Raw genomic sequence first — 46,868 nt, 5'->3', positions numbered from 1 at the left:
GACGAACGGCGCTGAAAGCGTCTTCGCTTCGGCTTCGAGGGTGAGCACACGCCAGCCGTCGAACGCCGGGCGAGGATGTGCGCGGACGGCCAAATCGTGTGGTCCTGGCGCCCGAAGCTGGCGTCAAGCGGCGCGGAGGCGATTCACCCCGACCGGGTGTGAGGCGCCGAAAATCCGCGCGGCGACGGTGGCAATAGAGCTCGTCTCACCGGGGAGATCACGACATAAGCCGTTAAAACCAACCGCGCAGGGAAGGCCGGGATGCTCTCGGCTGCCCTGTGGTCCAACCGTGTGCGTTTCGCGCACGGACCGCGGGTGTCAGCCGGCACCCGGCCTTCCCTGCGCCCTCGGTTCTGAAGAGGGTCAGCTTGAAGCATAACTCGGACGCCAAGCGCCGCGAGGATGCAAAGTCGCGTCTGCTGTCTGAAAATTGAACAGGATCTTGCCGCGCCAACACTCCATCACCTCATCCTGAGGAGCCGCGCGTGAGCGCGGCGTCTCGAAGGGCGAGGCCCGGCTGTTGCCGCGGGGCTGTTGCAATGCAGTGGGGCCTTCATCCTTCGAGACGCGCGCAAAGGCGCTCCTCAGGATGAGGAATTGAGACCAGCATCATTGCGAGCGAAGCGAAGCAATCCAGACTGCATTCGCGGAGATAGTCTGGATTGCTTCGGAGCTCACGCTCCTCGCAAAGACGGATGTGTTGAAGCGCGTCCCGAACATCGTTTGGCCCAAGCGGAGGAGCGAACTCTACAGCGGCCGATCAAATCGTTCGCGCGAACCGGCGAAATCCCGGCGCGCCGATCAGCGCCTCGAATCCGGCATCGCGCTTCTCTTCCGCAAAGCTGAATCCGGCCTTGGCGTAGCAACGCTCGGCGGCTTCGTTGCCGATCAGGAACGAGATGGAGGCGCGGTGAAAGCCGGCCGCTTTCCCAGCAACCAGTGCGCGGTCGATCAGCGCCTGAACCAGCCCGCGGCCACGATAGGATGGATGCGCTGCGACGTGCTCGATCAGCCAATCGCCCTCGCCGCCTTGAACCCAGCACGAGCGCGTATAGGCGCCGCGTCGACGAATGGATGCGGTGAGCCCGATCTCGGTCGCGACCTCGTCGATCGCATGCCATGCAGCGGCGCCGGTACCGGCCGCGGGCAGCGCGCAGAGAGCGGCGGCGGGCTTGGCGTCGATTTCGACAATCAGGAACCGGGACGTGTGCCACCACGAAGCCGAGCGCGCGACCGCGATCCGCGCGATGAAGTCCAGGCACTGTGCTTCAGGCCAATCGAGCGCAATATCGAACCATCCGCGCGGCCTGGGGCCGCGCTGCGCGGACAGGATCGTCCTGGCAATGAACTCGGCGTCTTCGGGGCGCGCAGACCGTATCGTCATACGCGCCCCATTGCGATGGACCTACGCGTTCTTGAGCGCCACTCGGAATTCGGCTTCGGTGTTCGCCTTGACCTCCTCCAGCGTGACGCCGTCGGCGAGTTCGATCAACGCCATGCCGTCCTTGCCGTGCTTGTCGATGGTGAAGACGGCAAGATCGGTCACCACCATGTCGACCACGCGCTCGCCGGTCAGCGGCAGGTTGCACTTCTTGAGCAGCTTCGGTCCGTCCTTGGCGGAATGTTCCATCACCACGACGACGCGCTTGACACCGGCGACGAGGTCCATGGCGCCGCCCATGCCCTTCACCATCTTGCCCGGGATCATCCAGTTGGCGAGATCGCCGTTCTGGGCCACCTGCATCGCGCCGAGAATCGACAGGTCGATATGGCCGCCGCGCACCATGGCGAAGGAATCGGCGGAGGAGAAATAGCTCGTCGACGGCAATTCGCTCACCGTCTGCTTTCCGGCGTTGATGAGGTCGGGATCTTCCTCGCCCTCAAAAGGGAACGGCCCCATGCCGAGCATGCCGTTCTCGCTCTGCAGGTTCACTTCTATCCCCTCGGGGATGAAATTCGAGACCAGCGTCGGAATGCCGATGCCGAGATTGACGTAGTAGCCGTCGCGCAATTCCTTCGCGGCGCGCGCGGCCATCTGTTCGCGGGTCCAGGCCATCAGACTTCTACTCCCGTTGCGGCTTGCGCAGTGCGCGGGCGGGTGGTGCGGAATTCAATGTGCTTCTTGGCAGTACCGACCTGGACGATGCGCTTCACGAAGATGCCAGGGGTATGGATGTGATCGGGGTCGATCTGCCCCGCCGGCACCAGATGTTCGACCTCCGCGACGGTGATCTTGGCCGCAGTTGCCATCATCGGGTTAAAATTGCGCGCGGTCTTGCGATAGACGAGGTTGCCGGCGGTATCGCCCATCCAGGCATGGACGATGGCGATGTCGCCGAACAGGCTGCGTTCCATCAGGTATTTCTCGCCGTCGAATTCCCTCACCTCCTTACCCTCGGCGATCAGCGTGCCGACGCCGGTCTTGGTGAAGAAGGCCGGAATACCGGCGCCCCCGGCGCGGATGCGCTCGGCAAGGGTACCCTGCGGGTTGAATTCCAGTTCCAGTTCGCCGGCGAGGTATTGCTGGGCGAACAGCTTGTTCTCGCCGACGTAGGACGAGATCATTTTCTTGATCTGGCGCGTCTCGAGCAGGCGGCTGAGCCCGATGCCGTCGACACCGGCATTGTTGGAGATGAACGTCAGGTTCTTGACGCCGGAATCGCGGATGGCGTCGGACAGGGTCTCGGGAATGCCACACAGGCCGAAACCGCCGGACATGATCATCATGCCGTCTTTAAGGATGCCTTCGAGGGCCGACTTGGCGTCGGGATAGACCTTGTTCATGCAGGAAACCTTGCTGGGAGGCCTTTGGCCTTTGATCGGCGGGATTATTAGGCGAAATCGCCGGAAGGCGTCAATGATACGGGGTTTTCCCGACCTTCCCCCGTGCTAGAAGCCCTCGCGAGACCCAAGGGCAGAACTTGGCAGTGGCCTTGAAAGCGACAAGAAAACCCATCAAGGTGAGTAGGTTGGGCGTGGGGCGCAGGTCTCCTGGCCCGCCCCTTTGCAGCGATCCAACAACCAAGCCGATCAGGACATGCCGTTGACGATGGCCCAAGGAATGAAGCGCCTCGGGACGCCGTTCGCGGCGTTGCTCGGCTTGGCGCTCATCAGCCTGATCGCCACCTCCTGGCTGATCAATCGCGACGCGCTGCGCGCCGCGGTCGAAGCCCAGATCCGCGCCGTGACCGGTCTCGAGCTCTCTGTGGGCGGCTCGATCGACATATCGGTGTTGCCCGCCAGCTACGTCTCGTTCCACGACGTCCGACTGAAGGGCGGCGGCACCGCCGATCCCGCGCTGCATGTCGACGTGCTCACCGCCAATCTGCGGCTTCTGCCGCTCCTGTTGCAGCGGTTCGAGATCTCCGACCTGATGCTGCTGCGGCCGCAGATCCGGGTCATCCTCGAGGCCGACGGCGAGAGCAACTGGACACCCTTCATTCAGACCATCGCGCGCACCATGAAGCCGGGCGCGGAGAACCAGGTCTCGTTCTCGGAGATCAGGGTCCAGGACGGCGTGCTCACCTACGAGGACGCTGCCAACCACGCTTCCGAAAAGCTCGATGACATCGACCTTTCGCTGGCCTGGCCTTCGATCTCGCGCTCGTTCGCCGCAACGGGGCAATTTGACTGGCGCGGCGAGCGTGTCGACGGCTCGATCAGCTTCGGCGATTTCCTCGCCGCATTGTCGGGCGATCGTTCCGGACTGAAGGCGCGGATCGCCAGCGCCCCCCTCAAGCTCGCCTTTGACGGCAGCGTGGCCAACCGCACCAGCGCGATGATGGAAGGCACCCTCACGATCGACAGCCCGTCGCTGCGCAACGCGCTGCGCTGGACCGGCCAGCCCACACCCGGCAGCGGCGGCTTCGGCCGTTTCGCGCTCAAGGCGCGCGCCAACGTGGTCGGCGGCTCGCTCGCGCTCACCAATGTGAACGTCGAACTCGACGGCAATGTCGCCGAGGGCGTGATGACCTATTCCAACAACGGCCGGCAGACGCTTCAGGCGACGCTTGCGGCCGACGCGCTGGATTTCACGCCCTATATTTCCACGTTCCGACTCCTGGCCAGCGGCGCCCGCGACTGGAACCGGCAGTTATTCGACCTCAACGCGCTGTCCTCGACCGACCTCGACATGCGTCTGTCGGCAGCCAAGGTGACGATCGGGGCATCCAAGCTCGGCCGCACCGCGATTGGCGCCAATCTGCGCGGCGGCGCGCTCGCGCTCAGCGTCGCCGAGGCGCAGGTCTATGGCGGCATCGCCAAGGGCTCGTTCGGCGTCGCGCGCTCCGATGCGGTCGCCGATGTCAAGGCCCAGTTCCAGTTCACCGATGTCGACCTGCAGTCCTGTGCGAGCGAGCTGTTCGGCGTCAGCAAGTTGTCGGGCCGCGGCAACCTCAGCGTCTCGCTGGTGGCCTCGGGCTCGAGCCCATTCGGCCTCGCCCAGTCGCTCGACGGCACCGCCACGCTGACCGGCCATGACGGCGCGATCTCCGGCTTCAATGTCGAGCAGCTCCTGAAGCGGCTGGAACGTCGTCCGCTGTCCGGCGGAGGCAATTTCCGCAACGGCTCGACGCCCTACGACAACCTCAACGTCGCGGTGAAGTTTGCCGACGGCATCGCGACCGCCGAGAACGTCCGCGTCGAGGGACCGGCCGCGCGCATCACGCTCACCGGCACCGCCTCCGTGCCCTCGCGCGAATACGACCTGAAGGGCGTGGCAAGCCTGAATGGCGCCTCCGGCTTCGAACTGCCGTTCGTGGTGCAGGGTCCGTGGGATGATCCCCTGATCTTTCCCGATCCGGAAAGCCTGATCCGCCGCTCGCCTGCCTCCGCGCCGCTGCTTGACGCGGTCAAGGATCGCAAGACCCGAGATGCGGTGCGTTCGGTGCTGGAACGGTTTACCGGCACCAAACAGGCAGTGCCCGACGCCGAGCCGACGCCCTTGCCTTCGGCCGACAGCGCCAAGCAGAACTGATCTGCTGCTGTTCCGCTCCAGGAGTCTCTTCGTTGCGAGGCGCGAAGCGACGAAGCAAATCCAGACCAACCTCGGCGGCGAGATGCGTCTACAGCGGCGCGGCGTTCTCGCCTTGAGCGCTGGACAGCTTTGAGGCGAGCGAGGCCACGACGATAATGACTGCGATGAAACCGACGATCAGCGTGGAAATGGCGTTGATCTCCGGCTTCACCCCGAGCCGCACCTCGGAATAGATCCGGATCGGAAGCGTGGCTGAACCCGGGCCGGTCGTGAAGCTTGCGATCACGAGATCGTCGAGCGAAATCGTGAACGCCAGCATCCAGCCGGCGGCGATCGCCGGCGCGATCAGCGGCAACGTAACGGCCAGAAAGGCGCGAGCCGGATCGCAGCCGAGATCCATCGCGGCTTCCTCCAGGCTGCGGTCAAGCGAGGCAAGCCTGCTTTGCACCACGACCGCGACGAAGCACATGGTCAGCGTGGTGTGCGCGATCGTTACCGTCCAGAAGCCGCGCTCGGCGTTCAGAGCCACGAACAGCAGCAGAAGCGACAGCCCCGTGATAACTTCCGGCATCACCAGCGGCGCATAGAGCATGCCGGAAAACAGCGTACGGCCCCTGAAGCGCTCGCCGCGGGACAGCGCCACCGCCGCCAAGGTTCCGAGCACGGTCGCAATGGTCGCCGACGCCCCGGCAACGCGCAGGCTCATCCAGGCGGCTTCGATCATGGCATCGTCGTTGAACAGCTCGGCGTACCAGCGCAGCGACCAGCCGCCCCACACCGTCACCAGACGCGAGGCGTTGAAGGAATAGATCACCAGGATGACGATCGGCAGGTACAGGAACGCGAGCCCGAGCGCCAGCGAAGCGATGTTGAAGGAGGACACCCGGCGGCGGGCCATTATCGCGCCTCCTCGAGCTGGCGCCGCTGTAATCTCTCATAGAGCAGGAGCGGGACGAGCAGAACGATCAGCAACACGATCGCCGTGGCCGATGCCACCGGCCAGTCCTTGTTGGTGAAGAACTCCAGCCACAGCGTCTGGCCTATCATCAGCGCGTTGGAGCCGGCGAGCAGGTCGGGGATGACGAACTCGCCAATGATCGGAATGAAGCACAACAGCGCACCGGCGGCGACGCCCGGCAGCGACAAGGGGAAGGTGACGAGCCAGAACACCTGCCACGGCGCCGCGCCGAGATCGGCCGCGGCCTCCTCGATTGCCGGCTCCATCCTGGCGAGGGTGGCATAGAGCGGCAGGATCATGAACGGCAGGTAGGAATAGACGATGCCGAGATACATCGCGCTGTCGGTGGAAAGCCACACGACGGGCGAAGGGACCAGGCGCAGCGCAAGCAGGATCTGGTTGAGCAGGCCGTCATGCTGCAGGATGTTGATCCAGGCGTAGATGCGGATCAGGAAGGAGGTCCAGAACGGCACGATCACCAGCACCATCGCCACCGCCTGCCATCGCCTCGGCAACCGCGCCATGCCGTAGGCGATGGGGTAGCCGATCAGCAGCAGCATGAAGGTCGAGGCAACGGCAACGTAGAGGCTGCGGACGTAGGACAGCACGTAGAGATCATCCGAGACCAGCAGCTTGAAATTGTCGAGCGAAAGCGCCGCGAACGCCGACCTGATCTCCGTCCAGCCGCCGCCGAGGTCGAACAGTGGCGTATAGGGCGGCTGCGCAATGGCGGTCTGCGACAGACTGATCTTCAGCACGAAGCCGAACGGCACCAGGAAGAACAGCAGCAGCCAGAGATACGGCGCGATGGCGGCAAGGCGCGCCGGGCGGGCGAAGATGCGGCGGGCGCTCATTGCTCGAGCACCAGGCAGTCGTCGGGCGCGAACCAGGCCACCACGTGCTGGTTGACGCCATAGGCGTCGATATCGATCCGCGCGGTGTTAGCGATCGAGGAGCGCAGATGCGAGCCGGAGTCGAGCTTCAGCTTGTAGTTCGTGCTGCCGCCGAGATAGCAGACCTCCGCGACGACGCCATCCAGCCGGTTGATCGAAGACCCGTTGATGGCGTCGGTAGCCGGGCCGCGCAGGGAAAGCTTCACCTTTTCCGGACGGATCGCCACCGAAACATTGGGCTTCGTCACGGGATTGCGCGGCTCCGCCACGACGAGCGTCCCGGCATCGCGGGTCGCAATGGTCAGGCGATGATTGTCGCGCGAGGTGATCTCGCCATCGAACAGATTGACGTCACCGACGAACCCCGCGATCCAGCGCGAATTCGGCGCCTCATAGAGCTCGTGCGGGGTCGCGACCTGCTCGAGCCGGCCGGAATCCATCACGCCGATTCGGCTTGCCATGGTCATCGCCTCCTCCTGGTCGTGGGTGACCACGATGAAGGTCATGCCGAGCCGCCGCTGCAGCTCCATCAGTTCTCCCTGCGTGCTCTCGCGCAGCTTCTTGTCAAGCGCGGCCAGCGGCTCGTCGAGCAGCAGCACTTGCGGACGGCGGGCCAGGGAACGTGCCAGCGCCACGCGCTGCTTCTGGCCGCCGGACAGCTGATCGGGCTTGCGCTTCTCCAGCCCATCGAGCTTCACCAGCGCAACCATTTCGGCAACCCGCGCCGCGATCTCGCCCCGCGCCATTCCGGCCCGCTTCAAACCGAAGGCGATGTTGTCCCGCACCGACAGATGCGGAAACAGCGCGTAGTTCTGGAACATCATGTTGATCGGGCGCTCGTGCGGCAGGACCTGCGCAATGTCCCTGCCTCCCAGCAGGATGCGGCCTTCGTCCGGCGTCTCGAAACCGGCCAGCATGCGCAGCAACGTGGTCTTTCCGCAGCCGCTAGGGCCGAGCAGCGCAAAGAACTCGCCGGCGGCGATGTCGAGCGAGACCCCGTCCACGGCGCGGAAGGTACCGAACTTCTTGGCAACCTTGTCGATGCGCAGCAACGGCACGTCGCCGTCGGCGGGTGCCGCCTGTCGCGGCCCGGGTCCCGCCCCCGCATCGATCCTGGACGACTCTTCAGCCATTTTCCCTGCCAGCCCCATACCCGTGCACGCTAGCGGCGGATAAGGCTTCGCTCAACCGTTCGAAAGCGCCATTCACATGGCACTTGCCATGAACGCGACCAGTGCATCGCGATCGGCCGGCGGCATGGTCAGGCCGAGCCTGGAACGGCGCCACAAGACATCGTCGGCAAAGCGCGCCCACTCCCTCTGCATGAGGTAGCGCACCTCAGCACCCGTGAGTTCGGGGCCGAATGCGGGACCGAGATCAGCCCGGCTCCTGGCGTCGCCAAGCACTGCCGTCAATCGCGTACCGTAGGCGGCGACCAGACGCTGGGCCTGCGCTTCGCTAAGGAAGTCCCAGCGGTCCCGTGCGGCCTCGACCTCAGCGTCGAAGCGGTGCCAGTCGAAATCGCCGCCCGGCATCGGCGCCCCCGCCGTCCAGCGCCGCGACATCGGATAGAATGGCAATAGTCGCGACACCGCGCGTTCCGCACGCAGACGCGAGGTGGTGACATCGCCGCCATGTATCGTGATCAGCGGCGCCCTGCGCCGCTTTGCATCGAAGCTTATGCCGCCGTCCCGCCCAACGCGTCTGTTGGGATCCAGGGCCAGGTTGGCGCCGGAAAGCGTCCTGACTACGTCGCTGGGCTCGACACGTTCGCGGAAATACCGGTTTGCGGCTTCGCAGAGATAGGCGACGTCCCCTGCCGACGTCGCCACGATCGCGGGATCGCCCTTGAACGGGTGGACCGCTGTGCCGATCAGCGTGAAATCCCGCTCGTACGGACTTGCGAAAATCAGCCGGCCGTCGTTGTTCTGGAAGACATAGACAGTGTCCGTATCGAACAGCCGCCGGACGATGATCTGGCTCATCTGCATCACGCCGGTAGCCGGCGGCGGCATCCGCAACACGGTCTCGGCCACGATCGGGACCCAGGCACCGCAGGCATTCGCCAGTGCCCGCGCGGTAATGACCTTCCGATGACCGCGATCGATGATCGCAAGGCGCCAGCTGTCGTCCCGGTCGGCGCGGACGCACCGGGCGCCCGTGCGGATCACGGCGCCGCGTTCGGCCGCATCCATCGCCGTCAGCGCGACCAGCCTCGAATCATCGACCAGACAATCCGAATACTCGAACGCGGTCCCAAACGGGCGCTTCAGCGCGAAGCCAACCGGATGGTGGGTGATATCGATGGTCTCTGATTGCGGCAGGCCATCGTCCTGACCAAGGCGGTCGTAGAGCAGGAGCCCGGCGCGAACCAGCCATGGCGCGCGCTCATCGGCATGCGCAGGGATCACAAAGCGCATGGGGCGGACGAGGTGCGGCGCAATCCTGAGCCAGCTGCGGCGCTCGGCCAGCGCCCGGCGCACACGAAGGAAGCCTCGACGTTCGAGCATGGCAAGATCGCCGTGGATCAGCCGAGAGCTTGCCGAAGACGCGCCGCCGCCGAGATCGCCCTGCTCGAAGAGGATGACCCGCAAACCGCGGCCGGCGGCGTCGCGCGCGATGCTGACCCCGTTCAGCCCCCCGCCGATGACCGCCAAATCGTAATCCGCCATGCCGTGCTTGTAGCGGAGAGCGTGGCGACTGCGCCACCTCTAAGCGCAACGAGATCAGATCGAATCGCGATCGCGCTTCAGATTCCTGATGGAGTTTGATCTGCCAGCCTGCACTTTGCGCGGAAGACCGGCGCCCAGTCTGCAAAAACGCGGTCCTTCGGGGCGGATGCTTTAGCCCGTCTTGCGGACGAGCTCCATGTTCTCGGCGTCACGGCCGACCAGTTCGCAGTACTCCACGATCGGCTGCGGTCTACCGATCAGATAGCCCTGCACGCCGTCGCAGCCTTCATCGGCGAGGAAGCCGAGCTGCTCGGCGGTCTCGACGCCTTCGGCGATGATCGACATGTCGAGGCCATGGCCGAGATCGATGACGGCGCGAATGATCGCGGCAGACTGCGGGTTGCGTCCGAGATTCATGACGAAGCCGCGGTCGATTTTGATCTTGTCGAACGGGAAAGCCTGCAGATAGCTGAGCGAGGAGTAGCCGCTGCCGAAATCGTCCATCGAGATCCGGACCCCGAGTGCCTTCAGCCGCCGCAGCAGTGCAAGACCTCGGTCGAAATCCTCGATCAGCACGCCTTCGGTAATTTCAAGTTCCAGGCGGCCGGGCGAGAGGCCGCTCTCGAGCAGGATCGAATGCACCAGCCCGACCACGTCGCCGTGCATGAATTGCGCCGGCGAAAGGTTGACCGCCACCTGCAGCGGCTTCGGCCATGACGCCGCTTCGCGGCAGGCCTCGCGCAGGATCCACTCTCCCATCTGCACGATTAGGCCGCTTTCCTCGGCCAAAGGAATGAACTCGGCCGGCGATACCATGCCGCGCTGCGGATGGCGCCAGCGTGCCAATGCCTCGAAGCCGATGATCTCGCTGTCGTCGACGGAACGGCCGGAGTTTGCCTGCGGCTGGAAATGCAACGAGAGCTCGCCGTTTGCGACCGCACGGGACAGGTCCTGGTGCAGCACGCGCCGGTCGCGGACCTGCTGGTCCATCTCCGGCTGGTAAAGGCTGATCGTGCCGCGGGACTTCTTCTTGGCCCGAAACAGCGCCGCGCCGGCATTGGCAAGGAGCGACGCCGCGTTGGTGCCGTTGTGCGGGAACACAGAGATGCCGATGGTCACGCCGGCGCGAACCGACCTGCCATCGATCTGGAACTCCCGAGTCAGAGCTTCACAAAGCTGCTCAGCCAGGGCGATTGCGGCTGTCGGCTGCTTGCCGTCGATGATCATGCCGAACTCGTCGCCGGACAGCCGAGCCACGACACCGCCGCGTGCGGCGTTCTGGATCCGGTGCGCCACTTCGATCAAGAGCTTGTCGCCGATCGCGTGGCCGAACACATCGTTGACTTCCTTCAGACCATCGAGGTCCATCGACAGAACGGCGAATTCCTCCTCGGATCCCGCACAGGCCTCGATCATCTGGGTCAGCGCCTGCAGGAACGCGGCGCGGTTCGGCAGGTCGGTGAGGCCGTCATGATAAGCCATGTGGGCCATTCGCGACTCGGTCTGCCGGCGATCGGTGACGTCTTCGTGAGTCTTGATCAGATATTGCGGCTGGCCGCTTTCATCGAGCACCGTCATCCGGCGCGTCAGGAACAGGCGCAGACCGTCCTTGGTGCTGATTGGATGCTCCTCGGTCAGCAGGCTGCGCGCCTTGATCGCCGCTTCGTCGCGCGCAATGATGAGCTTGGCCTCCTTCGGATTGAAGATATCCGCTGCCGTCAGGCCCGTGACGTCCTCGCGCTTACGATTGAGGATGGTTTCGGCGCTCCGGTTGGCCAGAAGATAACGCCCGTCGCTGGCCCGCTCGACGATCACCGACACCGGGATGTTGTCGACGACCAGTTCGAGGAATTTCTTGGTGCTCTCGAGCTCCTCCGAGAGCGATCGCCGATCGGTGACATCCTCGAACAGCGCGATCAGAAACTGCGGCTCATCGCTTTCGCCGCGCGCGATGACGCGGGTCGACGACAGGACGCGTTGTTCTGTTCCACGCTCGACTGTCATCTCGCTGCGGAATATGCCCTTTGCCGACTTAAGCGCGGCGCGGTCGGCCGCCTCTATGGCGGCAGCCGTGGCGGGGCGGAAGATCTCGTCTGCGCGCCTGCCGACGATGCGATCGCGCGAGAGGTGCGAGAAACGTTCGAAGGCGCGGTTGGCGAAGATGTAGCGGCCATCCTCAATGCTCTTGGCCGCAACGCAGACCGGCACGTTGTCGAGCACGGATTCCAGGAACTGCTTGGTCGAGGCCAGTTGCTGCGAAAGATTGCGCAGTTCGCTGCAATCCTGATGCGTGGTGATCGAACCGCCCTTGGGGAGCACGAAATGCCTGACCAGGATGGATCGCCCGTTCGGCAGTTCGCAGATGAACCCGGTCGGACTCGCAGCCTTGTCAAAGAAGTCCTCGACGCGGACTCCAAGGACCCCGCGCTGGCGCCGCAGCTTGAGAAGCTCCACCCCGTCCATGTTGAGCGGGATATCCGAACGGGACAGACCGTAGATTTCCAGGTAGCGGTCGTTGCAGAAAATGACGCGCTTGCGCGTATCCGTTATCACAACACCCTGGTTCAGGTTGTTCAGCGCGGAACTGATGAAGGCGTTGCGCCGCAACTCGGCACGCCTCGCCCGCCGCAGGGCCGATTGGATCCACATCGCGACCGCCATTACGAAGGCGCAGATTACAACGCCGCCGATCAGGGCTTGCCAGACCATGGCAGGATCAAGGTTGCCGTAGCTCGGCGGGGCCAGCTCCTCCGTCAGCGCGAAGGCACGTCGGGGCGAAATGCTGAGAGCCAGGCACAGTACGGCCTGCGCAGCAATTAAACTCGTGCCGCCCGCCTGCCAGTTCTTGTCAGCCATCAGTCACCCGCGGATGTTCAAGGCGGATTTTCTGGCTTCACGCGTTTGGATCGGGTAAACGCGTGCTCAGGCCCCTGATAAAACAGGCTTAATTTAGGGCAATTACCCTGACATGATTAATGGAAGGCTAACAGGATTCCGCCCACAGGCGGTTCTCTTCACCACATCGGCAGCTGTTACGGGATTTGCTTCCGGTCATGGATAGGGTCGACTGCGTCGTCATCGGCGCGGGCGTGATCGGGCTCGCGGTGGCGCGGCGCCTCGCGCAGGCCGGGCGCGAGGTGATCGTGCTGGAGGAGGCTGAGGGCATCGGCACCATTACTTCCTCGCGCAACAGCGAGGTGATCCACGCGGGAATCTACTACCGCGCCGGCAGTTGGATGGCGCGCATGTGCGTCAGCGGCAGGCATGCGCTGTACCGCTACTGCCGCGAACACGGCATCCCCCACAAGAATTGCGGCAAGCTGATCGTGGCGACCAGTCCGAAGGAAACCGAACGGCTGCAATCAATCAAAGCCCATGCCGAGGCCAACGGCGTGCTCGACATGCAAATGCTGTCAGGCGAGGCCGCCCGCGCGCTTGAGCCGGCGCTCGCCTGTGATGCCGCCCTGCTCTCCCCTTCGACCGGCATCCTCGACAGCCACGCCTACATGCTGGCGCTGCGTGGCGACGCCGAGACAGCCGGCGCAGCCTTCGCCTTTCATGCTCCGCTGCTTCGCGCAAGGGCCGCCGATAAACGGATCGAAGTCGACGCGGGCGGCGAATCCCCGATGAGCTTGGAATGCGGGCTGCTCGTCAATGCGGCAGGACTCTCCGCCACCACGGTCGCGCGCAACATCGACGGCATGCCGCTGGACAGGATTCCATCCGCTTATCTCGCCAAGGGAAACTATTTCAGCTGCAGCGCCAAGGCGCCGTTCTCGCGCCTGATCTATCCGGTGCCCGAGCCCGGCGGGCTCGGAGTCCATCTCACCCTCGACATGGCGGGACAGGCGCGGTTCGGCCCCGACGTCGAGTGGGTCGAGACCATCGATTACGCCGTCAACCCGGCGAGGGCGGAGCGGTTTTATCCCGCGATACGCAGGTACTGGCCTGGCCTCCCGGATGGGGCATTGATGCCGAGCTATTCCGGTATTCGGCCCAAGATCGTTCCGCCGGCGGTGGCCGTGCAGGACTTCCTGATCCAGGGCCCGCGCGATCACGGCGTCGACGGCCTCATCAATCTGTTCGGGATCGAGTCGCCGGGACTGACCTCGTCGCTGGCGATCGCCGACCATGTCGGCGAGCTTGCAGGCGTGTGACCATTCCGCGCGTGAAGCCGGTCGCGTCGCGTGAGCCGTAACGTCAGTGCCGGCCCAGGGACGAACGCGCGCGCGTCATCCCTGCAACCGGGACAGTTCGGATTTTAAGATTTTCGCTAGTGCAGTGTTCCGTCGGAGTTCTGTCTCAATCGCTCGATCTGGTCCTTGACCATCAGTTTCCGGCGCTTCAACTCAACAATTTGCAGGTCGTCTGTTGAAAGGTGAACGAGCGCTTCGTGCAGTTCGTTTTCGAGAGTTTGATGCTTCCGTTCCAATTCAACCAGATGTGCCTGAATTGTCATTCGAAACCTCCTCGGTAAGGTTAGACCTTGGATTCGATCCGGACGTCGAAGTCTACATCAGCGATTCGTTCTGTCGATGGGAATCGTCGTCGCAGTGTCACATTCGAGAATCTTGCGTAACGCAGCGTAAGCTCGGAACCAGGTAGGGATTGCAAACGATGGTCTTGATCCTGAATGCGATCTTGGTTCAACCGCACCGGCTTGCAATATCCTGCACTCGTAGAACTACGGGTCGGATCACTTGCAGATCGGCCCGGCTCGGACGATAATTTCCACAGGCGTCCACAACGTTCGCAACCTCATCGTTTTTTTCGGCTAACGTACATCATGGGCCAGGAAGATGTGGGCGAACTCCAAGCCGAGCTCGCCAGGTTGCAGCAGGAACATCGCGACCTCGACGCGGCGATTGATGCGTTGCATCAATCGCCCGCACCAGATCTCCTGCGGCTGCAGCGGATGAAGAAACGCAAGCTGCTGTTGCGCGACCGCATCGCCTTCATCGAAGACCAGATCACGCCCGACATCATTGCCTGATTGTCAGCTTGGGAACGGCATGCGCCTGAATCTCAAAGCCTCTTGACTCAACGAGAACAAACAGAGAACATTTGCCCGGGTTCACCCATCCGGGAGTTTCGCATGCCTGCACCCGCCTCACCCTTTGACGACAGTCGTTACGAACAGGCCTGCGACCAGGCCATCGCCATGTGCGACGGCAATCTGCGCAGCACGATCAAGGCGCTGATCATGGCCAATGAATATCTGGAAGCCGAGCTCGAGGAACTTCAGTCGGCGATCGCAGGCAACGTGTCCGACCTGCCGTGCACGAGACGCGGCGCAGCCTAGCGCTGGGGATCCGGAGCCAAAGCCATGGCTGATGTCACCTATTACGTCGCGCTGGCGTTCCTGCGGGACGATGACGGTTCGCTCGTCCCGGGCGACGCGCAGGAATGCCAAACTCCCGCCGCCGCGTTGCGTCGAGCAGAGGTGTTGTCGCGCGCCGCAGGCCATAGCGGCGCCGTCGCCTTCAGTCGCAACGGCAATCCGATGACCGGCGAATTTAGTGATGCCAAGCTGCTGAAGAAATTCGGAGAGGTGCCGGACGATCTGAGCGCGCTGTAAATCCGCATCGCGGCGCGAAGGCGAGTGCGAGGATGCCATGGTGCGTCATTATCGCGTTACATGGCTCGCACCGTTCGCGCGCCTAGGGTTTGATCATCTGCCGTTCGTGACGCCGCTGCGCCTTGCGCACATACATGGCGGCGTCGGCCTCCGCCATCGCCCTGCCAGCTTCCACATGCGAGCCAAGCAGCGCCACCCCTGCGGAGGCACCGGCGGTCACGCTGCGGCCGTCAAATTCAAATGTCAGTCCATCGATGGCCTGCTCAAGCCCCGCCGCCTTCGCCCTGGCGTCGGTCTCGCTCAGGTTCCACAACAGCACCACGAACTCGTCGCCGCCGAGTCGCCCGACCACATCGGAAGAACGCACCTGCCCGGTCAACGTCGCTGCGATGGCCTTCAACACCTCATCGCCGGCCGCGTGGCCATAGGAGTCGTTGATTGGCTTGAGCAGATCGACATCCAGCACAATCAGTGCACCGCTCGCATTATAGCGCTGGATGTAGGCGATCGCGCGATGGAGCGCATGCTCAAAGCCGCGGCGGTTCGGAATACCGAGCAGAAAATCCGTGTCGGCGATCGCCTCGAGTTCCTCGATGCGCCTCAAGGCTGCGGCAAGCTCGCGTCTAAGACCGTGAACGGTGTCCCGGCCGCGGTCAGCCCTCTTGGACCGAACCCGCGCAGGCGGAGCTGCGACGCTCGCGACCGTCTTGCGCTTGACCGTGCTCCTACCACCTTTTCCGGCCTTCGCAGCGATCGCCCTCTTTTGTTTCTTCATGGGCATCCTGCTCAATGAAGGCTTGCGGGGATTCACCAAGTCAGGATAGTCCATTCCCGTCTCCTTGCCACGTCTTCCCGAAGTCGGGCCTGAACCTATAATTCGGCCTATGTTTTTGGATTCCCGAGAAAATTGAGATCATGACCGCGCCCGTCGCCATTATCATGGGAAGCCAGTCGGACTGGGAAACCATGCGCCACGCGGCCGAAACGCTCGCCGCGCTCGGTGTCGCTTGCGAAAAACGCATCGTCTCTGCGCATCGCACCCCGGAGCGACTCTTCGCCTTCGCCAAAGGCGCCAAGGCAGCCGGCTTCAAGGTCATCATCGCCGGCGCCGGGGGGGCGGCGCACCTTCCCGGGATGACGGCGGCGCTCACGGAACTTCCGGTCTTCGGTGTTCCCGTCGAATCGAAGGCGCTTGCCGGGCTCGACTCGCTCTATTCCATCGTTCAGATGCCAGCGGGCGTGCCGGTCGGCACTCTGGCCATCGGCAAAGCAGGCGCCATCAACGCGGCGCTGCTCGCGGCCAGCGTGCTCGCGCTGAGCGATCCGGCCCTGTCCGAACGGCTGGCCGCCTGGCGCGAACAGCAGACGGATGCCGTCGCCGAGCGCCCGGAGGAGAAGGCGTGATCGCTTCCAACCAGCGCAAGCTGAGGCCTGGCGACACCATCGGAATTCTCGGCGGCGGCCAGTTGGGCCGGATGCTGGCGATGGCGGCGGCGCGGCTCGGCCTGCGCTGCCAAGTGTTCTCGCCGGACCCGGACTCGCCGGCCTTCGACGTCGTGCTGAACGGGACCTGCGCCGAATATGCCGATGTCGAAGCCCTGGAACTGTTCGCCAACGACGTCGACGTCATCACCTACGAATTCGAGAACGTGCCCTCGGCAGCCGCCATGGTGCTCGCAGCACGGCGGCCGGTGCTCCCCAACCACAAGGTCCTGGAGACCACCCAGGACCGGCTCGCGGAGAAGGACTTCGTCACGGGGCTCGGCGTCGCCACGGCCGCGTACGCCGACGTATCCTCGGTCGCATCGCTGCGCGAAGCGATCGTGCGGATCGGACTTCCGGCCGTGCTCAAGACACGCCGCTTCGGCTACGACGGCAAGGGCCAGGCCATCATCCGCCAAGGCGAGGATCTGGTGCGGATCTGGGCCGACCTCGGCACCAAGCACGCGATCCTCGAAACTTTCGTGCCGTTCGAGCGCGAGATCTCGGTGATCGCCGCGCGTTCAGCCGACGGCGCGGTGGAGTGCTTTGACGTCACTGAAAACGAGCACCGGGATCACATCCTGAAGGTCTCGCGCGCGCCGGCGCCCATTCCTGACGCGCTAGCGGCACAGGCGCGCGGTATCGCCGAGAAGATCGCGCATGCGCTGGACTATGTCGGCGTGCTTGCGGTCGAGATGTTCGTGCTCGCCAATGGCAGCAACGGGCCGGCCGTGCTGGTCAACGAAATTGCCCCGCGTGTGCACAATTCCGGGCATTGGACGCTCGATGGCGCCTCGATCTCCCAGTTCGAGCAGCACATCCGGGCCATTGCCGGCTGGCCGTTGGGCAAGCCGGTACGGCACGGACCGGTCACCATGACCAACCTGATCGGAGACGAGATCAACGACTACGAGCAGTGGCTGACGGTTCCCGGTGCCACCGTCCACATCTACGGCAAGGGCGCGCCCCGGCCGGGCCGGAAGATGGGCCATGTGACCCAGGTCAGCGGCCCGAAGACCGGCTGATCCCGGCCCAAAAAGACCCTATTTCCGTCATCAAACCTCCCGCGGCGGGTGGACATATTGGCGTTTGTCTGATACATCCGCGCGCTCAAGGTTGAGGGTCGGCCTTTCCGCCACCCCTTCGCTTTACCAGAATTCCATTCCGATACTTGAAAGAGGATGCCGCGTGCAGGTTCTCGTTCGCGATAACAATGTCGATCAAGCCCTCAAGGCGCTGAAGAAGAAGATGCAGCGCGAGGGTATCTTCCGCGAGATGAAGCTCCGCGGGCACTACGAAAAGCCCTCCGAGAAGAAGGCCCGTGAAAAGGCCGAAGCCGTACGCCGTGCGCGCAAGCTCGCACGCAAGAAGCTGCAGCGCGAAGGCCTGCTGCCGATGAAGCCGAAGCCGGTGTTTGGCGCGGGTGCCGGTGCCGATCGTGGCGCAGGTGGCCGGGGCGGCGCTGGTGGCGGTCCGCGCGGGATGCGCTGATCCGGTCGTCCTGTTGAGATTGAATGTCGATCCGACGCGGGCCTCGTGCCCGCGTTGTTGTTTTCAAGCGGTGCTTTTCGCGATGTGACGCGCTATCAGTGTTGAAAGGCGCGCGAGCGAGCCGTGCATGGTGATCATGGTACCCGACCGCTATTCCGAAGTCTCGCGCCCGCGCCCGCCGTCGTGCGCCACCATCATGCTGCTCGCGATTGTGCTCGGCGGGTGCTCGTTCGACCTGGGATCGATCGGACCGGAAAAGGAAAAGCCGCAACAACTCTCCGAAGCTCCGCCCGCGCAAGCCGACACCGCTGTGAGCGCAAGCAATGTCAGGGAGGCTCAGGGGCATGCCGCACGCGGCCAGGCGCTGGCAAGATCGGGCAAGAGCGAAGAAGCGCTGGAAGAATTCAACCGCGCGGTCACGCTTGATCCCTACAACGCGCAAGCTCTGTATGGTCGCGCGCTGATCTACCAGGCCGCCAATCAGCACGAATTCGCGATCGCCGATTTTGCTGCAGCCAACGGACTGAACCCGCAAAAGCCGGAACCGCTGCTCGGCCGCGCCGTCAGCTATCTCGCCGTGGGCAAGGTCAAGGAAGCCGCAGCAGATCTCGACGAAGCGTCCGAATTCGAACCGAACAACGCGCAGATCTGGACGACGCGCGGACTCGCCTATGAGCGCATGGGCGACCGGACCAAGGCGGCAGCATCCTATGGCCGCGCGGTGACCTTGCGTCCGAGAGACGACGCCGCGCGCAGCGGCCTCGCTCGCGTCGGCGGCTGATCAGAAAAGAAAGCGCAGTTGGCGCCAGTCACTCGACGGCGCTCTTCGGCAGAACGGCGTTGAACATCGATTTTGCCGCCGACAGCATGTCGTCGGCGACCGTCGGACGTTCGCGCGCCGGGGTGGTCGCGTCCGCACGCAGGTCAAGCGGCGGCGCCGACTGCGGGGCTGGAATGTCGGCCGGAGGAATCGGCCGGTTCGGATCGTCGGTGCGGATTGCCGACGTATAAGGCGGGTTGGCGATCGCAGCACCGTAGGTCTCCGATCCCGGCGTCGAAGACACGGTAACCGGCGGAGGAAGAGGCCGGAGGGCTGGCTGCACTCCCCGCGCAGGATCGACCACCCGGGGCGGTTCGGGAGTTCGTGCCGTTTCCTGGGTCCGCGGCTCCTGCGCTCGCGACTCTTGGGCCCGCGGAGCACCTTCCGATGTGTTGCGCAACCGTTCGATCGCCGCGCGCGCAAGGTCAGTCGCGTCCTTACGGTCTTCGGAAGCGGCCGGCGCCGCGCCCTCGATCGAAGGAGCGGCGGCCGACGGGGCGGTAACGACGGGCGCCGGCACCGGAGCCGGAACTGGCGACATCTTGGCGATGACCTTCTCGCGCAGGGTCGGCACGTGGCGGCGCGGCTGCTCGGAAGGGGTGTTCACCGCCTCGGTCGGTTTAGTGTCGGCGGGCTTGGCCTCAATGGGCCTGGTTTCGGCTCTGTCCGCGGCCGGTCTATCCATCACCGCCCTCTCGGAGATTCCGCGGGCGGTCACGCCCGGCGCGGGAAGGCTGGCGACATCAGCCGACGTCTCGGCAGGCTTGCCGTTGCTCTTGCCGGCATCGGCCTTTTTCGGATTCGACGGCGCCACGGCGGCCGCGACGGGAGCCTCGGCGGGCTTGGCGTTGATGTAGTGATTGACGATGTAGGCCCCGATGATGGTCGCGAGCACCGAGGGGAACATATCCATCGCGATTTTAGTGAGGTATTTCAGCATGCCGAGCCACTCCCCATCATTTTGATGCGGGAACTTTGAGGCAGAGTGAGGGATCAACTGCGACGGATCGGTGGCAATTCGTAAAGACCGGTTTACGGTTTCAGCTCGATCTCCAGGAATATGATCTCGCAGGCGGTTTCGTTGAGCACGTCGTGCTCGACGCCGGCCTTGCGGAAGTAGGATTTGCCGGCCGCAAGCTGCGCCTTGGAGCGCTCCCCGCCCGGCGCCACGATCGTCATCTCACCTGAGGTGACCGGGACGATCACATAGTCCATCCCGTGAACGTGATGCCCGGTGGCGCTGCCCGGCGCCAGCCGCCACTCGGTGACCCGAACTTCGGCGGTGTCGACCTGAATCTCGGACTTGGCGCCAAGCATGACCGGTGTTCTCCTCGTTCCCCCGCGGGGCGCCCGCTTGATAGCGTACTCAGTTCAGTCTGAGAACCGGCGCGACCGGCAGGAGGGTCAGCAGCAGGAAAAGCGGCACTAGGACGGCGCCCGCCCGCAGAAGGTATCCGAAGAAGCTGGGCATCCGGATGCCGTGCTCCGCGGCGATGCTCGCCACCATGAAATTGGGCGCGTTCCCGATATAGGTCAACGCGCCCATATAGACCGCGCCCATGGAGATCGCCGCCAGCGTGCCGGAGAGCTCGCCCATCAAGACCTGCGGATTGCCGCCCGCGAGCTCGAAGAACAACAGATAGGTCGGAGCATTGTCCAGGAAGGCGGACATCAGCCCGGTAAGCCAGAAATAGGCAACCTCCCTTGGCGCGCCATCCGGTGCCGTCACGGCCGACAACAGCCAGGCAAAGGCGCCATGACGGCCGGCATCCAGCATCGCCAGCACCGGAATGATGGCGGTGAAGATCGCGGCAAAGAGCTTTGCCACCTCGCGGATCGGCTCCCAGGTGAAGCCGTTGGCCTCGCGGTGCTCGTCGGGCGTGAGCCAGATCGAAAGTCCCGCAATGCCCAGCAGCACCGCATTCCGGATAACGCTTTGCAGCTCCAGTCTTGTGCCGAGAATGTCGACAGCGATATCGGGTTTCCACACCGCCGACACCAACAGGCTCACAATAATAGCTGCGATCAGGGGCAGGTTGATGAGACCGCGGATTCGAATCGGCTCTGCGGTGCGGCCCGCCAAGCCAATCGGCGGCTCGGCACGGTAGCGGAAGACGTCAACGACCACGAAGGCGACGAGCAGGAATCCCGACACGATCACCGTCTGCAGCCAGATGTGGCGCGTCGTCCAGAAGAAGTCGACCCCGTGCAGAAAGCCGACGAAAAGGGGCGGATCGCCGAGGGGGCTGAGCGCGCCGCCGACATTGGCAACGAGGATGATGAAGAAGATCAAGACATGGGTGTTATGTTGGCGCGTCAGGTTGGCACGTATGAGCGGGCGCACCAGGATCATTGCAGCACCCGTCGTACCTACGATGCTGGCCATCAGCGTGCCGAGCGCAAGAATCCCGGTGTTGGTCCATGGCGTGCCCTTCATGTCGCCGCTGACCAGAATGCCGCCGGCCACCACGTAAAGCGAGAACAGGAGCACGATGAAGCTGAAATATTCGGCAAGCATGGAATGAACGAAGGCGGCCAGCATGGTCATGCCACCGGCAAGCCAGGCAATCGAGGCGAGCGCCAGCGCCGCCCAGCCGGCTGCGATCTTGCCGTAGTGGTGATGCCAGATCTTGGGAAGCAGCAGCGGGCCCAGCGCGATCGACAACAGCAGACCCGCAAAGGGAAACGCATATGGCCAGCCCATCGCGGCGCCGTCGAGCCCGGCGGCAGCCAGCGCCGGCTGCGGAGCGAGCGCAAGCGCAGCCGCGGCAAGCATGCCGCTGCGCAGCGGCAGTCGCCGCTCAGCCGCCAATGAACCGCCTCGCCGTCTCGATCGCGCCAAACTGGTCGAGATCGTCATGTCCTCCTGCCGGAAACCGCACGAATTGCTTGGGTTCGCGGGCGAGCGCAAACAATTGCTCCCCGAAGGAAATCGGAATCGCAAGATCGCTTCCACCATGCATCACGAGCAGCGGCACCATGACGCGCGTGATGCGCTGATCGGAATGGAACTGATCACGCATTAAGAGGCCTACCGGCACGACCTTGAGCAGGGCAGCAGCAACATCGGCCGTCGAGGTGTACGGGGCTTCCAGGATCAGCTTGCTCACAGGATGCTCGGCGGAGACCGCAACCGCCACGCCGCTGCCGAGTGAAAAGCCCCACGCTATAATTCGTTCGGCAGGATAACGCGCCAAGGTGAAGCCATAGGCGGCCGCGGCATCTTGCAGCAGCCCGTGCTCGCTCGGTTGACCGGTCGAGCCGGCATACCCGCGATAGGACAGCGCGACCAACCCGGTGCCGTCGGCCGTCATGGCCCTGAAGCGGCTGATGCGGCCCGCCAGAAAATCGCCGTTGCCGGGAAAATAGAGGATCACAGGACGACCGGGCTTTGCCTTCACGTGCCAAATAATGACCCTCTCGCCGTCCGACGTTGTCAGGACATGTTCCTCAGCCTGGGGAAGCCCCGCGATGTCCGGCGACGTACGCCCGACCGGCGGAATGGGAAACAGCATCGCGCGTTGATTGAAATACAGCACCGCGAGGCCGCCGAGATAGACCAGCGAAACGACGATCAGGAGCCACTTCAGCAGGGACATGAATTCCCTTCGCTGCCTCGCACAGCCTCACATCGCCTTGACGACGCTCTCGGTCACTTTCTTGGCATCGCCGAGCAGCATCATGGTGTTGTCGCGATAGAACAACGGATTGTCGATGCCGGCGTAGCCTGAAGCCAGCGAGCGCTTGATGAACATGACGGTCGCGGCCTTCCAGACCTGCAGTACCGGCATGCCATAGATCGGAGATTTCGGATCCTCTTCGGCCGCAGGATTCGTAACGTCGTTGGCGCCGATCACGAAGGCGACATCGGCCTGGGCGAATTCGGAGTTGATGTCCTCGAGTTCGAACACTTCGTCATAGGGAACATTGGCCTCCGCGAGCAGCACGTTCATGTGACCGGGCATGCGGCCGGCGACCGGGTGGATCGCGTATTTCACCTCGACGCCTTCCTTCTTCAGGGTGTCGGCCATTTCGCGCAGCGCGTGCTGGGCCTGCGCCACCGCCATGCCGTAGCCGGGCACGATGATGACCTTGGAGGCGTTCTTCATGATGAAGGCGGCGTCATCGGCCGAACCGAGCTTGGCCGGCTTCTGCTCGCCGCCTCCGCCGCCGGTCGCAGCGGTCTCGCCGCCGAAGCCGCCGAGGATGACGGAGATGAAGGACCGGTTCATCGCGTGGCACATGATGTAGGACAGGATCGCGCCGGAGGAGCCGACCAGCGCGCCGGTGATGATCAGCGCCGAATTGCCGAGCGTGAAGCCGATGCCCGCCGCGGCCCAGCCGGAGTAGGAGTTCAGCATCGAGATCACGACCGGCATGTCGGCGCCGCCGATCGGGATGATCATGAGCACGCCCAGCGTCAGCGCGAGGATGGTGATCAGCCAGAAGTAGACCGCGCTTCCGGTGAGGACCAGGCCGATGATGCAGGCTACGAGCGCAATGCCGAGCGCAATATTGATGAGATGACGCGCGGGCAGGATGATCGGCGCACCGCTCATCCGCGCCGATAGCTTGAGAAACGCGATCACCGAGCCGGTGAAGGTCAGCGCGCCGATAGCGACGCCGAGCGACATTTCGACCAGGCTCTGCATGTGGATGTTGCCGGGCGTGCCGATCTCGAACGCTTCCGGCGCATAGAAGGCGCCGGCCGCGACCAGAACCGCGGCCATGCCGACCAGCGAGTGGAATGCGGCGACAAGTTCCGGCATCGAAGTCATCGGCACGCGACGCGCAATCACCGCGCCGATAGTCGCGCCGATCGCGATGCCGAGCACGACCAGGAGCCAGGCAAGGCCGTCGGCCGGCGGATGGTTCGCAAGTGTCGTGGCCACCGCGATCGCCATGCCGATCATGCCGAGCAGATTGCCCCTGCGCGACGTGGCCGGACTCGACAGGCCGCGCAGCGACAGGATGAACAGCACACCCGCCACGAGATAGAGCAATGCAGACAGATTGGCGTTCATCTCAGGTCCCCATTAGCCTCTTCACCCCGAGGGGCCCGCTCACTTGGACTTCTTCTTGTACATCGCCAGCATGCGCTGGGTGACCAGGAAGCCGCCGAAAATATTGATGCAGGCAAAGACCAGCGCCACGAACCCGAAGCCCCGCGCCAGGGCGCTGCCGCCCGAGACCATGCCGACGCCGCCGGCGAGCAGCGCGCCGACCACGATCACCGAGGAGATCGCGTTGGTCACCGACATCAGCGGCGTATGCAGCGCCGGCGTCACCGACCAGACGACGAAATAGCCGACAAACACCGCGAGCACGAAAATCGACAGCCGGAAGACGAAGGGGTCGACGACCTGTGCGACATGCTCCATGGCTTCTCTCCTTATGCCTTCGGCTGGAAATTCGGATGGACGACCGCGCCATCTTTGGTCAGCGCCGTGGCTTTCACCAATTCGTCGTCCCAGTTCACCGCGATCTTCTTGTTCGCCTTGTCGATCATGGTCTCGATGAACGCGTGCAGGTTGCGCGCGTAGAGGCCCGAGGCCGAGGCCGCCACGCGGCCGGCCACGTTGGTGTAGCCGACGATCTTGACACCATCGACCTCGACGATCCCTCCCGCCTTCGCGCCCTCGACGGTGCCGCCGCGCTCGACTGCAAGATCGACCAGCACCGATCCCGGCCGCATCGACTTGACCATCTCGGCGCTGACAAGGCGCGGCGCCGGCCGGCCGGGGATCAAGGCGGTCGTGATCACGACGTCCTGCTTCTTGATGTGCTCGGCGGTGAGCGCGGCCTGCTTCGCCTGGTATTCCTTCGACATTTCCTTGGCGTAACCGCCGGCGGTCTGGGCGTTCTTGAACTCCTCGTCCTCGACCGCAAGGAACTTGGCGCCGAGACTTTCGACCTGCTCCTTGGTCGCGGGCCGCACGTCGGTCGCCGTAACAATGGCGCCCAGGCGGCGCGCGGTCGCGATCGCCTGCAGGCCGGCGACGCCGACGCCCATCACGAAGACCTTGGCGGCGGGGATGGTGCCGGCCGCAGTCATCATCATCGGAAAGGCGCGGCCAAATGCCTCCGCCCCTTCGATTACCGCGCGGTAGCCCGCCAGGTTGGCTTGCGACGACAGCACGTCCATCACCTGCGCGCGGGTGATGCGCGGCATCAATTCCATCGCGAAGGCCGCAATGCCGGCATCCGCCATCGTCTTCAGGGCGGCCTCGTTGCCGTACGGATCCATGATGGCGATGACCAGCGTACCGCGCTTATAATTCGCAAGTTCAGAGGCCTCGGGCCGCTTCACCTTGATGACGATGTCGGCGTCCTTCACCGCGTCCGGCGAGACGGTTGCGCCGGCGGCGGAAAACTCCGAATCGGGCAGGCCCGACTTGATGCCCGCACCGGATTCGACCGCGACCTCCAGACCCAGAGCCTTGAACTTCTTGATCGTGTCCGGCGAAGCGGCGACCCGCGGCTCGGACGGATCGATTTCCTTGGCGACGGCAATCTTCATGAGGCCTCCGGCGGCGCAAAGGGCGCGCGCAACTCAAGCGTGGAGCATTTCAGAAGTTCTTGTTGTTGCACAGGCCGTTCCAGGGGAACGGCCTGCACGGTCAGGTGAGGAAGATCGCCATCAGAATGAGAATGAGCGCGACCGCGGCCGTGCCGAACTTCACCAGCCGGATGAACCCTTCATAGGTCTGCTCGTGGGCGGCGTAATCGTTGCCCTCGGCGGTCGAGTAGGTCACTGCGCTATGCTCTGCCATCAGGATCCCCAGTGCCGTTGTTATCGATCTTTCGGTCGAATTACCCCAATCCCGGGAACAGGGCAACGGCGACGCTGCCACTTTGCCCGGCAAATCAGGTCATTTCGAAATTCAATCGCCTCTTGTCCACGGGGCGAATGGGCGATCGCCCCCGCGGGCCATGCCGTTATGCACATGTCCAACCGCAGTACAGGCTGCGTTCAACAGATGTTCTGCGCCGCGGCGCAGCGGTGTTCCCTCAGACCATCGCCTCGAGTTCGTCGATCATGCCCGATATTACCGACAGCCCGCCGTCCCAGAACTTCGGGTCCCTGGCATCGAGCCCGAACGGCCGCAGCAGTTCGGAATAGTGCCGGCTGCCGCCGGCAGCGAGCATTTCGAGATAGCGCTCGGCAAAGCCTTCGGCAGCCTTCTCGTAAACGGCATAGAGCGAGTTCACGAGACAATCGCCGAACGCATAGGCGTAGACGTAGAACGGCGAATGGATGAAATGCGGGATGTACATCCAGAAGTTCTCATAGCCCGGCTTGATCTCGATCGCCGGCCCCAGGCTCTCGCCCTGTACCGAAAGCCAGATCTGGCCGATGCGCTCGGCGGTGAGTTCGCCGTTCTTGCGCTCGGTGTGCAAGGCACGTTCGAACGAATAGAACGCGATCTGCCGCACCACGGTATTGATCATGTCCTCGACCTTGCCGGCGAGCAGGGCCTGGCGCTGCCTGACGTTCCCGGTCTGCGACAACAGCCGCTTGAAGGTCAGCATCTCGCCGAACACGCTCGCGGTCTCGGCAAGCGTCAGCGGCGTCGGGGCCATCAAGGGGCCGTTCCCGGCGGCGAGCACCTGGTGCACGCCATGCCCGAGTTCATGGGCCAGAGTCATCACGTCGCGCGGCTTGCCCTGGTAGTTCATCAGCACATAGGGGTGCGCGGAAGGCGTGGTCGGATGCGAGAAGGCGCCGGGGGCTTTTCCGGGACGGACCGGCGCATCGATCCAGCGATCTGTGAAGAAGCGCTCGGCGATATCCGCCATCCTGGGCGAGAAGCCGTGATAGGCCGTCAGCACCATGTCCTTCGCCTCAGGCCAGGCAATGGTGCCCTTCGGTGCAAAGGGCAGCGGCGCATTGCGGTCCCAATGCGCGAGCTTCTTCTTGCCAAACCAGCGCGCCTTCAGCGCGTAGTACCGGTGCGACAGTTTCGGATGGGCGGCGCGCACGGACGCAACCAGCGCGTCAACCACCTCGCGCTCGACGCGGTTGTTGAGGTGCCGTGAATCCGCAACATCCTTGAAGCCGCGCCAGCGGTCGGAAATTTCCTTGTCCTTGGCAAGCGTGTTGGTGATCAGGGCAAACGTCCGCTCGTTGGCCTTGAAGGTCTTCGCCAGCGCTTCGGCCGCCGCCCTGCGCTTTGCCCCGTCACGATCCTGCAACAGGTTGAGCGTCGGCTCGATCGCGAGTTCCTTGCCCGCGACCTTGAAGCGCAGGCCCGAGATGGTCTGGTCGAACAGCCGATTGAAGGCGGAGTAGCCGGTCTGGGCTTTTTCGTGGAACAGCTGCTCGAGGCGATCCTCGAGCTGGTACGGCTTCTCCTTGCGCAGGTCCTCGATCCAGGGACGGAAGTGCCCAAGTTCGGGAGTCTGCATGGCGCGCTCGATCACCTCATCATCGATGCGGTTGAGCTCGAGCGCAAAGAACAGAAGATGCGTGGACGCGATTGTCAGCCGTTCAGAAACGTCGCCATAGAATTTCGAGATCGCGGGATCGATGTTGTCGCCGGCATGGACGAGACCCGCATAGGAACCGAGCTTGCCGACAAGGTCGTCGATCGCCTCGTAACGGCGCACCGCCTCGGCGAGCCATTTTCCGCCGCCTTCGGCTGCCGCTCCTGTCGCCAGCTTGCCCTTGTAGTCGGCCTCAAACGCGACGCATTCGGAATCCAGTTTCTGCAAATCGCGCGTCACTTCGGGCGCGTCGATCCCGGCATAGAGATCGCTCAGGTTCCATTCCGGCAATTTGCCAGTCTTGTTGACGATCCTGGCCGCCGGCTTGGCGAAGGCCTTGGCTTTGGCCGCTGCTTTTTTCGTGTTCGGCTTGCGGAGAGCGGACGTGGAGCGCGATTTCATCGTGTTGGAAACCTGTGTTCAGTCAGAGCAATGGACCGGGATTGCAACATTTAAGAGGGCGTTAATCGGCATCGGCGAGAGTGCCCCGATTCGAGACAGATAGTTGTAGCGTGCGGGGAACACCATGGCTGCCAGTATTTTGATTGCCGACGACGACGCCGTACAGCGCCGCCTGGTCGAAAACATGGTGCAAAAATGCGGCTATGAAGCCATCGTGGTCGATTCCGGCGATGCGGTCATCGCCGCCCTCACCGGCCCCGACGCACAGACTGTCGACGCCGTGGTGCTGGACCTCGTGATGCCGGGCCTCGACGGCATGGGCGTGCTGGCGAAAATGCGCGAAGCCGGCATCAACATCCCGGTAATTGTGCAGACCGCCCATGGCGGCATCGACAACGTGGTCTCCGCGATGCGTGCCGGTGCCATGGACTTCGTGGTCAAGCCGGTCGGCCTGGAGCGGCTGCAGGTATCCTTGCGCAACGCCCTCAACACGAGCGCGCTGAAGGACGAGTTGCAGCGCATTCGCCACAGCCGCGAGGGCCGGCTGACTTTCGCCGACATCATCACTCGCAGCGAGGCCATGGCGAACGTGATGCGGACCGCGCAAAAGGCGGCGGCCTCGTCCATTCCCGTGCTGATCGAGGGCGAATCCGGCGTCGGCAAGGAATTGTTCGCGCGCGCCATTCACGGCAGCTCCGAGCGCAAGTCAAAACCGTTCGTGGCCGTCAATTGCGGCGCGATCCCCGACAATCTCGTGGAATCCATCCTGTTCGGCCATGAAAAGGGGGCGTTCACCGGCGCTACCGAACGCCACGCAGGCAAATTCGTCGAAGCGCATGGCGGCACGCTGTTCCTTGACGAGGTCAGCGAATTGCCGCTGACCGCACAGGTCAAGCTGCTGCGCGCGCTGCAGGAAGGGGCGGTGGAGGCGGTCGGCGGGCGCAAGCCGGTGAAAGTCGACGTCCGCATCATCTCGGCGACCAACCGCAGGTTGCTGGAGCGGGTGAAGCAGGGACACTTCCGCGAAGACCTCTTCTATCGGCTGCACGTGCTGCCGCTGACGATTCCGCCCTTGCGGGCACGGCGCGAGGACATTCCGCATCTACTCAGACATTTCCTCGCCCGCTTTGCAGCCGAGGAAAACCGCCCCATTGCGGGAATCAGCGGCGATGCCGTTGCCTATCTCTCGCAACTGGATTGGCCCGGCAACATTCGCCAACTCGAAAATGCGGTCTACCGCGCCGTCGTCCTGAGCGAGGCCGACCAGCTCGGTCTTGATGATTTTCCGCAGCTCGCGGCCCAGGCACATCACGTTCCTGAGATCACCCCCGAGCCACTCCTTGTCGAGTCGATGCTGCATTCCGCGCCGCCAACGATGGTTTCGGGTAGTGAAATACCAATCGCACCGCTGCCTGCCGCCGGAATGCTGGCGATGCTGACCAATGCCGGCGAGGTTCGCCCCCTTGAAGAAATGGAAAACGAAATCATCCGCTTCGCGATCTCGCATTACCGCGGCCAGATGTCGGAGGTCGCGCGCCGCCTCAAAATCGGCCGCTCCACCCTTTACCGCAAGCTCGACGAAGCGGGCGTCCATGGTGCAGCTGGGCGCGGCGAGGAGACGCATTGAGGTAGCCAGATGGCCGCTCGGCTGTCCGGCCTTCAGAAGGCTTGAACCGTTGCCTGGAGGTGACAGACAAAGGGGAAAGCTCGTGGCAAGAACGCCCGATCGGTTGCAAAGAGGCTTCGTTGAAGTCAGTTTGTCGTGAGTTGCCCCGGGTAGCGCTGGCTGCAAAAACGGGCTGTATATATCGTCTGCGTGTGAGAATCGTTGTGTGCAGGCGTTGCAACTTCGACGGGCTGGCGCGTTAAAGCCGAAGCTGAAGGACGAAACGAAGCTGTTCCCGGTCGGACAGCTCACCCAAGGGGTGCGACACAATGCGTGACTGTTTGAAGAACCGTGCGGGGTTTGACCGCGTGCTGATGACGGTCGCCGCGACCTTCCTCACGGTTTCGGCAACTTCGGCCCTTGCCCAGGGCCAGGTGCGCAGCAGCGCCGCGGAGCTGGCGATCGAAGCTGCGATCCCGCGCCCTGAGCCGGCCAACGTCCCGCCCCCGACCATCAACGACTTCAAGACGGATACCGCGGTTTCGGCGCCCGAGCCGAAAACCGACACGCCGAAGACTGCGGACAATCCGGACAGCAAGCCCTCCGTCGCAACCGCACCGGCCACCCCCGCACCGGCTTCGGCTAACCCGATCGCGCCCGCCCCCGAGCCGGCCAAGGCAGCCAGCAACGTTGCGCCGGCGGACCAGCCGGTCGCCGACCGCCTCAAGGACCTCCTCGCCGCAAAGAACTCGCGCTATTTCGACCGCAAAGCCGAGCGCGCGGCCGCCGACAAGTTCTATGGCGCGCGCGAATTCGCCCCCGTGTGGACGCAGGCCGGAAGTCTCACGGAAGCCGCTAAGGGCGTGATCGCACGCCTGAAGGACGCGGCCGCCGAAGGCCTCAATCCCGCTGACTACCTGGTGCCGGATTTTGCCGCCGCAACCACGCCGGACGCGCTTGCCGATGCGGAACTGAAGCTCACCGCCAGCGTGCTCGACTATGCCCGTCACGCCCAGAGCGGCCGGATGCACTGGTCGCAGGTCAGTGGGGACATCCTGTATCCCGAGCATCCGGTCGATCCCAACGAGGTGCTGGCCAACGTCGCCACCGCCAAGAACGCCTCGGCCGCGCTCGAGAGCTACAACCCGCCGCACAAGCTCTACAAGGAGCTGAAGGCCAAGCTCGCGCAATTGCGCGGCCAGAGCGATGGTCCGGTGATCGAAATCGCGGACGGTCCTTCGCTCAAATACGTGCCCGCCCGCGGCAAGAAGCAGGCCGAGGTCGTGGTGGAAGATCCGCGCGTGCCGCAGCTTCGCGCCAAGCTCGGCATCTCCGGCACTGCCGACGATACACGCTATGACGCGGCGGTCGCCGAAGCGGTACGCAAGTTCCAGGAGAGCGCCGAGCTCAAGCCGACCGGGATTCTCGATGACCGCACGGTCAAGGCGCTGAACAGCCCGAAGCGCGACAAGCAGATCGATATCGTCCTCGTCAACATGGAGCGCTGGCGCTGGCTGCCGCGCGAACTCGGCGCGCCCGCGCTGGGCGATGCCTATGTCATTCTCAACATTCCGGACTTCACCCTGAAGGTGATGCAGCGCGGCCAGCAGGTGTGGACGACGCGGGTCGTGACCGGCAAGCCCGGCGGCCACGCCACGCCGCTTCTGAGCGAGACGATGAAGTACATCACGGTCAATCCGACCTGGAACGTGCCGCCGTCGATCGTCTACAACGAATACCTGCCGGCACTGCAGCAGGATCCGACGGTGCTCCAGCGCATGGGCCTGCGCCTTGAACAGAATCGCGACGGCTCGGTGCACATATCGCAGCCGCCGGGAGAGGCCAATGCGCTCGGCCGGATCCGCTTCAACTTCCCGAACAAGTTCCTGGTCTATCAGCACGACACGCCGGACAAGCATCTGTTCGCCAAGGAAGAGCGCGCCTTCAGCCACGGCTGCATGCGGGTACAGAACCCCGATCAGTACGCCTCGGTGTTGCTCAACATCATCCTTCCGAACGATCGTTATACGCCTGAGCGGATCCGCAGCATGTACGGCCGCAGCGAGATCGACATCAAATTCCCGACGCCGATTCCGGTGAACATCACCTACCAGACCGCGTTCGTGGACGATGCCGGCAAACTGCAATTCCGCAGGGACATCTACGGTCGCGACGCCATCATGGTCGCGCTGATGAAGAACAGCCGCGGCAAGGACCTGGAGAACATCGTCGCTCGCGCAGGTCCGAGCTACGCCCGCCCGGCCACCACGCTGCCGTCCGGCGTGACCTTTGCCAACAACGGTGGCGGCTTCTCTTCCGGCCCCTCGTTCTTCGAGCGGCTGTTCGGGCCGCCCACGCCTCCCCCCGCCCCGGTCGGCCGGCGGCCGCAGCGCGTCTTCACGCGCTGATCCATCGCGGCGGCGCCTGGGCAGAATTCTTCAATCAAATCAGCGATCCCGTTTCCCCGGGATCGCTTAACGTTAACCATTCTCCACCGCGCGAGTGGCAGCGGGCACTTTTTCGCCACACTCAACGGGTTAGGTGGCTTATTCTCAATTGGGGGCGAGAAGGTAAATCTCGATTAACCTTCTCGCTTTAAGAAAGCGTTCATCCTCTTTCGCGCGGTTGCGGGGTTAGCGGGAGAGTCCATTTGAACGCTGGTCGACTGGGTGGGCTCATACGTGCTGGCTGGTTTCGCACGCCAATTCACTTGGCTGTCGCTGCCCAAGGCAGGATCGAAGGTCGGATCGACCCTCGGTCTGACCTCGCTGTTGCTGTTGGCAGGAGCCGGATCGGTTCATGACGCGGCTGCGCTGAACGAAACCCGCACCCTCTCCTTCCATCACACCCATTCCGGCGAAGACCTCACCGTCACTTTCAAGCGCAACGGCCGTTACGACGAAGCGGCGCTGAAGGAACTTAATCATTACCTGCGCGACTGGCGTACCCAGGATCAGACGGTCATGGACCGCCATCTCTTCGATATCCTCTGGGAAGTCTATCGCGACGTCGACGGCAAGCAGCCGATCAACATCATCTCTTCCTATCGCTCTCCCGCCACGAACTCGATGCTTCGCCGCCGCTCTTCGGGCGTGGCGCGCCACAGCCAGCACATGCTGGGCCACGCCATGGACTTCTTCATCCCGGGCGTATCGTTGGAGCAGATCCGCCACGCCGGCCTGCGCCTGCAGCGCGGCGGGGTCGGTTTCTACCCGACCTCCGGCTCGCCCTTCGTCCATCTCGACACTGGCAGCATCCGGCACTGGCCGCGGATGACCCCTGACCAGCTGGCCAAGGTCTTCCCGGACGGCCGCACGGTTCATGTCCCCACCAATGGCGTGCCCCTGAAAGGATATGAGCTCGCCAGGGCCGACATCGAGCGGCGCGGCAACGGTGACGATGTCGCCACCATCGCCAAACCGGCGAACTTCCTGACGGCCCTGTTCAGGGGCAAGTCCAGCGCCAGTGACGACGAGGATGAAGGCGCAAGCGCGCCCGTCGCTAACAAACCCGCCCGGCCAACCGTCGTCGCGGCGGCCCCACCCGCCAAGGCGGCCGATCCCATCCCGACGCCGCGATCCAAGCCGCAGGTTGCCTCCACCCTGCAACTTGCCTCGGCCGATGCGCAGCTTGCGGCGCCCGCCAAGCCGAAGCCGGCGGCGGAAAAAACCGAGGGCAAGCCGCAGAATCCGGCTGACATCATCAATGCCCGCGGCTTCTGGGACACGCCCGCCACACCGCAGCAGGCGACACCCGCCCAGGTCGCTGCGATCAAGGCCCGACAGGCGCTTGCCGCCGCGGCCGATCCACAGCCCACCGCGAGCGTCCCGACGGCCTATCAGGCGCTGGCCTACGCGCCCGCGGCCGCTTCACCGGTTGACCGCGCCAATATCGTTGCCGCTTCCGCGCCGATCCCGCGTTCAGCCCGCCCGGCATCCGCGGCTCGCAACTCCGCGCCCGCGACCGAGATCGACACCGTCGTTGCAAAGGGATCGCAGGTTCCCTCGGGCATGATCGCGATTTCGGCACGGATCTCCGCCGCCAAGGGCGAAAGCACCTGGCTCAGGATCGCGATGCTGGCGCCGAGCGTGAGCAAATCGATGTCGGTAACGATCATGGGCGATACCGACATGACGTCGATGCGCGCTCATTTCGTGAAGCCCAAGGCCGTGATCGCCATGGCCTTCACCGACGATCCGATGATGGGCATGTCCTGTGACAGCTTCTCCGGCTCGGCGATGGCCAGGCTCGATACGACCTCCTTCGTGATGCGCACCGCCTCGCGGTGACGTCGCAATGGAACGAGGCGGCATAATCCGCTCTTCTCCCGCCATTTCGTTCGCCGGCATCTTTGCTCGAGATCGTCGCTCAGCGGTCAGGCCGGATCACGCCGGCAAACCTGCCGTCAGCAGGCCGGTCTCGTGGCGCTGGCGGTCCACGTCGCGCTTGTAATGCTGGGTCGCGAGGTAAGTCGCGACCGAAAAACCCGGTTCGCGTTTGAGAACCTCAGCGGCGTGAGCGCCGGCCGCGACCGCATCTCCCATCTGCGCGAATGTGGCCGCGAGAAAAGCGTGATGCGTGTAATCAGGCCGCGAAATCCGCGTAAATGCCTCAGCAGCTTCGGCGTATTTCTCGGCACAATAGTAGGCGCGCCCGAGATGGCTCCAGAAGCGCTCCGGATGGTATGGGTTGAGTCGCATCGCCTTCTTGATCCAGTCGACGCCCTCCTCGGGCCGACCGAGCCAGGTCAGAAGCTCGCCCTGTTGCACCACCACGAGATCATAATTGGGGTTGAGCGCGAGCGCCCTCTCCTGGTGGTAGGCGGATCTGTCATAGTCGCGGCGCATCAGATTCAGCGCGGCGAGGATGCGGTGCACGTCACTGTCGTTGTCGTCGAGAGCCAGCGCGACCTCGAGCTCTGAAGCCACGTGGCTGAAGGTGGCGTCGCGGTCCGCGCACCAGCCATAAACCCAGGTCTGCCCCAACACGCATGCCTTCCAGGCGTGCGCGTGAGCATAATTCGGGTCGAGCGCGATTGCCCGGTCGAGCAGGCGCTGCGCCTCTGAATTGTCGTCCCTGTTCGAGCGGTGATGCAACAGCCTTGCGGCCAGCACGCATTCATAAGCCGCCATATTGCCGGTCGTCTTGCGTTTTGCACGATCGTGCGTGGCTGCCTCGACCCGGCCGGGCAGTATCGCAACGATCGCGCACGTCATCTCGTCCTGGATGGCGAAAATATCCTGAAGCTCGCGATCATAGCGTTCGGCCCAGATGTGCCGGTCGGTTTCCGCGTCAATCAGCTGCACGGTGACACGGATGCGCCCCCCCGCCTTGCGCACGCTTCCCTCGATGACGTAATCGACGCCAAATTCGCGCGCGACCTGCTGCACCTTGACGGCTTTGCCCTTGTACACGAACGTCGAGTTGCGGGAGATGACAAGCAACTCGTGAAAGCGTGAGAGCTCCGTGATGATGTCCTCGGTCAGGCCATCCGCGAAGAATTCCTGCTCCGGATCGCCGCTCATATTTGCGAACGGCAGGACGGCGACAGACGGCTTTCTGGAGATCGCCGTCGCGACGCCGTCCTTCTCGGGCGCGCTTGATCCGGCTTCATTTAGTCGAACCCGAAACACCCTGATCGGACGAGCGATATTCTTGACGGCCTGCTCGCCGAGATCCTCGAAGTCGACGCCGTCCAGCCGCTCGCCGACCTGATCACGCACCGCGCTCGAAACGCAGATACCGCCCGGCTGGGCGAGGATTTGCAGACGCGCCGCGACGTTGACGCCGTCGCCGAAAATATCGTTTTGATCGACGATCACGTCGCCCAGATTGACGCCGATGCGGAACTGCATCCATCTCGCCGGCGAGACGTCGGCGTTGCGTCGAAGCATCCGGCGTTGAACCTCGGCGGCGCACAGCACCGCGTCGACAACGCTGTGGAATTCCACAAGCATGCCATCGCCGGTGGTCTTGATGATGCGGCCGCGATTCTTGGCAATGACCGGATCAATGAGTTCTATCCGATGGGTCTTGAGGCGCGCGAGGGTACCGGCCTCATCAACCTCCATGAGTCGACTATAGCCGACCATGTCGGCGGCGAGGACCGCGGCGAGCCTGCGCTCTGGTCCAGGCACGTCCATTGCTCGGTTCCTTCACCGAGCACTGTAGCAGATCGGGGGAATTTGCCCAAGCTTGCGCGGGACCGGTCGCCTCACATCATGCCGAGCGCGTGCATGTAGGTTTCCAGGATCGTTTCGTGTTCCTGGCGTTCGTTCGGATCCTGCTTGCGCAGGCGCACGATGGTACGCAGCGCCTTGACGTCGAAGCCATTGCCCTTGCTCTCGGCGTAGACGTCGCGGATGTCGTCCGAGATCGCCTTCTTCTCTTCTTCCAGCCGCTCGATGCGCTCGATGATGGATTTCAACTGATCTTTGGCGAATTTCGTCGCGGGCGCGTCTTCCTTGACGGCGGCTGGGGTAGCCATCTTGTACTCCTGAATGGAACTGACGATTGAGTTGACGCCGGCGTCCTCACGCCGCGCCTCGTCACCCGAACCTCGATTTTGCGAGGGCTTACGTCAAGGCGACATCGCGCTCGTCCACAGCGCCGCCCACAGGAGATACGGAAAGCGTAGTTTACGCGGGGCCGGCCAAGCCGCGAAGGAGGGCTGCCGGGAGCTCAATGCCCGGGATGGACCTTCTTCATCGTCTCCAGTTGCTCGGCCGTCGCGGGCTTCTGGTATTTCTCCTTCCAGTCCTCATAGGACATGCCGTAGACCGCTTCCCGGCTCTCGTCCTTGGTCATGGGGGCGCCCGTGGCATCGGCGGCCTCCTTCAACCAGTTGGAAAGGCAGTTGCGGCAGAAGCCCGCCAGATTCATCAGTTCGATGTTCTGCACGTCCGTGCGCGCCCGCAGGTGTTCGACAAGGCGCCGGAAGACGGCAGCCTCGAGTTCCGTTCTGGTTTTGTCGTCGATGGTCATGGCCTCTCGGTCTCACTGGTTACCGGCAGGTTAGGGCTTTTAGGTGGTCGTTGACACAGATTTTGCCATATCACACCCCAAACAGGGTTCTTGACACCCCGTGCGCCCGTGCACGAAATCATCAATGATTTGATATAGCTTCGCGCAATGTTCGCCGAATCTTTCGATCGTCCAGCTCGCCGCTCAGCCATCCTCGCCGGCCTCGTGCCGGTCCTGGCGCTCGTCGTCCTGGGCCTGTCGAATGCCCCGGCCGCCGCCGATTTCCGTCTCTGCAACAACACTTCAAGCCGCGTCGGGATTGCGCTCGGCTACAAGGATGCCGAGGGCTGGACGACCGAAGGCTGGTGGAACATCTCCTCGCGGACTTGCGAGACCCTGCTGCGCGGCACGCTGATCTCCCGCTACTACTACATCTACGCGATCGATTATGACCGCGGCGGCGAGTGGTCGGGACAGGCCTTCATGTGCTCGCGCGACAAGGAATTCACGATCCGGGGCACTGAAAACTGCTTGGCGCGTGGCTTCGACCGCACCGGCTTTTTCGAGGTCGATACCGGCGAGCAGCGGGCCTGGACCGTGCAGCTGACAGACGCCAACGAACAGCCGGCACCGCAGCGCGTTCCGGGCATCCCGGGCACGGTGGGACCCGGCGGAGGTGTTCCGGGGCTGCCAAATTCGCAGGGAGGCACGCCTCCGGGCGCGGCTGGCCTGCCGCCAGCCCCAGCGCCCGGAAGCAAGCCATGAGGCGGCTGCGCCGCATCAAGATTATTGCAACGCTGGGACCCGCGTCTTCAGACAGCGCGATGATCCGCCGACTGTTCGAGGCAGGCGCCGATGTCTTCCGCATCAACATGAGCCACACCCCGCACGACAAAATGCGGGAGCTGGTCGCAACCATCCGTAACGTCGAAAGCAGCTATGGCCGGCCGATCGGGATCCTGGTCGACCTGCAGGGCCCCAAGCTTCGCGTCGGCTCGTTCGCCGACGGCGCGGTCCAGCTGAAAAACGGCCAGAAGTTCATCCTCGATTCGGACAAGACGCCCGGTGACAGTACCCGCGTCCAGCTTCCCCATCCGGAAATTCTCGCGGCGCTCAAGCCGGGCCACGCGCTCCTGCTGGACGACGGCAAGGTGAAGCTGATCGCCGAGGACACCTCCCATGACCGCGCAATCACGCGCGTGGTAATCGCCGGGAGAATTTCCGACCGCAAGGGCGTCAGCCTGCCCGATACGGATCTGCCGGTGTCGGCCATGACGCCAAAGGACCGCCTCGATCTCGACGCGGCGCTGGCCACCGGCATCGACTGGATCGCGCTTTCCTTCGTACAGCGCGCCGAGGACGTCATCGAGGCCAAGCGGATGATCCGCGGGCGGGCCGCCGTCATGGCCAAGATCGAAAAGCCGCAGGCGATCGATCGCCTCGCCGACATCATCGAGGCCTCCGATGCGCTGATGGTGGCGCGGGGCGATCTCGGCGTCGAGCTGCCGCTGGAGCGCGTGCCGAGCCTTCAGAAGCAGATGACACGGATGGCGCGGCGCGCCGGCAAGCCGGTCGTGATCGCGACCCAGATGCTCGAATCGATGATTCAGGCGCCGGTGCCGACGCGCGCCGAGGTCTCGGACGTCGCGACTGCGGTATACGAAGGCGCCGACGCCATCATGCTGTCCGCCGAGTCGGCGGCCGGCAAGTTTCCTGTGGAAGCGGTCTCGACCATGAATCGCATCGGCGAGGAGGTCGAGCGCGATCCGACCTACCGGTCGGTGGTCACGGCGCAACGGCCGGATCCGGAGCCGACCGCGGGAGATGCTATCGCGGACGCCGCGCGGCAGATCGCCGAGACGCTCGATCTGCCGGCGCTCATTTGCTGGACGAGTTCGGGCTCGACGGCAATCCGGGTGGCGCGCGAGCGGCCGAAACCCCCGATCGTGGCGATTACCCCGAACGTCGCGACCGGACGCAGGCTGTCGGTGGTCTGGGGCGTGCACTGCGTGGTGGCGGAAGATGCCCGCGACCAGGACGACATGGTGAACCGCGCCGGCTCGATTGCCTTCCGCGACGGGTTTGTCCGCGCCGGCCAGCGCGTCATCATCGTCGCCGGCGTGCCGCTCGGCATTCCCGGCACCACCAACATGGTGCGGATCGCCTCGGTCGGTCCCGAGGGCGAGGCGAACATCTGACGCTGCGGACTGGCGCTTGAACCCGCGCCGCGGTCCGGATCACCAAATGCGGCGAATGAGGCCATGCCGGACATCATTCATCCCGGTGCAACATGCGACGCCTTTTCGGCATGGGCCTGTCCACCGAACCCGAGTGCTACATGGTGAAGGCCAGCCATCAGCAGGCGATCTACGACCTTTTGATCGCAAGTCGCGCCGTGCTCAATCACATGAAGCTGACCGGCACCAAGCTCTTTCTCGCCGGCTGGTCTCAGGGCGGGTTCGTCACCATGGCTTTCCTGCAGAAGCTGGAAAGCGCGGGCGTCGCCGTGCAGGCCACCAGCACCGCGAGCGCACCGGTCGACGTGTTCGTCACCCTCAACGGCTTCTTGAACTTCCCGCGCAAGAACGATGCGACCTGGGTGACCTCGCTGTTCATCCTGTCGGCCTTCGCGTTCGAGAACTATTACGGCGTCCCGGGCCTCGCCCGTTCCGTCATCACCGACGCCTATTACGATCTCTCGCGCAAGGCTTACGAACGTCAGCCCTACGATCCGGCCGAGGTTCCGACCGATCTGCACAAGCTGGTGCGAGCTGAATATTTCGACCCGCAGTTCTTTGCGGCCTCGGCCTATGGCCGGCTAGTCGCCCAGACGGAGGCCTATCGCTGGACCATCAAGACGCCGGTCCGCAACTATTATGGCGACGTCGACGAAGCCATCAGCAACGGCCTTGGCCAGTTGGCGATGGCGTATCAGCGGGCAATCGGCAGCGGGAACATGCGCGTCGAAGCGATCTCGACCGGGGAAACCACCCACCGCGGCACGTTCGCCAAGGGCGTGCCGCAATGGAAGAGCTGGTTCGACTCGCTCTGAGCGGTGGGTTCGAGGTCTAGGCTCCGACCAGCGTCTTTGCCGGCAGCAGCGTCTGCTGCACGACCAGCCCGCGGGCACGAGCGTCCATGACGCCGACGGCGCGCAGCGCGAGCAACGTGACGGTCTGCACCGCATCGCGCAGTTTGGCGGGGTCCTCGAGATTGTCGGGCGCTAGCGGGCCCACCAGTGCCTCATGCAGCGCGCCGAGCAGCGCCGTTGCAGCCAGCACGGTGTCCTGCGCCGGCAGATGGCCAGCGCGCACCGCGGCATCAATGCGCAAGGCGATCTCGCCGGCGATTTCGCGTCGGCTTGCCAGGCGCGAGGCGCTGACGTCGACATCGACCGGCTCGGCGAGAATGCCCCAGGCGAGTTTGCGCTGGGAAAGCGTGTGGACCGCGACCGTGCTCACCGCCGCGGCAAGCGCCGAGGACGGTCCCGGCGCCGCGTCCGCCGCCCGACGAATAGCGGAAAGCTCGTCGCGGGAGACCTCGGCGATCAGTTCGGAAATCAGGTCGGCCTTGGAAGGGAAGTAACGATATACCGTTCCGGCAGCAACATTGGCGCGGACCGCGACGGGTGCGATTTGCACTGCTGCCATACCGCCTTCCGCCGCCGCCTCCCGCGCAGCGGCCATAATGGCAGCCCGCCGGGCAGCAAGCCGTTTCACAACCTGATGGGTCCGCCGGTACACCATGGCGCTTCCAGTCCCTGCGCCGGACCGGAACGCTTCCGCCGAACGCTTCTTCACTGTTTTGGGGCGAGCCGACAAATCAGCCCCGAAGAACTGAACACCTATTCAGAGCCAATAACAAGTGGGGCGTCGCAGCGGTCGCTTCAGACGTGCGCCACGGCAAGGCCGGAAGACGCGGCCGGCGCTCGCCACCACCGGCCGGCGCGGCGCAGGATAAGGCCCGCGACGAGCACGGTGGCGGCAAGGCCGACCGGCTCGCCCAGGAAGAGAAAGCTCGCGAGCAGCACGAACACGCCTGCCAGAACGGCAAGCTCGTAGCGGGCAAAACCTTCTTCGAGCCCAAGCCGCACAAGGAAGGCGACGGCAATGGCCAGCACCACCATGTCGTACATAAACAGGTAAGGCGTCGTAAGCAGCGTTCCCGCCGCGAGCGCCGCCGCCTTCAGCGCTTAAGGCACCTTGCTCCGCCACATCATCACCAGCACCGCGGCGACGATTGCGGTCAAGGTCCACTGGAATAGCCAGGCAAGCTGTTCGGTACCGCCGAAATACCTAACCAGCGCAAAGATGCTCTGCAACTTGAACCACGGCGCCTTCCCCTCCGTGAGGAAAGCCTGGGAGAACATCGGCATCCAATGGAAGAACGCCTGCCAGCTTTCACTGCCGAAGGCCAACCATGACGCCAGCGCCATCGACACGGCGACGATTGCGGCCGAAACAAACGCGGTCCACTGCGCGGCGGCAACCAACACCAGCGGAAACAACAATCCGTATTGCGGCTTGTAGCTCAGCAGTCCCAGGCAGATGCCGGCAAGGATGGGCCGCACAGGCATGAGATAGAGCGTGCCTCCGATCAGCGCGGCCGTCAGAAAGCCGTTCTGCCCCACCAAGATGTTGTTGAAGGCAGCAGGAATGGCGATCGCGAGCATGAGACCGAACGGGCGCGCGACGATCGCGCGCATCACCGCGAGATAGGGCAGCATGCTCACGGATGCCCAGCCGATGAAGGCGACTGCGTATGGAAAGTGAGCGAGGAGCGATGCGATGAACAGGAACGGCGGCGGATAATGCCAGGCGAAATAGCCGTCGAAGTCCTGCTTGAGCAGCGCGAGTTCAACCTGCTTCTGGATATCCCAATCCCAGGCCTGGGCCGGCTGTCCTGCAAGCGCCAGTTTTCCCGCCGCCCATACGTTGACAAAATCGGTGGGGATCCCGAGCCCGTCCGGATTGTAGATCCACCAATGGGTGAAAAGCGCCGCGGGAAAATAACTTGCGGTGACAACCACCAGAACGAAGCAAAGGTTGAAGAATGCCGGCGGGATCGTGCCCTCATGCGAGGCAACCGGAGCGGCAGAAGTGGCGTCGGGCATGCGGGCTCCTTTCGCGCCGCATGACGGCGCAGTTCGGGCTTACGCCTTTCTGCTTGCAGAAATCCTAAGCCCCACCGCGCCGCCCGTTGCGGCCCGCCCCGGCCCGAGGACCTGCCTCCAAACTAAAAGAGCCCCGCCAAGGCGGGGCTCTTTCTGATTGATCTTGGTCTCAAGCTTATTTCAAGCTGGACGAGATCGAGCCGAACTTGGCGTTCAGCGAGGTGCCAAGGCCGTTGACGACGGTGATGATGGCGAGCGCGATGCCCGCGGCAATCAGACCGTATTCAATCGCGGTGGCGCCGGACTCATCCTTCACAAAGCGCGCGACGAGGTTCTTCATAGATCTAGCTCCAAAGAGGTACACAAGGCTGCAACAAGTCTGGTCTTCTCGGCTTCCCAGCGCCGCGACCATGGAATCGACCCTATCGGCAGAACATTGCACCGCAGTTAACTCCATTGCGTAAACATGCTGCGGTTTGCACCTATTTCCCCATGGTAAATCGAACTCTAAAATAATCGATTAAATCGCAAACGATCCGTCTCCGGCGATGGCGGTTTACCGGAATTTATGCCGGGCATGTTCAAATGACGTCGCGCGGCCCATGAAGCCGAGCATCCTCAAGGATGAAGAGGCGTCATGTTGCTTTCCCTGGCGAACCGTATGGCGATCTACGGCCGTGCGCGTGGCCTTGTGCCGCTTTGCGTCGGCGCGGCGGCCTACCTGTTCTTCCTGTTCACGGGCGACAGCCTGCTGCAGGATTCGGACTCGTTCTGGCAGATCAAGATCGGGCAATGGGTTCTCGATCACCACGCCGTTCCGCAGACTGACTTCTACTCGTTCACCCGCTTCGGCGAGCCGTGGATCTCCTCATCCTGGCTGTCGCAAGTGCTCTACGCCGTCTCCTATGCCGAATGGGGCTGGGCCGGCCCCGTCATTCTGGCCTCACTCGCGATCGCGGCCGCCGCGGCGATCTTCGTTCATCTCCTTGAGCCTCACCTGGAATTGCCGCGCGCGGTACTGCTGGTGATGGCGGCGCTGTTGCTGTCGATTCATCATCTGCTGGCGCGGCCGCACATCCTTGCCTTGCCTGTGATGGTGGCGTGGGTCGGTGCGATGATGGCCGCATCAGACCGGTGCCGGGCTCCGTCGTTCTTGCTGCTGCCCGTGATCGCGCTCTGGGCCAACCTGCATGGCGGTTTCGTGCTGGGGCTCGCCCTGATCGGGCCGGTGGCGCTGGAAGCGGTCTGGAGCGCCGAACGCGACCACCGCGTCGGCCTGGTGCTGCACTGGGCCCTCTTTGGCGTCTGCGCGGTCGTGGCGAGCTGCTTCACGCCCTATGGCTGGAACACGCTACTGGGGGCGGCGAAGATACTCAATCTAGGCGAGCTATTGTCGCTGATCTCGGAATGGCGGCCCGCAGACTTCAGCTCGTTCGGCGCCTTCGAAGCCGCGCTGCTCGCGCTGATCGGCTTTGCGTTTTATCGCGGCGTTGTCCTTTCGCCGCCGCGAATCCTCCTGCTGCTCGGCTTCATCTGGATGGCGCTGACGCATGTCAGGAGCATCGAGGCGTTCGCCTTCCTGGTTCCGCTGGTGCTGGCAAAACCGCTCGCGGGACACGGTGAGACGACCGAGACTGCGGATTCGCGTGGCATCGAGTTCCCGCCGATCTCCTACATCACCGCGCTCGCCGCGCTGACGATCGTCGTCGCGGTCTTGGCTTCGACCTCGATCTACATGGGCCATCACCGGTTCATCTTCACGGAAAGGCAGACGCCGGTTGCCGCCGTCGACCTTCTCAAACAGCGCGAGGCCAAGCGCGTCTTCAATGCCTACGAATTCGGCGGATATCTGATCTCGCGCGACGTCCCGGTCTTCGTTGACGGACGGGCCGAGCTCTATGGAGAAAAGTTCGTCATGGACTTCTTCAACGCCGTCGAGGCGCGCAAGGTCGACACCCTGCTGGGCCTGCTCGATCGGTACAAGATTGACGCCACCCTGCTCGTTGCCACGGCCCCTGCCGCGAAGGTGCTGGATCACGTCCAGGGCTGGAAGCGGCTCTACGCCGACGGCGTCGCCGTCATCCACGTCCGGACGAACCCGGCGGGGTTCGCCGCGCCGGCGCCGGAAACCGCGCATTGAGCGGCCGGCCCATGTCGTCGCTCTCCATGTCGACGCAACGGTCTCGTTTCGGTTCACTCAACCCTGCCATCCTGCTGACGCTGGCGTGGGCGGCAATCGTCGTGGCGCTCGCAGCGCCCGCGATCAAGACCGGCGTGTTCGACACGATGTCCACCGACGATGCGATGAGACTCGTCGAGGTGCGCGATCTGCTTGAAGGACAGGAATGGTTCGATCTCACCCAGCACCGGCTCGATCCGCCCGGCATTGCCATGCATTGGTCGCGTATCGTCGACGCCCCGCTTGCGGGCATGATCCTGCTGCTGCGCCCACTGATCGGCCAACACAACGCGGAAGCGATCACATTGGTGCTGTGGCCATCGCTCCTGATCGGCGCGGCCTTGGCTCTCGCTGCATTGATCGCGCGGCAGGCGAGCGAAGGCGCCGACCGGGAGAGGATCCAGCTTGCCGCGGTCCTGCTGGCGGCGCTGTCGATCCCCGCCTTGATTCACTTCCGGACCGGCGCGATCGATCATCACAACCTGCAGATCGTTCTGATGCTGGCGCTTGTCCTCTGCGCAAGTGACATCGAGCGAAGCTCGGTCAAGGCTTCCCTGGCCGGACTATTTGCGGCGCTGTCGCTCGCGATCGGACTGGAAATGCTGCCGGCGATTGCGATGGCGTGCGTCGCCGTCGCGGGCCTGTTGCTCTGGAAGGGAACGGCGGTCGCGCGCGGGGCCGGCTTATATGGCGCAAGCCTTGCTGCCTCCTCCGCGCTTCTCTCGCTTATCCTGATCCCGAGCTCCGGCCTCGCGGCTCCGGTTTGCGATGCCTTCGGCGGGCCGGTGCTGCTTCTGGCCGTCGGGGGCGGCATCAGTCTTGTCGTCACCGCAGCCGCAAGCCGTGCCGGATGGCCGGTGCGGCTGGCGACCAGCGTACTCGCCGGCGCGTTGCTGCTTTGGGGATTCTTCGGTCTGTTTCCCGGCTGTGTTGCTTCGCCTTATGCGCAGGTAGATCCGCTGCTGACGGACTTCTGGCTTGATCGTGTCGCCGAGACCATGTCGATCGGAACGGTTGCGCAGCTGCAGCCGCAAAAGCTGCTTGGGTACTTCGCCTTTCCTGCGCTGACCCTCGCCCTTTGCCTTGCCGCCTTGAGCCGCAGTACGCCGCAGGCGCGCTTCCGGTGGATCGTGGCAAGTGTCACCCTCGCCGCCTTGTTCGGCGTCAGCCTGTGGCAGCTCCGCGGCGCGGCCGCCGCCACGATCGTCGCGGCGCCATTGTTTGTCCCGGCAATCGCCAGCCTTCGAGTTGGCCGCACGGATGGATGGCAACTCCTGCGCGCGGCGCTTATCATTTCGCCGGCAAGCCTCGCGGGCATCGGCCTCCTGCTCTGGCCGGCATTTGCGACGTCGACCCAGTCGCAAATCGCGACCGTCGAGCACGGTGCCGCCTGCCAGACCCTCTCAAGCGTCACGCCGCTTTCCACGCTGGAACCCGGACGGGTGATGGCGCCGATCGATTCCGGTCCGGCGATCCTGGCGGCAACAGGCCATGCGGTGTTCGCCGCGCCGTATCACCGCAATAACCACGGCAATCTCGTCATGGTACACAGCATGCTGGCCTCGCCCGAGAACGCACGCGAGCTGCTCGCCCGCCACAAGGTGGATTACATCCTCACCTGCGGCGCTTCGCCCGATCAGTTGGATCTCGTCCGCATGGCTCCCGACGGTCTCGCCGCCCGGCTTGGCCGCGGCGAGGCTCCGGATTTTCTCGAGCCGGTGTCGTCCATCTCAAGACCCGGACTTGCAGTGTGGCGCGTTCGGAAGTAGCCGCTCCCGCCTGTCGCGAAAATGCGAAAGCCCGGCTTGATGCAGCCGGGCTTTGCACAATGGGTGCCGGTACGACCGGCCTTGTAGGAACAAGCATCATGCCTGCGGCTGCGGCTCCAGGCCCGGATCGGGGCGCGGGCGCGGCTTGCCGGCCGGCGGCACCGCGGAAGCGCGCGGCGTGGTCGGCTCAAGCACCGACTCGCGGTTCGGCTTCTTGCCCTTGAGCAGGTCGGTAATCTCATCGCCGGTCAGCGTCTCGAACTCCAAGAGGCCCTTGGCCAGCGTCTCGAGGTCGGCGCGCTTCTCGGTGAGGATTCGCTTGGCCTCGTTGTAGCCTTCTTCGACCAGGCGCTTGATCTCCTTGTCGATCTTCTGGACCGTCGCTTCGGAAGCGTTCTGGGTGCGCGAGACCGACATGCCCAGGAACACCTCGTCCTGGTTCTCGCCGTAGGACACGGTGCCGAGCTCTTCCGACAGGCCCCAGCGCGTCACCATCATGCGCGCAAGGCGCGTCGCCTGCTCGATGTCGGACGCCGCGCCCGAGGTAACCTTCTCGCGGCCGAAGATCAGCTCTTCGGCGACACGGCCGCCCATCATGATGGCAAGGCGCGAGGTCATCTGCTCAAGCGACATCGAGAGCTTGTCGCGTTCCGGCAGCTGCATCACCATGCCGAGGGCGCGACCGCGTGGAATGATAGTCGCCTTGTGGATCGGATCCGTAGCCGGGACATTGAGACCGACGATGGCGTGACCGCCCTCATGAAAGGCAGTGAGCAGCTTCTCTTCCTCGGTCATGACGAGCGACTTGCGCTCGGCGCCCATCATCACCTTGTCCTTGGCCTCTTCGAACTCGGCCTGCGTCACCATGCGCTTGTTGCGCCGCGCCGCGGTGAGCGCAGCCTCGTTGACGAGGTTCATCAGGTCGGCGCCGGAGAAGCCCGGGGTGCCGCGCGCGATGGTCTTGAGGTTGATATCGGGCGCCAGCGGCACCTTGCGGACGTGAACCTTCAGGATCTGCTCGCGACCGACGACGTCCGGGTTCGGCACCACGACCTGGCGGTCGAAGCGGCCGGGACGCTGCAGTGCCGGATCGAGCACGTCAGGCCTGTTGGTGGCCGCGATCAGGATCACGCCCTCGTTGGCCTCGAAACCGTCCATCTCGACAAGCAACTGGTTCAGCGTCTGCTCGCGCTCGTCATTGCCGCCGCCCAAGCCTGCCCCGCGATGACGGCCGACCGCATCGATTTCGTCGATGAAGATGATGCAGGGCGCGTTCTTCTTGGCCTGCTCGAACATGTCGCGGACGCGCGAAGCACCGACGCCGACGAACATCTCGACGAAGTCCGAGCCCGAAATGGTGAAGAACGGCACGTTGGCTTCGCCGGCCACCGCACGGGCGATCAGCGTCTTGCCGGTGCCGGGCGGGCCGACCAGCAGCACGCCGCGCGGAATGCGTCCGCCCAGGCGCTGGAACTTGCCG

General features: G+C 64.0%; 43 protein-coding genes and 1 pseudogene. 17 read left to right on the top strand and 27 right to left on the bottom strand.

Annotated elements, in window-relative coordinates:
- Window positions 1–760 precede the first annotated feature (760 nt).
- Genes HY852_RS21770 through HY852_RS21760 form a run of 3 tightly spaced genes read right to left on the bottom strand, consistent with a single transcriptional unit; the run spans window position 761 to window position 2,784 of the window.
- A complete protein-coding gene (locus tag HY852_RS21770) occupies window positions 761–1,384 on the bottom strand; it encodes a GNAT family N-acetyltransferase (protein ID WP_291606951.1) in 624 nt (207 codons plus the stop codon).
- Window positions 1,385–1,405: 21 nt separating this feature from the next.
- Window positions 1,406–2,056 (bottom strand): CoA transferase subunit B, encoded by a 651-nt coding sequence (locus HY852_RS21765; RefSeq protein ID WP_291606950.1) that lies wholly within the window; start codon window positions 2,054–2,056, stop codon window positions 1,406–1,408.
- Window positions 2,056–2,784 (bottom strand): CoA transferase subunit A, encoded by a 729-nt coding sequence (locus HY852_RS21760; protein WP_291606949.1) that lies wholly within the window; start codon window positions 2,782–2,784, stop codon window positions 2,056–2,058. Before HY852_RS21760 ends, HY852_RS21765 begins: the two co-directional genes overlap by 1 nt.
- Window positions 2,785–3,049: 265 nt before the next feature.
- Between HY852_RS21760 and HY852_RS21755 the strand changes: the two genes are divergently transcribed.
- Complete coding sequence (locus tag HY852_RS21755; protein ID WP_291606948.1) at window positions 3,050–4,975, top strand: AsmA family protein; 1,926 nt, start codon at window positions 3,050–3,052, stop codon at window positions 4,973–4,975.
- Between the two features lie 88 nt (window positions 4,976–5,063).
- On the opposite strand, the gene HY852_RS21750 is transcribed toward HY852_RS21755, so the two are convergent.
- The 5 genes from HY852_RS21750 to HY852_RS21730 all read right to left on the bottom strand — a co-directional run bounded on the left by HY852_RS21750 (window position 5,064) and on the right by HY852_RS21730 (window position 12,354).
- Window positions 5,064–5,873, bottom strand: a complete 810-nt coding sequence (locus HY852_RS21750; RefSeq protein ID WP_291606947.1) for an ABC transporter permease — start codon at window positions 5,871–5,873, stop codon at window positions 5,064–5,066.
- Entirely contained in the window at window positions 5,873–6,787 is a 915-nt protein-coding gene (locus HY852_RS21745; RefSeq protein ID WP_291606946.1) for an ABC transporter permease, read from the bottom strand. Before HY852_RS21745 ends, HY852_RS21750 begins: the two co-directional genes overlap by 1 nt.
- The gene (locus HY852_RS21740; RefSeq protein ID WP_291606945.1) at window positions 6,784–7,959 is read right to left on the bottom strand and encodes an ABC transporter ATP-binding protein; all 1,176 of its coding nucleotides are present in this window, start codon (window positions 7,957–7,959) and stop codon (window positions 6,784–6,786) included. The genes HY852_RS21745 and HY852_RS21740 overlap by 4 nt, the downstream gene beginning before the upstream one ends.
- A 72-nt stretch (window positions 7,960–8,031) precedes the next feature.
- Window positions 8,032–9,498, bottom strand: a complete 1,467-nt coding sequence (locus tag HY852_RS21735; protein ID WP_291606944.1) for a glycerol-3-phosphate dehydrogenase — start codon at window positions 9,496–9,498, stop codon at window positions 8,032–8,034.
- Window positions 9,499–9,669: 171 nt separating this feature from the next.
- The gene (locus tag HY852_RS21730) at window positions 9,670–12,354 is read right to left on the bottom strand and encodes an EAL domain-containing protein (RefSeq protein WP_291606943.1); all 2,685 of its coding nucleotides are present in this window, start codon (window positions 12,352–12,354) and stop codon (window positions 9,670–9,672) included.
- A gap of 197 nt (window positions 12,355–12,551) precedes the next feature.
- Between HY852_RS21730 and HY852_RS21725 the strand changes: the two genes are divergently transcribed.
- Window positions 12,552–13,655, top strand: a complete 1,104-nt coding sequence (locus tag HY852_RS21725; RefSeq protein WP_291606942.1) for an NAD(P)/FAD-dependent oxidoreductase — start codon at window positions 12,552–12,554, stop codon at window positions 13,653–13,655.
- A gap of 116 nt (window positions 13,656–13,771) precedes the next feature.
- On the opposite strand, the gene HY852_RS21720 is transcribed toward HY852_RS21725, so the two are convergent.
- Complete coding sequence (locus HY852_RS21720; protein ID WP_291606941.1) at window positions 13,772–13,957, bottom strand: DUF465 domain-containing protein; 186 nt, start codon at window positions 13,955–13,957, stop codon at window positions 13,772–13,774.
- A 327-nt stretch (window positions 13,958–14,284) separates the two neighbouring features.
- Between HY852_RS21720 and HY852_RS21715 the strand changes: the two genes are divergently transcribed.
- The 3 genes from HY852_RS21715 to HY852_RS21705 all read left to right on the top strand — a co-directional run bounded on the left by HY852_RS21715 (window position 14,285) and on the right by HY852_RS21705 (window position 15,076).
- On the top strand, window positions 14,285–14,491 hold the full coding sequence (locus HY852_RS21715) for a DUF465 domain-containing protein (protein WP_291606953.1): 207 nt from the start codon (window positions 14,285–14,287) through the stop codon (window positions 14,489–14,491).
- Between the two features lie 102 nt (window positions 14,492–14,593).
- A complete protein-coding gene (locus HY852_RS21710) occupies window positions 14,594–14,800 on the top strand; it encodes a hypothetical protein (RefSeq protein WP_291606940.1) in 207 nt (68 codons plus the stop codon).
- Window positions 14,801–14,824: 24 nt separating this feature from the next.
- Complete coding sequence (locus HY852_RS21705) at window positions 14,825–15,076, top strand: hypothetical protein (protein WP_291606939.1); 252 nt, start codon at window positions 14,825–14,827, stop codon at window positions 15,074–15,076.
- 82 nt (window positions 15,077–15,158) lie between these two features.
- On the opposite strand, the gene HY852_RS21700 is transcribed toward HY852_RS21705, so the two are convergent.
- Complete coding sequence (locus HY852_RS21700; protein WP_291606938.1) at window positions 15,159–15,851, bottom strand: GGDEF domain-containing protein; 693 nt, start codon at window positions 15,849–15,851, stop codon at window positions 15,159–15,161.
- Window positions 15,852–15,991: 140 nt separating this feature from the next.
- Between HY852_RS21700 and purE the strand changes: the two genes are divergently transcribed.
- The 4 genes from purE to HY852_RS21680 all read left to right on the top strand — a co-directional run bounded on the left by purE (window position 15,992) and on the right by HY852_RS21680 (window position 18,830).
- Window positions 15,992–16,480, top strand: coding sequence for a 5-(carboxyamino)imidazole ribonucleotide mutase (purE, locus tag HY852_RS21695; RefSeq protein ID WP_291606937.1), 489 nt, complete (start codon window positions 15,992–15,994; stop codon window positions 16,478–16,480).
- On the top strand, window positions 16,477–17,583 hold the full coding sequence (locus HY852_RS21690) for a 5-(carboxyamino)imidazole ribonucleotide synthase (RefSeq protein ID WP_291606936.1): 1,107 nt from the start codon (window positions 16,477–16,479) through the stop codon (window positions 17,581–17,583). Before purE ends, HY852_RS21690 begins: the two co-directional genes overlap by 4 nt.
- 163 nt (window positions 17,584–17,746) lie before the next feature.
- Window positions 17,747–18,049, top strand: coding sequence for a 30S ribosomal protein S21 (gene rpsU / locus HY852_RS21685; protein ID WP_291606935.1), 303 nt, complete (start codon window positions 17,747–17,749; stop codon window positions 18,047–18,049).
- 136 nt (window positions 18,050–18,185) lie between these two features.
- On the top strand, window positions 18,186–18,830 hold the full coding sequence (locus HY852_RS21680; RefSeq protein WP_367116396.1) for a tetratricopeptide repeat protein: 645 nt from the start codon (window positions 18,186–18,188) through the stop codon (window positions 18,828–18,830).
- 28 nt (window positions 18,831–18,858) lie between these two features.
- On the opposite strand, the gene HY852_RS21675 is transcribed toward HY852_RS21680, so the two are convergent.
- From HY852_RS21675 to HY852_RS21635, 9 genes are all read right to left on the bottom strand, one after another.
- Window positions 18,859–19,809 carry a hypothetical protein gene (locus HY852_RS21675; protein WP_291606933.1) on the bottom strand — a complete coding sequence of 317 codons (951 nt, stop codon included), beginning with the start codon at window positions 19,807–19,809 and terminating at the stop codon, window positions 18,859–18,861.
- Window positions 19,810–19,901: 92 nt separating this feature from the next.
- A complete protein-coding gene (locus HY852_RS21670) occupies window positions 19,902–20,186 on the bottom strand; it encodes a cupin domain-containing protein (protein ID WP_291606932.1) in 285 nt (94 codons plus the stop codon).
- 49 nt (window positions 20,187–20,235) lie between these two features.
- A complete protein-coding gene (locus tag HY852_RS21665) occupies window positions 20,236–21,645 on the bottom strand; it encodes a sodium:proton antiporter (RefSeq protein WP_291606952.1) in 1,410 nt (469 codons plus the stop codon).
- Between the two features lie 25 nt (window positions 21,646–21,670).
- Window positions 21,671–22,468 (bottom strand): alpha/beta hydrolase, encoded by a 798-nt coding sequence (locus tag HY852_RS21660; RefSeq protein ID WP_291606931.1) that lies wholly within the window; start codon window positions 22,466–22,468, stop codon window positions 21,671–21,673.
- 27 nt (window positions 22,469–22,495) lie between these two features.
- On the bottom strand, window positions 22,496–23,893 hold the full coding sequence (locus tag HY852_RS21655) for an NAD(P)(+) transhydrogenase (Re/Si-specific) subunit beta (protein ID WP_291606930.1): 1,398 nt from the start codon (window positions 23,891–23,893) through the stop codon (window positions 22,496–22,498).
- Between the two features lie 39 nt (window positions 23,894–23,932).
- Complete coding sequence (locus HY852_RS21650; RefSeq protein ID WP_291606929.1) at window positions 23,933–24,250, bottom strand: proton-translocating transhydrogenase family protein; 318 nt, start codon at window positions 24,248–24,250, stop codon at window positions 23,933–23,935.
- Window positions 24,251–24,261: 11 nt separating this feature from the next.
- Window positions 24,262–25,389, bottom strand: a complete 1,128-nt coding sequence (locus tag HY852_RS21645) for a Re/Si-specific NAD(P)(+) transhydrogenase subunit alpha (protein ID WP_291606928.1) — start codon at window positions 25,387–25,389, stop codon at window positions 24,262–24,264.
- A 100-nt stretch (window positions 25,390–25,489) separates the two neighbouring features.
- Complete coding sequence (locus HY852_RS21640) at window positions 25,490–25,642, bottom strand: aa3-type cytochrome c oxidase subunit IV (RefSeq protein ID WP_291606927.1); 153 nt, start codon at window positions 25,640–25,642, stop codon at window positions 25,490–25,492.
- A 238-nt stretch (window positions 25,643–25,880) separates the two neighbouring features.
- Window positions 25,881–27,758: a M3 family oligoendopeptidase gene (locus tag HY852_RS21635; protein ID WP_291606926.1), complete on the bottom strand. Its 1,878-nt coding sequence runs from the start codon at window positions 27,756–27,758 to the stop codon at window positions 25,881–25,883.
- A 124-nt stretch (window positions 27,759–27,882) separates the two neighbouring features.
- On the opposite strand from HY852_RS21635, the gene HY852_RS21630 reads away from it, so the two are divergent.
- From HY852_RS21630 to HY852_RS21620, 3 genes are all read left to right on the top strand, one after another.
- Window positions 27,883–29,385 (top strand): sigma-54 dependent transcriptional regulator, encoded by a 1,503-nt coding sequence (locus HY852_RS21630; RefSeq protein WP_291606925.1) that lies wholly within the window; start codon window positions 27,883–27,885, stop codon window positions 29,383–29,385.
- A 308-nt stretch (window positions 29,386–29,693) separates the two neighbouring features.
- Window positions 29,694–31,772 (top strand): L,D-transpeptidase family protein, encoded by a 2,079-nt coding sequence (locus HY852_RS21625; RefSeq protein ID WP_291606924.1) that lies wholly within the window; start codon window positions 29,694–29,696, stop codon window positions 31,770–31,772.
- 273 nt (window positions 31,773–32,045) lie between these two features.
- Window positions 32,046–33,653 carry a DUF882 domain-containing protein gene (locus tag HY852_RS21620; protein WP_291606923.1) on the top strand — a complete coding sequence of 536 codons (1,608 nt, stop codon included), beginning with the start codon at window positions 32,046–32,048 and terminating at the stop codon, window positions 33,651–33,653.
- A gap of 96 nt (window positions 33,654–33,749) precedes the next feature.
- Here the strand turns inward: HY852_RS21620 and HY852_RS21615 are convergent, their stop codons facing one another.
- The 3 genes from HY852_RS21615 to HY852_RS21605 all read right to left on the bottom strand — a co-directional run bounded on the left by HY852_RS21615 (window position 33,750) and on the right by HY852_RS21605 (window position 36,348).
- On the bottom strand, window positions 33,750–35,507 hold the full coding sequence (locus HY852_RS21615) for an adenylate/guanylate cyclase domain-containing protein (RefSeq protein ID WP_291606922.1): 1,758 nt from the start codon (window positions 35,505–35,507) through the stop codon (window positions 33,750–33,752).
- Window positions 35,508–35,578: 71 nt separating this feature from the next.
- Entirely contained in the window at window positions 35,579–35,851 is a 273-nt protein-coding gene (locus tag HY852_RS21610; protein ID WP_291606921.1) for a DUF2312 domain-containing protein, read from the bottom strand.
- A 194-nt stretch (window positions 35,852–36,045) separates the two neighbouring features.
- Window positions 36,046–36,348: a DUF1244 domain-containing protein gene (locus HY852_RS21605; protein WP_291606920.1), complete on the bottom strand. Its 303-nt coding sequence runs from the start codon at window positions 36,346–36,348 to the stop codon at window positions 36,046–36,048.
- A 147-nt stretch (window positions 36,349–36,495) separates the two neighbouring features.
- On the opposite strand from HY852_RS21605, the gene HY852_RS21600 reads away from it, so the two are divergent.
- From HY852_RS21600 to HY852_RS21590, 3 genes and pseudogenes are all read left to right on the top strand, one after another.
- On the top strand, window positions 36,496–37,092 hold the full coding sequence (locus HY852_RS21600) for a DUF1036 domain-containing protein (RefSeq protein ID WP_291606919.1): 597 nt from the start codon (window positions 36,496–36,498) through the stop codon (window positions 37,090–37,092).
- Entirely contained in the window at window positions 37,089–38,525 is a 1,437-nt protein-coding gene (gene pyk, locus HY852_RS21595) for a pyruvate kinase (RefSeq protein WP_291606918.1), read from the top strand. The genes HY852_RS21600 and pyk overlap by 4 nt, the downstream gene beginning before the upstream one ends.
- Window positions 38,526–38,629: 104 nt before the next feature.
- Window positions 38,630–39,379: pseudogene (locus HY852_RS21590) on the top strand (alpha/beta hydrolase); the annotation flags it as partial.
- Between the two features lie 16 nt (window positions 39,380–39,395).
- On the opposite strand, the gene HY852_RS21585 reads toward HY852_RS21590, so the two are convergent.
- The 4 genes from HY852_RS21585 to HY852_RS21575 form a co-directional block, all read right to left on the bottom strand.
- The gene (locus HY852_RS21585; RefSeq protein WP_291606917.1) at window positions 39,396–40,073 is read right to left on the bottom strand and encodes a TetR/AcrR family transcriptional regulator; all 678 of its coding nucleotides are present in this window, start codon (window positions 40,071–40,073) and stop codon (window positions 39,396–39,398) included.
- A 140-nt stretch (window positions 40,074–40,213) separates the two neighbouring features.
- A complete protein-coding gene (locus HY852_RS27980) occupies window positions 40,214–40,447 on the bottom strand; it encodes a hypothetical protein (protein ID WP_367116394.1) in 234 nt (77 codons plus the stop codon).
- A 72-nt stretch (window positions 40,448–40,519) separates the two neighbouring features.
- Window positions 40,520–41,440 carry a glycosyltransferase family 87 protein gene (locus HY852_RS21580; RefSeq protein WP_367116393.1) on the bottom strand — a complete coding sequence of 307 codons (921 nt, stop codon included), beginning with the start codon at window positions 41,438–41,440 and terminating at the stop codon, window positions 40,520–40,522.
- Between the two features lie 175 nt (window positions 41,441–41,615).
- A complete protein-coding gene (locus tag HY852_RS21575) occupies window positions 41,616–41,780 on the bottom strand; it encodes a Flp family type IVb pilin (protein WP_291606916.1) in 165 nt (54 codons plus the stop codon).
- 297 nt (window positions 41,781–42,077) lie between these two features.
- Between HY852_RS21575 and HY852_RS21570 the strand changes: the two genes are divergently transcribed.
- The gene (locus HY852_RS21570) at window positions 42,078–43,580 is read left to right on the top strand and encodes a hypothetical protein (protein WP_291606915.1); all 1,503 of its coding nucleotides are present in this window, start codon (window positions 42,078–42,080) and stop codon (window positions 43,578–43,580) included.
- Window positions 43,581–43,591: 11 nt separating this feature from the next.
- On the top strand, window positions 43,592–45,388 hold the full coding sequence (locus HY852_RS21565; RefSeq protein WP_291606914.1) for a hypothetical protein: 1,797 nt from the start codon (window positions 43,592–43,594) through the stop codon (window positions 45,386–45,388).
- Window positions 45,389–45,484: 96 nt separating this feature from the next.
- On the opposite strand, the gene ftsH is transcribed toward HY852_RS21565, so the two are convergent.
- On the bottom strand, window positions 45,485–46,868 hold a 1,384-nt coding region (ftsH, locus tag HY852_RS21560), incomplete at its 5' end, for an ATP-dependent zinc metalloprotease FtsH (RefSeq protein ID WP_291606913.1).

The sequence above is a fragment of the Bradyrhizobium sp. genome, from assembly GCF_016213215.1.
Classification (GTDB): Bacteria; Pseudomonadota; Alphaproteobacteria; order Rhizobiales; family Xanthobacteraceae; genus Bradyrhizobium.
This window is presented reverse-complemented; position numbering and strand designations above follow the sequence as displayed.

Excerpts from the sequence above, each read along its gene's own strand:
- HY852_RS21770 (WP_291606951.1), bottom strand. The coding sequence starts at position 1,384 with ATGACGATACGGTCTGCGCGCCCCGAAGACGCCGAGTTCATTGCCAGG.
- HY852_RS21765 (WP_291606950.1), bottom strand. The coding sequence starts at position 2,056 with ATGGCCTGGACCCGCGAACAGATGGCCGCGCGCGCCGCGAAGGAATTG.
- HY852_RS21760 (WP_291606949.1), bottom strand. The coding sequence starts at position 2,784 with ATGAACAAGGTCTATCCCGACGCCAAGTCGGCCCTCGAAGGCATCCTT.
- HY852_RS21755 (WP_291606948.1), top strand. The coding sequence starts at position 3,050 with ATGGCCCAAGGAATGAAGCGCCTCGGGACGCCGTTCGCGGCGTTGCTC.
- HY852_RS21750 (WP_291606947.1), bottom strand. The coding sequence starts at position 5,873 with ATGGCCCGCCGCCGGGTGTCCTCCTTCAACATCGCTTCGCTGGCGCTC.
- HY852_RS21745 (WP_291606946.1), bottom strand. The coding sequence starts at position 6,787 with ATGAGCGCCCGCCGCATCTTCGCCCGCCCGGCGCGCCTTGCCGCCATC.
- HY852_RS21740 (WP_291606945.1), bottom strand. The coding sequence starts at position 7,959 with ATGGCTGAAGAGTCGTCCAGGATCGATGCGGGGGCGGGACCCGGGCCG.
- HY852_RS21735 (WP_291606944.1), bottom strand. The coding sequence starts at position 9,498 with ATGGCGGATTACGATTTGGCGGTCATCGGCGGGGGGCTGAACGGGGTC.
- HY852_RS21730 (WP_291606943.1), bottom strand. The coding sequence starts at position 12,354 with ATGGCTGACAAGAACTGGCAGGCGGGCGGCACGAGTTTAATTGCTGCG.
- HY852_RS21725 (WP_291606942.1), top strand. The coding sequence starts at position 12,552 with ATGGATAGGGTCGACTGCGTCGTCATCGGCGCGGGCGTGATCGGGCTC.
- HY852_RS21720 (WP_291606941.1), bottom strand. The coding sequence starts at position 13,957 with ATGACAATTCAGGCACATCTGGTTGAATTGGAACGGAAGCATCAAACT.
- HY852_RS21715 (WP_291606953.1), top strand. The coding sequence starts at position 14,285 with ATGGGCCAGGAAGATGTGGGCGAACTCCAAGCCGAGCTCGCCAGGTTG.
- HY852_RS21710 (WP_291606940.1), top strand. The coding sequence starts at position 14,594 with ATGCCTGCACCCGCCTCACCCTTTGACGACAGTCGTTACGAACAGGCC.
- HY852_RS21705 (WP_291606939.1), top strand. The coding sequence starts at position 14,825 with ATGGCTGATGTCACCTATTACGTCGCGCTGGCGTTCCTGCGGGACGAT.
- HY852_RS21700 (WP_291606938.1), bottom strand. The coding sequence starts at position 15,851 with ATGAAGAAACAAAAGAGGGCGATCGCTGCGAAGGCCGGAAAAGGTGGT.
- purE (WP_291606937.1), top strand. The coding sequence starts at position 15,992 with ATGACCGCGCCCGTCGCCATTATCATGGGAAGCCAGTCGGACTGGGAA.
- HY852_RS21680 (WP_367116396.1), top strand. The coding sequence starts at position 18,186 with ATGGTACCCGACCGCTATTCCGAAGTCTCGCGCCCGCGCCCGCCGTCG.
- HY852_RS21675 (WP_291606933.1), bottom strand. The coding sequence starts at position 19,809 with ATGCTGAAATACCTCACTAAAATCGCGATGGATATGTTCCCCTCGGTG.
- HY852_RS21670 (WP_291606932.1), bottom strand. The coding sequence starts at position 20,186 with ATGCTTGGCGCCAAGTCCGAGATTCAGGTCGACACCGCCGAAGTTCGG.
- HY852_RS21665 (WP_291606952.1), bottom strand. The coding sequence starts at position 21,645 with ATGCTTGCCGCGGCTGCGCTTGCGCTCGCTCCGCAGCCGGCGCTGGCT.
- HY852_RS21660 (WP_291606931.1), bottom strand. The coding sequence starts at position 22,468 with ATGTCCCTGCTGAAGTGGCTCCTGATCGTCGTTTCGCTGGTCTATCTC.
- HY852_RS21655 (WP_291606930.1), bottom strand. The coding sequence starts at position 23,893 with ATGAACGCCAATCTGTCTGCATTGCTCTATCTCGTGGCGGGTGTGCTG.
- HY852_RS21650 (WP_291606929.1), bottom strand. The coding sequence starts at position 24,250 with ATGGAGCATGTCGCACAGGTCGTCGACCCCTTCGTCTTCCGGCTGTCG.
- HY852_RS21645 (WP_291606928.1), bottom strand. The coding sequence starts at position 25,389 with ATGAAGATTGCCGTCGCCAAGGAAATCGATCCGTCCGAGCCGCGGGTC.
- HY852_RS21640 (WP_291606927.1), bottom strand. The coding sequence starts at position 25,642 with ATGGCAGAGCATAGCGCAGTGACCTACTCGACCGCCGAGGGCAACGAT.
- HY852_RS21635 (WP_291606926.1), bottom strand. The coding sequence starts at position 27,758 with ATGAAATCGCGCTCCACGTCCGCTCTCCGCAAGCCGAACACGAAAAAA.
- HY852_RS21630 (WP_291606925.1), top strand. The coding sequence starts at position 27,883 with ATGGCTGCCAGTATTTTGATTGCCGACGACGACGCCGTACAGCGCCGC.
- HY852_RS21625 (WP_291606924.1), top strand. The coding sequence starts at position 29,694 with ATGCGTGACTGTTTGAAGAACCGTGCGGGGTTTGACCGCGTGCTGATG.
- HY852_RS21615 (WP_291606922.1), bottom strand. The coding sequence starts at position 35,507 with ATGGACGTGCCTGGACCAGAGCGCAGGCTCGCCGCGGTCCTCGCCGCC.
- HY852_RS21610 (WP_291606921.1), bottom strand. The coding sequence starts at position 35,851 with ATGGCTACCCCAGCCGCCGTCAAGGAAGACGCGCCCGCGACGAAATTC.
- HY852_RS21605 (WP_291606920.1), bottom strand. The coding sequence starts at position 36,348 with ATGACCATCGACGACAAAACCAGAACGGAACTCGAGGCTGCCGTCTTC.
- HY852_RS21600 (WP_291606919.1), top strand. The coding sequence starts at position 36,496 with ATGTTCGCCGAATCTTTCGATCGTCCAGCTCGCCGCTCAGCCATCCTC.
- pyk (WP_291606918.1), top strand. The coding sequence starts at position 37,089 with ATGAGGCGGCTGCGCCGCATCAAGATTATTGCAACGCTGGGACCCGCG.
- HY852_RS21585 (WP_291606917.1), bottom strand. The coding sequence starts at position 40,073 with ATGGTGTACCGGCGGACCCATCAGGTTGTGAAACGGCTTGCTGCCCGG.
- HY852_RS21580 (WP_367116393.1), bottom strand. The coding sequence starts at position 41,440 with ATGCCCGACGCCACTTCTGCCGCTCCGGTTGCCTCGCATGAGGGCACG.
- HY852_RS21575 (WP_291606916.1), bottom strand. The coding sequence starts at position 41,780 with ATGAAGAACCTCGTCGCGCGCTTTGTGAAGGATGAGTCCGGCGCCACC.
- HY852_RS21570 (WP_291606915.1), top strand. The coding sequence starts at position 42,078 with ATGTTGCTTTCCCTGGCGAACCGTATGGCGATCTACGGCCGTGCGCGT.
- HY852_RS21565 (WP_291606914.1), top strand. The coding sequence starts at position 43,592 with ATGTCGTCGCTCTCCATGTCGACGCAACGGTCTCGTTTCGGTTCACTC.